We start from the raw sequence: 50,264 nt of genomic DNA on the forward strand, positions 1-50,264 counted from the left end.
ATTACTTCATAGTAGTGCTTGCTTACTGCGTTTCCTACAATCTGCCCGTTCTTTAATGTTTTGAAATACAGTCCGTAGTCTGTGTCCGGATTCTTGAAAAGGATATCCAACAGATGATCGTTTTCACTTCTGATTTTTAAGATCATAATTTATCTTATTTCTGATTCTGATACAAAGATAAAAGAATAGGTACGCAGCTTTTTTGCGTAGCTTTGATATATTTTCCATTAAAAATAAAAAATATGTTATAGAGTTGCCCTCTATGTGTTATAATACTTTAAAACATCTGGTGTGCCTCCTTGTATATCTTGTATATCTGACACATTTTTAGTACATTGTAGAACCTATATAAATGCCCCCCAAATATAACTATGATGAATAAACAAATAACAACGTACGCGTTACATAATTACCGTACAATTCCACAGATCGCATCACTGAATGAAGAGATGCTCAAAGAGATTGAAGTAGTTGGCAGGGTTCTCCCTTTTAAAACTAACAACTATGTAGTAGATGAACTGATAGATTGGTCGGATGTAGAGAACGACCCTATTTTTACACTTAATTTCCCAAGGCGGGGAATGCTTGAAAAAAAACATTATGCAGCTATAGAAAAATTACTGGACGAGGGTGCGGACAAAGCAACAATGGATGCAAAAGTGCAACAGATACGTATGGCGCTGAACCCTAATCCGGCAGGACAGGAACACAATGTACCTTATCTTGGCGAGATCAAACTGAAAGGAATACAACATAAGTATCCCGAAACGGTATTGTTCTTTCCCAGTCAGGGTCAGACGTGCCATGCTTATTGTACTTTTTGTTTCCGGTGGCCGCAGTTTTCGGGAATGAGCGAACTCAAGTTTGCCATGAAAGAGGCTGACCTGTTGCTGACATACCTTCGGCTGCATCATGAGGTAACTGATATTCTATTCACAGGCGGAGACCCGATGGTAATGAATACATCTACGCTGGCAGCATATATCAGGCCTCTGCTGCATCCCGATTTCGCACATGTACACTCTATTCGTATCGGTACCAAGTCGCTTGCTTACTGGCCATACAGGTATCTGACAGATAAGGATAGTGATGAATTAATCAGCCTGTTTGAAGAAATCATAAAAGCAGGTAAAAACCTTTCGATACAGGCGCATTTTAACCATCCAAGGGAGTTATCGACAGATGCGGTTAAACAAGCAATCTCCAGAATAAAAGGAACAGGGGCTCAGATACGTACACAGTCTCCGCTGCTTAAACATATCAACGACAAGCCCGAAATATGGTCTGAAATGTGGCGCAAACAGGTCGATTTGGGTTGTATCCCATATTATATGTTCATCGCGCGCGATACAGGCGCGAAACATTACTTTGAACTTCCTTTAGACAGATGCTGGCAAATATTCCGCCGTGCATACCGTAAGGTCAGCGGGCTTTGCCGCACGGTACGGGGGCCTAGCATGAGCGACCATGCAGGAAAGATACAAGTGCTGGGTGTGCAGGAGATCCGAGGGGAGAAAATATTTGTACTGCGCTTTATACAAGGGCGAAACCCGAAGTGGGTAGACGTTCCTTTCTTTGCTGAGTATAATCCGAAAGCGACCTGGTTCAATCAGTTAAGGCCCGCTTTTGGGGAGGAAAGGTTCTTCTTTGAAGAAAGCAGGAAAAGACTGGAGATAACGAAGCCATTTTTGTTTGAATGATGTTTTTATTAAATATGAATGAAAAAGAGAGTTTATACAGACTCTCTTTTTTGTTTCAAATTAAGACGTAGCTGATTCTTTTCTCAAATAGCCGGATTGTAAGACTTGTTTACGATTTCAGCTTCTCTAACTGTTCGGCGCTAAGATAAATAAATTTCTGTCCTTTTACCTTAGCATCGCCTACAGCTGATTGTACTTCCCAATCAAGGAATTTTCCCCTCGAATATTCATCTATATCGGATAGGGATACCTGTATCTTATCATTACTAATTTCCGGTATAAAGACTGTCGTTTCCTCTTCCTGGATAAAGTTTTCCTGTTCTTCTACCGTTGGAGTATCCGGTAAAATTTCATCCGGTATATCTTCAATTGGCACTTCCGCCGTTTCCGGAATTAATTCCTCATAATCGGGGGTATATTCTTCTGTTTCAACAGACCTAATTTCTTCGTTTACCTCAATAATTTCGGTTTCTTCTTCCTGAGGTAATGGAACGATTGGTAACGGAATTTCTTTAACAACTTCCTGATATACAGGTGGCGTTTCAGTATCTTTATATTCATCCAGAATCTGTTCGAATATAGAGCCTATTTCATCTACTTTTTCTTTCTCCAATCTATACAGATTCTCCATTTCGGTAAGATTTGAAGATAGGTAGGGTACTTTTTTCAGTACAATTTCCCTGTTAAAGCACTCGATAGAAACATAACTTTTGTTTGGTACAGAGGTCTTAAAATCAATAAAGATATTATAGTCCCTCGTATAACGAATATTGTAACTTGTAAGTTGTTGATATTTAATGTGATGTATTACCTTTATCCCATCCTCCTGTATAAAGATAAACTCCCCGGTTTCATCATTATAACTAAAAAGATAAAACCCTACGGCACTGTCAATGATTTCTTCATCCTGAAAATTATTATATGTACTCAGTATCGAACGTAGCCTGGATGAATGGTAGTTTTCCCAGTTAAAGCGGGATGTTTGTTGTGGCTTCTGCTCATTGAGGTGTTTCAGCAAGCTTCTGACTACCGATATTACAATGAAGATAACAAAGAGTACGGTAAAAAATGACATGGTGAATCATTATAAAGGTTATATCAACAAACATACAAAAAAATAAGAAACTGTTTAAATTTTATTCGTTCAAATTTTTAGAGATGTTTTAGAGATGTTTTTTCCTTTCTTGAAACGATAATAGCGGGCTATTTACATACGCTTCGCTCCTGTGACCGTTGGTTGAGTTGAGAGAAAGGAAAAAACAGCCGAAAACAGGCTAAAAATGAACGAAGAAAAAGGTATAATAAAATATTCGTATAAAATTTAAACAGTTTCTAAGGTGAAACGGAAGTAACACCTTATTTTTCAATCAGTATATTAATAGTTTTCTACAATATATTTCACATCATGAGCTTCTACCAGTTGGGGGATCTCCAGCTTTTGCATCATCTTATCCAATACGTTTTCAGGCAGGGGAAATTCACGGTTGCGGTTCTGTGAGCGCCATTTCTCGTAAGGCTTTTCCAGATATACAATATTCACCTTGGCATCGTAGAGGGTAAATAAATCTACCAGCTGCTGTCGCATCAGGCGTGTGATATTGGTTGCGTTCCAGATAAAGTCTTGTCCCTTACGCAGGTATTCGCGCGCCTGTTCTTTTGCTGTCTGCACTACCCAGCCCGTAGCCGACCTGTCAGTCGGGCTTAGTTTATGCTTGCGGCGTATAGCGTCGAGGCTGATAACCGGAATATCTTTGTTCAGAGACTGTATATAGTGGTCTTTGCCCATTCCGGGAAGTCCGGAAAGCATTGTTACCTCACTCTTGAAATCGTCGAAAGGTACATAGCCTATGTATCCGTCTATAGAATTAAAATACTGGAACCGTGCATTCGGTGTTTCAAACTCCAGAGGTGTTCCCCAGCAACCTTCGTCTTTACAGAACATCTCAAACAGTTCCAGCGATTCCAGCAGTTGGGGCAGGTCTTCACATATACGGCCTTTAGCATCGGCTTGAGCCAATGTCTTTAGCTGCGATGTACTGATCCTTAGAGATACTTCGTGTATTTTCTTAGCCGGTTCCACCTTTTCGAGTAACCATAGAGGCAATCCGTGATAACGTACAAAAGAAGTTATCTTCTCCCTGATATGAAATGGGGTGGGAATGTCTCTGAAAAGGATCGTACGTGCCGTATATTCTCCGCGGCGGGCATGCCCGTTCGCCGAAACTTTCCCATAGCCCTCATCCTGCGATGTGGAACGCTTCTCTACATCATGCAACAAAGCACTCGTCCAGAGTATTTCCTGCTCCTGTTCTGTCAGGGCGTTATACTGCGGCGATTTGGCAAGTTCGTCCAGTACCATTTGCGTGTGTATGGCAACATTGCCTTCTCCGTGATGTGTCCTGTGTTGTGGCACATCTTTCATGTCATTTACCCACCCGAACTGCTTTTCAAGGGCATTCCAGTCTTTATCTTGTGTAAGTTTCCAAATCTTTTCCATAATTTATTCTTTTTTATCGAATGGGATAATTCCTTTCCCAAACTAATTGAGCTCGTTTCCAGTTGCGAGTCCAGTGCTCGCCTGTTTTTACATGTCCTTTTCGTACATATTTAAAAACGTTATGTGCAAAATCGGATACAGCATATTCCCCAATATTGCGGGTAACGATACCTTCCCGTGTGCAGTCCTGCCCCAATTGAGTATCCACTGAACCGAATATGCTGGGTTCTTTAGCCCATTCCAGTATCTGGTTTTTCAGACAATCTTCTGTTAATCCTTCAACATACTGAATAGCTAACTCCGGCACAGTCGGGAAATCGAACATTGCGGCGTAGAATTTCACTTCTTCCCACGAAAGCCATTTATCTGATTGACGTACAGCAAATATGTAATAATATGACTCTATCTGCTTGTATTCGATAGAGTGTACAGCATACAGGTTTTCGCCGAATAGTTCGATATCTCCCAGGTCTCGCTTAATCAATTCCCAATGTTCCCTAATCTGGGCTGTCCAGGGGGAAGTTGTTGGTGCCGCATGCGAGCGGGCAAAAACGCCATATTGATTCAGGCAATTATTTTCGCCATCCAGCTTTTCTGTATGTACGAGGGTCTTTATCTGCTGAATATCGTCCCAGTATGTATGATTGATGCGGTCGTCGCTGGTAGTTCCGGGCGAAAACGGAAAATGATAGGTACGACCATATTTTTGTGATAACATAATGTAATTGTTTTGTGAATATAGAATACAATAAACTGCAACTACAGGTTAGAACCTATAGCCGCCAACTTCCGGGAAGGCTCCCGGTATGTATCCTAAACAATTACATGACATCAATTATAAAAGAGTTTTTCGAATCTGGAAACAAAGATATAAATATTTTTTAACTAAAGCAAATATACTTGTTTGTCCTGGTTTGTGTGTGATTTTGAAATATAACGCAATTCGTTTGCGCAACTCAGATATTTTTCTCTATTTTTGATTTCCTTATAAAACAGCAAAACTATGGTTGAAAAAATAAAAGAAATAAGCAAACTTCTGTCTATTGCAATTGGAAAAAGTAATAAATTCTGGTTTGAACATATACTTCCTTCTAAAATGTCTTTGACATATTTTGAACAGGCTGATTCATTATTAGATGATGCCATAAAGGTATATCCTGATAATGCACATTTTTACCGGATGAAATCACAGCTAAAGAGCTACACGATGGATTATGCCGAATCTATAAGTCTGTTGGAAACCGCCATCAAACTGGATAATAAGCAAAAGGATAAAGATTTTCTGGTTGAATTGATGCAACATAAAGATGTTAAGAAACCGATTCAGAAAATCAGTACCGGTACAAAAAAAGTAAAGGAACGTGAATTACCTTATTTCAAATATCATCCTGATCCGATAGAAACCGGAGCATTCGAGTCTGACCAGACTGTCGAATGTGACTGTTGTGGAAAAGAGACACCAATATATTATACCGGTCCGTTTTTTAGTGTCGAAGATATAGAGGCTCTTTGCCCGTGGTGTATTTCATCAGGAAAAGCAGCTAAGAAATTCAAAGGTGATTTTCAGGATTATTCGAGTATAGAAGGTATTGCAGTAACCCCCGGAGATGCAGATACTATAAACTATACAAAAGAGGCTATTGAGGAACTCACCGAACGCACTCCCGGATATAGGGGCTGGCAACAGGAACATTGGCTTGGGCATTGCAATGACCTTTGTGCTTTTGTTGGTTATGTGGGCTGGCAGGAAATAGAGGATAAACTGCACCAGTTTGCCGATCTTGAAGGAGATTGTAACAACCTTCACATGAAAATAGAAGACTTACCAAAATATCTCCGGAATAACGGATCGTGTCAAGGCTATCTGTTTCAATGCCTGCACTGTAAGAAGTATAGATTGTATTTTGATTTTGATTAGAAGTAATAAGAGCCTGTTTAAGCTTTAGCAAAAATTTCTATTACAGGCTCTATAAAAGATTTGGGAGAAATAAATTATGCCAGTAAACAGAAATGCACTGATACGATATAAAACAATAGATACCTGCCTGCGCAACCGTTATCGCAGATGGACGCTCGAAGACCTGATTGAAGCCTGTTCGGATGCTTTGTACGAATATGAAGGTATCGATAAAGGTATCAGCAAACGCACTGTGCAGATGGATATACAGATGATGCGTAGTGAAAAGCTGGGCTACAATGCACCGATTGTTGTCTATGACAATAAGTATTATACCTATGAAGATGAGGATTATAGCATAACGAATACCCCCCTGTCGGAGCAAGACCTGAAAGTGATGTCGGAAGCAGTAGAAGTATTACGACAATTTAAAAGCTTTTCTTACTTCACTGGGATGGACGATATTGTCAGCCGCCTCGAAGACCATGTGACTTCGGCTAAACAGAAAACTGTACCCGTTATTGACTTTGAGAAGAATGAAGGACTCAAAGGACTGGATTACCTCGATGCTATTTACCATGCTATCGTCAACAAGCAATCGCTGGAAATGAAATATCGTTCGTTTAAGGCTCGTTCGGCCTCTACCTTTATTTTTTATCCTTATTTGCTGAAAGAGTACCGTAACCGCTGGTTTGTATTTGGTGTAAAAAAAGGAACGCAGATGCTTATGAATCTGGCTTTGGATAGAATTCATAGGCTGGAGATTGCAGAAAATGAACCATATCGGGATAATACAATATTCGACACAGGCACTTTCTTCGATAATGTTATCGGTGTTACAAAAACTTTGAATCAGGAAGCGGAAGTCGTTCGTTTTTGGGCAGACAGGCAAAATGCTCCTTATATAAAGACAAAACCTTTCCATAAGAGCCAAAAGGTAGTAGAAGAAAATGAAGATGGTTCGCTTGTGTTCGAAATAGAGGTTGTAATTAATCAGGAACTGCAACGGGAGATTTTCGGCTTTGCCAACAGTATCAAAGTATTATCTCCTCAATCTTTAGTCGATTTTTTTGGCTGGAAATTCCGTTTGGCTAAAGAACTGTATAACAGTTAACAGTTAACAAGGTTCTTTACTATAACCTTCATTGCTGAATCATATTATTTTATTGTTTGCGTAAAAAATACGCCAATTATTTTGCGGGTAAGAAATAATCACATATATTTGCGTAAAAATTACGCTAACTATAGTTTGAAATTAAACATATGGAACAACCGGGAAGTTACGTTTATGAATATCCGAGACCGGCAGTGACGACTGACTGTGTTATATTCGGATTTGACGAAGGAGAGTTAAAGATTCTATTGATTGAGAGAGGGATTGAACCATATAAGGGTAGATGGGCTTTACCCGGCGGTTTCCTCGATATGAACGAAGATGCAGAAACCTGTGCCCGCCGTAAATTATTGGAGGAGACTTGCTTGTCCGACTTGTTTATGGAGCAATTGTATACCTTTTCGGCAGTAGAGCGTGACCCTCGTTACAGGGTGGTGAGTATAGCTTATTATGCATTGGTGAAGCTATCTGATTATGATGCGCAGGCAGGTGCGGATACGGCGAATATAAAGTGGTTTCCACTCTCGGAGGTTCCCGATTTGGCTTTCGACCATCAGGAGATACTAAGGATGGCGATAGAACGCCTGAAAGGAAAAATAAAGTATCAGCCTATCGGTTTTGAGTTGCTGCCGGAAGAATTTACATTGCCGGAGTTACATCAGCTATATGAAACCGTTTTGCAAACAAAACTGGACAGGCGTAATTTCAGAAAGAAAATGCTGAGTTTCGGGCTTCTGATAGATAAAAATGAGTTTTTGAGCGGAGCGCCAAACAGAGCGCCAAAGCTGTATAGCTTCGATAAAGAAAAATATGAGAAGTTATCAAAGGAAGGATTTTACTTTGAACTCTGATAATTAGCAATATAATATATAGAAAAAGAACTTGATACATGAAAAAATATGCTACTTACAATCTAAGTTGGTTACTAAATAAAGTAGAGAAAAAAGAAAGTGTAAAATACCTTCTTTTCTGGGGACATGCCGTGTCAAAAGACGGCTCGGTAACAAAATCCTGCTTTAGCCAGTGGTGGCAGAGCGCTTTTACGGTAGATGGGGTGAGATATGCTACTGCCGAACACTGGATGATGGCGAAGAAAGCCGAATTGTTTGACCCGGAAATGATTGAAGAAATCTTACAAGCTACATCTCCTGCCGCAGCTAAAAAGCTGGGACGTAAAGTCAAAAACTTCGACCCGAAAGTATGGGGTGAAAACTGTTTCGATATTGTGTGCGAAGGAAACTATCATAAGTTCTCTCAACATGCCGACCTGAAAGAGTTTCTTCTGGATACAAAAGACCGGGTATTGGTTGAGGCCAGTCCTGTAGATAAAATCTGGGGAATAGGAATGGCACAGGATAACGAACATGCCGAGAATCCCCGCTTATGGAAAGGTTCTAATCTGTTAGGTTTTGCCCTGATGGAGGTACGGGATAGACTAAAAATCATGAAATGAAAGTCTATATACAAATAGATAATAAAGATAATTTCTTTAATGTAAATGCTTTTCTAGCCAATGAGGGGTTTGAATTTCTGGGATGGGAGATCCAAAAGTAAGCAAAAAAGCATTGCGCCCCGCTTCGCCGTACGACCCACCATCGGCTTGCCGGCTGAATGAAGTGATGAATGATTCATCTTTCTACAGATTGGCAGACGATGTTTAAAAGCGCCCGCACTTCATTCTACGCCGCCTGCACCGGGTGGGTCGCCGAGGGACAAAGCACTAGCCTTTTGCTTCCTTTTGGGCAATGCCAAAAGGAGGGGCAAGCCCGGGAGGGCGCGGCAGTATGAGCCAATGCTAAAAAGTTTAAACCATGATGGTTTTTGTGCAGGTAGAGCCGTATATTTACGTAGCGAATATGATTGGTCAGCGCGGAACCAAAACAGGACGAAGTACAGGCGCTCCTGTTAGGTATGAGGCTATTGAGGCATGTCTTGAGAAACTGGCTGTAGATGCAAAGCAATTGGGTGCCAGTGTGCACATGCCGCGTATCGGTTGTGGGCTTGCAGGGGGCAAGTGGAATAGAGTAGAGCCACTGATTGAGCAAACGCTAATAAAAAATGATATAGATGTCTATATCTACGATTTTGATTAAATGACAAACAAATTAAAAAATGACAGAACAACATAAAAAAAGAATAGGTAAATTCTTAAGCCTTGTACTAAGGCACGAACCCCAAAAAATAGGTATTAAACTCGACCCGAACGGTTGGGTAAATGTGCAGGAACTGATAGAAAAGTGCGGTAAACACAGAGTCTGTTTCACAATGAAAGAATTGGAAGAAATAGTAGCTACTAACGATAAGAAGCGTTATTCCTTCAGCGAAGATGGAACAAAGATACGTGCCAATCAGGGACATTCCGTTGATATAGACCTGGCGCTAAGCCCGGTGGAACCTCCCGAATATTTGTATCATGGCACGGCAGACCGTTTTTGTGCATCCATTATGGAGAATGGGATAAAGAGAGCAAGTCGTCAGCATGTACATCTGAGCAAGGACAAAGAGACGGCACATAAAGTCGGTTCTCGTCACGGACGTCCGGTAATTCTCACTATCTTGTCGGGACAAATGTACCGCAATGGAATAGAATTTTTTGTATCGGATAATGGCGTCTGGCTAACGGATTTTGTAGACCCTAAGTATATATCGGAATAGATGGAGAAAAAGGTAACGGAACAACTTGAAGCTCTCGGTTATTCTCAGGCTTGGCTTGACTTTGGTTTCCTTTCTTTGGATAAATTGGAACAGCAATATTATGAAGTGAATAACAGTGACGATGATAATCCAGAGCATTACAGGTACGCAGTTTTAGTTAGCTTGTTAGATAAGGAACTTTCAGATGAAGATTTGTGCAAGCTGTTGAAACTTATAGAGTCTGATCCCGACCCGTCTATGGCTGGGTCTTTTGCTGCTTTATTATTAAGAAAGGCAGGAAGTACAGATACCAGATTTAAACAGATAGCATCAGTATTATCTAAATTTGGAAAGTGGACAGAGAAGGTTATCAATATGGAAATACAGAAGAGAAAATGAAAACAACATTATACCGTCCTGTCGGATTGAAAGAACTACAATTAATTATTGATTTAGGCTTCAAAGGGTTCCCTCCCCGTTTGGAGTGGCAGCCTATTTTCTATCCGGTACTTAATCAGGATTATGCAGAGCAGATTGCCGAAAAATGGAATACAAAGGATGAGTTTTCGGGCTATTGTGGTATTGTTACCAAATTCGACTTGCCAACAGATTATCTGCAAAAGTACGAGGTGCATAATGTCGGAGGTTTTATGCATAATGAATTGTGGGTTCCTGCAGAAGAGCTCGATGGATTTAATAACCGGATTATAGGACAAATAGAGATTGTAAAGGTATTTACAGGAGAAGGTTTTGACAGAAATCAGATAAATAAAGCATTACTGGCTATTTTAAGTTTATAGATGTCTAATATCTATCTTCTTGTAAGATTACCTTTTAATAATGCGATAACTAGAGTCTGTTTAAATTTTATATCCTGCTGTAGGGGCATCCCTTGTGGTTGCCCACAAGTTAAATAAGCGGGCAGGGACAAGCCACTGCCCCTACATCGTTCCCAAATCACAATCATTTTTATCATGTACTATGTAAAATTATCTATTATGGAGTACTTTACTATTAAAATAAGGTAACAAAGAAATACGTCTAAAAAGGTGTCACTTTTGTCACTTTTTGTTTTTCAATAACGTAGTAAAATGTAGATAGAGAGTAAGTTATGTTTGATTAAAAAAGTGACACTAGATTATGGAAACAAAAATTACCCTTATCAAAGGGGACATTACAACAATAAAAGTTGACGCTATTGTAAATGCAGCCAACTCTTCCCTGCTTGGTGGCGGAGGAGTAGACGGAGCCATACATCGCAAAGGTGGCGGTCAGATACTGGAAGAATGTAAAGCTATCCGATACAAACAGGGTGGTTGCAAAACAGGAGAAGCTGTATACACAACGGCCGGACTGCTGCCTGCTAAGTATGTCATTCACACTGTAGGCCCTGTATGGAATGGAGGAAACAGAAACGAAAGAGGTTTGCTGGCAAATTGTTACCTCAACTCTTTAAAGCAGGCAAACGGACTGAATATAATTTCTGTGGCCTTTCCAAATATCAGTACGGGCATTTACCGTTTCCCAAAGAGAGAAGCCGCGGAAATCGCTATTAGGACTGTCAGGGAGTTTATATCTGCAGATAATGAAACATTACAGGAGATCATATTTGTTTGTTTCGATGAGGAGAACTATGATTTATATAAAGACTTGCTGGAAGATTAGAGTCTGTTTAAATTTTATAATATGCCTTATTATTTCCTTATTTTAGTTTGCGTAAATAGTACGCTAAATATTTCGGGGGATAAAAAACTATATTTATATTTGCGTAATTATTACGCAAATATTATTAAAACTAGAATATTATGAGTTATTCAAACAATAGGAACAAGAGGGTCGATAGCGCCCGTCAGACACTGGATATTATCGAACAAGGATATTATATCGTAGATAATGAGAAGATTGACATATACCGGTTTGTTGAAGAATCGGTAAAGAAAACCGCGTTGTATTCTCCTGAATACTTTGAAAAAGGGATGAACAATGCTGAAAATGAAATTACTAAAAGAGATTTTACAACAGATATCACGGTCAAAAACTGTACCGCGATGGAAGCTGCGGAAGAATTGCTATCTATAGGTGGAAAGACCGGATGCCTGAACTTTGCCTCCGCAAAGAACCCGGGTGGAGGTTTCCTCGGAGGGGCACAGGCGCAGGAAGAAAGCCTCGCACGGGCATCGGCTCTATATCCGACACAAATGAAATATTTCAAAGAACTCTATGAGTATAACAGGGCGCAAAACACTTACCTGTATTCCGACTATATGATATATAGCCCTGATGTCCTGTTCTTCAAAGACGACAGGGACGAACTACTTGCTAAGCCTTATGTATTGGATATTCTTACCAGTCCTGCCGTAAATATCGGTGCAATGGAGCAAAATAACCGTCCCGATGAGAAAGCCAAAGCAAAGCAGGTTATGATGAGCCGTATAGATAAGCTTCTGTCCGTATTCGTATTAGCTGGAGTTGACAATCTAATTCTTGGCGCATGGGGCTGTGGCGTATTCCGCAACCAACCCGAAGATGTAGCCCGTTACTTTGCTCATTATCTGCTGAATGACGGCAAGTATGCCAAATGTTTCAAGAATATCATATTCGCGGTGTTCGACAGCAGTAAAAAGCAGGAGAATATAAATGCCTTTCAGCAAGGATTTCCTCTTTCATAAGATCAAAGTGCTCTTTATATCAGACAAATATTCTGTAAAAACATATAATGAAAAGGCCAAGGATGTACATAAAAAAAGCTTCCCTGAATAGAGAAGCTTTTATGTTAATTTCTGAATCGGTTTTAATCCATTACAAATTTAAAATCGGGAGTAATCTGGTACTTTACGAAGGCTGTGTCCGATGTTTCGGATTGATTATCTTCATCGCCGCCGTAAGTATAATTAATGGTCTGCACGACTATCTCCTTACTTCTTATTTTCGATGAAATCTCACTGTAATACTCTACCATATCTTCATAAGCCACAAGCAAATCATCCTGCAGGTCGCCATTTTTGTCATAACTCAGCAGAAATTCTGTTATTTCCCCGTCTGTTATAACCTGTACTGTAAGTATCTTACCATTGTTGTTAGAGAATAATACCTGTCCCATCGACAAATCGCTCACTTCGTATCCGCCAAGACCCTTTACTTTAAATAGTTGCAGGTCATTATATTCTTTTCGTGTCAGCCTGGATACTTTTGTTAAATCTATGCTATCAACCTGGCTGCTTAGCGATATTCCCGAGAGGTTTATACTTAGGGTATCCAATTGGGCTTGAAGCACTTTTCCCTCTTTTTTCTGGCAGGAAACAAGTGTAGTGAAAAGAATAAAACTGAAAAGATAAATCTTTTTCATTTCAATTGCTAAAAAATGTAATCGTGAATTAATATGTATTAAATAGATAACAATTCTTTGATGCAATTGTTTAAACTTTCTTCCCATTTCGGAATAGAAAGGTTAAATGTAGATTTAATCTTCGTTTTGTCTAATACACTGTATTTTGGCCTTGTAGCCTTAGTCGGATATTGGTCTGTTGTTATCGGATTCACTTTGCAGGTAGTGATGCCGGCATCTTTATGGATAGCCAGTGTAAAATCATACCATGTAGTAACGCCTTCATCCGAATAATGGTATATTCCGGGTTTGAATCCGTTAGCCTCGCTAAAGTCGAGTATATGTACTATGGCTTGCGCCAGGTCGGCCGCGTTAGTCGGAGTCCCGGTCTGGTCTGCTACCACGTTTAGCGTATCCCGTTCTTTGCCCAGCTTTATCATTGTTTTCACAAAGTTGTTTCCAAAGATAGAGTACAGCCATGCAGTACGGATAACGACAGTATGGGGGCAGGCGTCCAGTAGAACAGCTTCGCCTTCTTGTTTCGACTTACCATATACGGATTGAGGATTTACGGTATCCGACTCAATGTATGGTTTGTTTGCGGTACCGTCATATACATAATCGGTAGAAACATGTATTACCTTCGCATTATTGTTCGTTGCAGCTTTTCCTAAGTTAGCAGCCGCGTCACGGTTTATCTTATAACATAATTCAACATCATCTTCTGCCTTGTCTACAGCTGTGTAGGCTGCACAGTTGATAATGTAGTCTATATTATTTTCTTTCATGAAGGAATCTACAGCCTGTACATCGGTAATATCCAGTTCGGCTACATCTGTGAAGAAGAACCTGAAGTTGTTTTCATGATTCGCGGAAATCCGGCGGATTTCGCTTCCTAGTTGCCCGTTTGATCCGGTAACAAGAATATTTTTCTGAACGAGTTCGAACAGAAAAATATTCTTAGCTGTTTCATCCTGATCGTCGGCTTGTTTATTTCCTGAAAAAAAAGCCATTATTAAGATTTTAAATTTAATGTTCAAAAATTTAAAGATAAATATTTGATAAACAGTGCCTTTTTAAAATCATTCTATTTTTGAATCTTTAAATATTTGAATTTTATTAGATGCAGTTTACCAGTTGCTGTTTGCCGCTTACGGCTACCTGCGGTGCAATTTTCTTTACAAGTCCTTGCAATACATTACCCGGTCCGAGTTCGATAAACTCTGTAGCGCCGTCAGCAACCATGTGTTCTACAGATTGAGTCCATTTTACAGGAGCAGTTAATTGTGCAATTAGATTGTTTTTTATTACTGCGGGATCTGTTTCGCCCACTGTAGATACATTTTGGTATACAGGGCATGTCGGTTTGGTAATTATCGTTGTATTTATCGCTTCCGATAGTTCTACTTTAGCGGGTTCCATCAGCGGAGAGTGGAATGCTCCTCCAACCTTCAGTTTGAGCGCGCGTTTTGCACCCGCAGCCAAAAGTAGTTCGCATGCGGCATCGATACCGGTATTCGAGCCCGATATAACCACCTGTCCGGGACAGTTGTAGTTTGCAGGAACCACCACTTCATTTTTGATAGACGCGCAGATTTCTTCTACCTTTGCATCAGGCAGAGCAAGTACGGCAGCCATCGTTGAAGGGTTCATCTCGCAAGCTTTCTGCATGGCTAAAGCACGTTTATATACAAGTTTCAATCCGTCTTCAAAAGACATGGCTCCGGCGGCAACCAAGGCTGAAAATTCGCCAAGAGAGTGTCCTGCTACCATTTCGGGCTTAAATTCATTGCCAATAGTCTTAGCCAATATTACCGAATGAAGGAAAATGGCGGGTTGGGTAACTTTAGTCTGGCGCAGATCTTCGTCTGTACCTGCAAACATCAAGTCTGTGATACGGAATCCTAGAATTTCGTTCGCTTTTTCGAACATCTCTTTAGCTACAGGAGACGTCTCGTAAAGGTCTTTACCCATTCCTACAAATTGAGCCCCTTGTCCTGGGAATACAAATGCTTTCATTTTCAATATTTAATAGTTTATATAAGCAATTCAAATTCAGCCTGCAAAATTAGTAAAAAAATAAAACATTATCTCTCAAAAAAAATGAAATAAAAAAAGTACAAGTTAAAAACCTGTACTTTTGATTTATATTTAACAACCGATCAATTTGCTTTCATATAACTTATGCTAATCAAGGGTTAAATGTGCCGTTAGGCACATCATATTGGTAGAAACATGAATGAAATTCGTTTTTTTGTGCCGTCAGGTACAAAATGTGAATTGTTCTGTAGATATTGCGTACCTGACGGCACGCAATTAACCGGTTAAAGCTTCTTTCTACCAACATTCAGTCCCTAAAGGGACAAAAAATAGCACAATTAACCCTTGATTCGCATAAGTTATAGCGAATTCCGTTTCTATTATCATATTCGTAATTAATGTCTCCGCCCTGAATGATGTTACCATCAGAATCATATTCATATTCTGTGATTACATTGAAATTATCTCCATATCTAATATCAGATTTTAGAGCCTGTTTAAATTTTATAGCAAATCTTTTTTATAACTATTTTTAGATGGATTTTATCATTTTTACTAGCAGAACCAACGGTCAGCGGAGCTAATTAGCGGGCTAAACCAAGAGTAAAAAGGGAAAAGACGCTAAAAAGAGGATAAAAAAGTTGCTAAGAATGAATTACAAGAGCCTGTAATAAAAATTTTCGCTAAAATTCAAACAGGCTCTTACTATTTTGTGGTATTAACCTAATCTTCCCAATCAGCAATAATCGTCATCTGATCCACAGTAGAAGCACAGAAGTATCCGAGTGCCCCGCCTGTTATATTCGATGTGGGATTCGTTTTCGAATCCTCGATGCGGCTGAGTGTGTAGAAGAAGGTATAAGCGCCCTTGTCAATGCACTGAAACTCGATCATGATTTCGTCCCCTTTTTCTATCGGATCCACATCTTCATCATACGTGAATATCGGTAAGAACTGGTGAATAGGACTACCGTCTACGAATTCAGCGCTTAATGCCAATTCGTTTACATCGGGATGTTGCTTTCCGTTGATATATACGAGGCAACGGTAATACTGGTTCGTTTCGCCTTTGGGGTCGGTAAAATGTATCATCGGAACAGCAAAGTCCATAATCGGGGCTCTGTACATTGACAATGAGTCGAGTTTTACCAATGGCGGCATTTGGGAGGTCGATGTATATTCTATATCCTCGTACGTTACCGACATATAATATGTGCGCCCGATCACACCCTTAATATTTTCGGCGACATACCAGCCTGTAGCATCCTGTTGCAAAATCTCAGAATTTCCCGCATCATCCGATACTTTTACGATAGCTCCTTTCAGGAACGGATAACCGCTGTTATCGTTAAAGTCAATCGTATGGCTTACCCTTACTGTTGCCGGCTGGCCTTGTTTTACGATACCTTCAATCTGTATGCGTGGGGGAACAGAGTTCAGGTCTACATCTATTTCTTTCTCGCATGAGGTGAGTCCGAGTAGTATAAACAAAGCTGATAGTATAATTATGTATATATTCTTTATATTATTCATCATTTCTTGCTTTTAGGTATTAAGTATTGGAAATATTTAATGTAATATTTTTCAGCCTTAACTAATTGTTGCTATTATATATAAATAATAAATCGGTCTGTGACTTTAAAACTTGAAGTTCCACGAGATTGACGGAACAAACGTAAATAATGAGTACTGATAAGCAGTTGTCTTCTCCGGATCTTTTGTATTGGTACGGAACTCTATCATATAAGCATTCTCACGCCCGTAAGCGTTGTATAGTCCGAATACAAGTTCCGACTGGAACTTCGCGGTCTTTTTCAACAGGCAGGTCGCACCCAAATCCAGACGGTGGTAGGCCGGCATCCTGTAGCCGTTCCTTTCGGCATAATACATCACGTCCTTACCGTTTATCTGATATTTTCCGCTTGGGTAGGTAATCGCATTTCCTGTATAAAATACCCATGCCGCCGAAAGGCTCCATTTCTGATTCAGGTCATACATGCCCACGATGGACAAATCGTGTGTACGATCCTGAAAGGCGTTATACCACTTATCTTCATTTATACCGTCTATCTTCTTCTCCGATTTAGAGAGGGTGTAGCCTATCCATCCGGTAAGCCTTCCCATCCGTTTTTTTATGGAAAGTTCAATGCCATAAGCCCGTCCTTTACCCGACAATATCTCAGTTTCTATTACGTCATAACCTTCAATATCGGCGTTATCCTTAAAGTCTACTTGGTTTTTCATATCCTTGTAATAGGCTTCAACACTGAATTCGAACATATTATTATTGAAATTCCTGAAATAACCCAGCGACACCTGATCGGCTATCTGAGGCTTTACATTGTTGGAACTCGAAGTCCAGCGGTCGAACGGTGTTCCCTGCGCCGAATATGACAATAAGTGCATGTTTTGCGTTGTACGGGCATAAGCAGCTTTTATGGAAGATACATCATTCAGTTTGTATGCAGCCGACAGGCGTGGCTCAAGGTTTACGTATGTTTTAACCACCTTGCCCGATTTGTACCATGTGCTGTCGAGTACGTTATTGTTTTTGTCCAGTGTGTAATACTGCCCTTTACCCAATGCCATAAAGACTGAGGCGCGAAGCCCGTATATAACTTCCAGGTTATCTGTTAACTTTATCTGGTTGGATATGTAAGCTGCATTCTCAGACGAATAACGGTGGTGCAGGTCTACCGAATTCTTTTGTTCCGAATCGAGGTTGTAATTCCCCGGAGCCAGATCGTGGTAAGTAGAGCTGAGTCCCAGTCTCCACTGGCTGTTTTTATTTTGTTGGAACAGGAACTCCTGTTTAAAACCATAATCTTTTATTTTAGATGTCCCGTCCAGATTCATGCCTACCTCCATACCAAAATAATAATCGTATTGATTGTAGAACAACGATGTGCGCGAAGTCCATTTATTATTGAACGTATGATTCCAGTTAGCAGTCAGGAAAGCGTTTCCCCAGTTGAGTTCAGCCGCGTCTTTCAGTACCATCTTATCCCTTCCCAGATAGCCGGAAACCGATATCTGGTCTTTGTCCGACAGGGCGAAGTTCAGTTTCATATTCAGGTCGTAAAAGTACAGGTAGGCATTTTGAGCATCTTCTATACCCGACAGGCGGGCAATAGCATCGGCATAAGTACGCCTAGCCCCGATAAGGAAGGATGACTTACCTTTTTGTATAGGCCCTTCGGCATTGATATTGGACGAAATAAGTCCGATGCCTCCGGCTACATGGTAGTTCTGGTTGTCGCCGTTGCGTTGCTGTACATCCAGAATAGAGGCCAGGCGTTCGCCATATTGTGCGGGCATGGCACCTTTGTATAAGGTAACATCACGAAGCACTTCCGAGTTGAACGTAGAGAAGAATCCCATCAGGTGGGATGCGTTGTAGAGCGACACGTTATCCAGCAGGATCAGGTTCTGGTCGGCACTTCCTCCCCTGACGTAAAAACCCGAACTGCCCTCTCCGGCACCCTGCACTCCGGGCATCAGTTGTATGGACTTGATAATATCCTTTTCGCCCAGCAATACAGGAATCTTATTGATCGTTTGTATTTCCATTTTCTCAACCCCTGTTTGCGGCGCAGTTACGTTAGCGTCAGGGCGTTCGGCGGATACGACTACTTCGCCCAGTCCGATGGAAGTTTGTACAAGTTCTATATCCTGGTTAATATTTTGGTAAAGGGAAATTTTCATAGTCTTTTTCTCAAAACCTATGTAGTCGATATTCAATGTATAATCTCCTTTTGGCAGGGTCATACTGTATCTTCCCTTTTCGTCAGACGATACCCCGCTTCCGTTCCTGTTTTCTATGATAATGGGTACTCCTATTAACGTTTCCTTTGTGCGTGAATCAACAACAGTACCGCTGATTTTGTATGTCTGGGCAAAAGAAAAAGCGGGCATCAAAAACAAATGGAAAAGCCATAAGAATATAACCCAAGTTCTCTTTGGTAGAAGTTTTGATTTTAATAGCATAGTTAGTTTAAATAATAATGTTAATATCTGTCAGAGTCTGTTTAAATTTTATAGCAAATCTTTTTTATAGTTATTTTTAGATGGATTTTATCATTTTTGCTAGCCGAACCAACGGTCAGCGGAGCTAATTAGCGGGCTAAACAAAGAGTAAAAAGGGTGAAATACGCTAAAAAGAGCATAAAGAAATTGCTAAGAACTATTGACCAGAACCTGTCATAAAAATTTTCGCTAAAATTGAAACAGGCTCTAAGTAAAAAAGATTAGTGTATGAGCATTAGTATGGTTCAGTATATTGATTCCTGAACATAAAACAGTCAAAATGTTGATTTATTGTATCCGTTCATCTATTTGATTTAACAAATGAAAGGCGAGTTCTCAATGAGTTTCCTTATTTTAAATTGAACCGGACTCCGACTTCCGCGCCAGCCCACATATCGAAATAATATTTGCTGCCTCTATTGTCGAACAGGCTGTATATAGGATCTTTTACTTCTGTAAAATCCGCGTCCCTGAGCAGGATATTAATGGTTGGGCCACCATAGAAGGTAAATTTGTTTTTCCGTACCGAATAAAACACTCTGGCCTGCTCCAGTGACGCATCGCGGCCTTTATTGTTAAAGTTGCTTTTATATATTTGATGATGCATCAATTCGAAATGAAAACCCCGTGGGGAATCGCCCAATTGTAAACGGGTTCCCAGCCCCATACCTACGGTCATGTTAGAAGAAGGGGAATATGCGCCAAAACTGAGGATGGAGTACAACCTGTCGGTTCCTGTAATCAGGTTCACAGCTCCATAGATATAGTCGTTAGCGGAAATGCCGATTTCGAATAATCCGCCTTTCTTCACATAGTTGAATACTCCCAGCATGACAGCATCGTCTGTTTCCGAGATGTTTACTATTCCTGCCTGAAACCGGGCTACCTGAGCTATGTTAACAGGTGCTATCTGGATATCCGCACCTTGGGCATAATTGACGATACCCGCTATTTGGAGCCTGCTTCCGGCGGCCATGTTTGCTACTCCTGCTATTTGTACGTCATTTAATTCCGCTGTATAGTTTACCGCACCGGAGATCTGGAAGCCACTCGATTTATATGCAATGTTTGCACCCCCTGACAATTGCACTCCACTGACAATGCCTCCGGTCATATTGAAAAGTCCTGACATCTGGAAGCCTCTCATATCCTGTTTGTTTATATTGAATAAGCTTCCGAATTCAACACCATTTACACCACCAGTGGTTCCTCCCAGTACATTAAATGAGAATTTATATTCTTTATCTTTCGTATTCTGGCCATCTGTTCCCAAAGGAGTGATAAATGAGAGTTGCGCGGTTGATTTTTGCAGGCCAATATTATATTCTGTCTTGTTCTCTGTCTTACTGACGGGCGCCTTCATTTCCGAATGTCTCAGCTGGGCATCGGCACCGCCCCATGTAAGGGCTGATAATGTAATAACTCCTGCGATTTTCTTTAACATAGTGGTCTCGTTTACTTGATTATTAATAGTTAGAGGAGGACCCTTTTTTATCCGCTCATTAGCGATTTTATGATCTCCGATAATACTAAGACCACTATTGGCTTTGTTACCACTACTCTTTTCTTTATTTTTTTTATTTTCTGCTATAACAGGCTCATTATCAATTGTTGTTTCCGGAAGTTTTTTTGCAGATGTTATTATTACATATCTGCCTTTTATGATATAATGATACATGTCGGACAGTAGCAGGTCTACAGCTTCTCTTACTCCCTTGTTGGTAATATCAACAGAGACTATGCGATTGGTATTGACTACTCTTGGATTATAGGAAAATTCTACCCCAGTCTGTTGGGTTATAAGGTTCATAGCTACGCTTATTTTTTCATTTTGCAGTTTCATGTTTACCGCCCTTTGAGAAAATAAACTCATAGAGATGATTATAAGTAATGACGTAAGTATTGTTTTTTTCATTCAACTTTTAATTATAGTCCGGTTTAGCACATGATAAAAAATATTTTAGATACATTTATCAAAACGCTTTGAGCGAACAGTATAACAGATAGTTATAGGTCTTATATTATTTTTGTCATGTACTATAAGAGCCTGTTTCAATTTTATTCATTCAAATTTTTAGAGATGTTTTAGAGATGCTTATTTACATACGCTTCGCTCCTGTGACCGCTGGTTGAGTTGAGAGAAAGGAAAAAACAGCCAAAAAATGAACGAAGAAAAAGGTATAATAAAATGTTCGTATAAAATTTAAACAGTTTCTTAAACAGACTCTAATTATCCGGTTTTATTCTAGTATATAGCCATTGTCCTTATTGGCAACTTTAAGATTCAATGTTGCAGCTACCACATCCAGTATCGTAGGCAAATCTTCATCAGTGAATGTAACTGTAATAGGTAAAGCTCCCTTCTTCTTGTCTTTCAACTCTATTTGCTGTCCATAGAATGTATTCAGCCGGGTAATTATTTCTCCTAAAGTTGTTTCATTAAACCTGAAGTTCCCCTTTACTATTACCCTGTAGAATTTATCGCTTCCCGACAAATAATAACCGCTTTGGTTCATTTTCAGGTTAATGCCGGCATTGGTATCGGAATAAAACTGTACTTCACCTTCGGTCACACTTACATGAATAGAATCAGGAGTATTGGCGTCCACCGTAAAATTCGTACCAATATCTTTTACATATACATTCCCGGCTTTTACTATTTTGCTCCCGGTTTCCTCCGATTCCATTTCAAAAGAGGCCTTTCCTTTCAGGTAAATTGTATCGTTAGTACGGGTTTTGCTGAGGTATACCTCCCCCTCTTTCAGGTCAATCTTTGTGCTGTCGGCAAAAGAGTATAAACGCTTCTCGGTAAAAGTAGTATATGTATCTTGCTGCCCCCTGTTGTAGAAGAAAATAAGAAGTGCTACCGCGGCAGCTGCGCTCAATGCCCAAACCAGATATTTTCTTTTACTCTTTTCATCTGATACAGGTTCCGTAGTTGGCTGTTCGATATGCCCGTCAAATTTCTCAAAGGCTTTTTGTATATCGAATGAAGGGTATTCGGCAGTGCCCATACTCTGATAAAGCCGGGTAAGATCAAAGAAATAGTCTTCGTTTTCCTGCGATTCGGTAAGCCATTTCTCCAAACGTATTTGATCCTGAGGACTTAGTTCTCCGGCAAAATAGCGTGCTAATAATCTGTCTGTGTCATTTGTTACCATAATCCAATCATTTTTATCAAATAGTATAAGACTATAACCGAAATAAAATCCCTCAGATTTTCCCTTAGTAGTTTCAGTGCTTTTGCAATCTGGTTCTCGACCGTATTGGGAGAAATATCCAATTGTTGGGAAATCTCCTTATAACTCATCATTTCGAACCTGCTAAGCTCAAATACCTCTCTGCATCTGGGTGGCAAATCCGCGATTGCCAGCATGATTTTAGAGTTCAATTCTTTTTCTACAATGCCTTCATATACTTCATTATGATCAGTTTGTCCTTCGAGAGCGATCTGCTGGTTGTGCATCTGCTGCACTTTCAGCTGTTTTACCCTGTTCAGGCTCGTGTTGTGAACCGCCATATATAAATAAGACTTTACAGACGTAGTTATATTTGTGTGGTGCCTGTCGTCCCACAATCTGAAAAATACCTTCTGAACGGCATCCTCCGCCTCAAACTCATCTTTGAGTATGCTATAAGCATATTTACATAAAGGTTCGTACCAGGTCTTGAACAGATTTTCATGAGTTTCCTTATCTGCCAATCCCACTTTTGCTTCAATAAATCCCACCGTTTTCCTTTACTTTTATTATTTATGCGAATCAATGGTTAAATGTGCTATTTTTTGTCCCTTTAGGGACTGAATGTTGGTAGAAAGAGGCTTTAACCGGTTAATTGCGTGCCGTCAGGTACGCAATATCTACAGAACAATTCACATTTTGTACCTGACGGCACAAAAAACGAATTTCATTCATGTTTCTACCAATATGGTGTGCCTAACGGCACATTTAACCCTTGATTCGCATTATTTAGTAAGATAGCCAGAAAGCGTCTACATTACCCTGTATTAATATATGACAGTTGTGAAGAAATTTTCCACTATGCGAAGCGCAAATATATTCTTTTTTTCTGACAAGTATCTGTTTTTGTTATCCGAATAGTAATGTCTGAGACATTAGATGCATAAAAGCGGGAAAAATCACATATTGATAGAACAGAAATCTATTTTTGCTTTCCGGTTCTACATTTTACTATTATTTGTATATTTGCCTTTCATTGTTTAAAAACAGATAATAATATAAGTTATGCCAAGTATTTCGCAGCGTGGAATAGATATGCCAAACTCTCCTATCAGGAAATTGGCTCCGTTATCGGATTCGGCTAAAGCCAGGGGTCTGACAGTTTATCATCTCAATATAGGTCAGCCCGACCTGCCTACACCCGAAGAAGCGCTTGATGCGATACGCAATATAGACCGTACTATATTGGAATACAGTCCCAGTGATGGCTACCGTTCCTACAGGGAAAAACTTATCGGATACTATGCCAAATATAATATAAATGTATCGCCGGATGATATAATCATCACAACAGGTGGTTCGGAGGCTGTACTTTTTGCATTCCTGGCCTGCCTCGATCCGGGCGATGAAATTATTGTACCTGAGCCTGCTTATGCTAATTATATGGCATTCGCGGCATCGGCAGGAGCCGTTATCCGTACGGTATCTTCCTCTATCGAAGAGGGGTTTGCATTGCCTCCTGTCGAAAAATTCGAGGCGCTTATCAATGAGCGTACAAAAGGTATTCTGATTTGTAATCCGAATAACCCTACAGGCTATTTGTACTCGCGAGCAGAGATGAACCAGATAAAACATCTGGTGCAGAAATATGACCTTTATCTGTTCTCTGATGAAGTATATCGCGATTTTATCTATACCAATTCGCCTTATGTTTCGGCTTGCCATCTTGTTGGCATCGAAGAAAACGTTGTTCTGATTGACTCCGTATCGAAACGATATAGCGAGTGCGGTATCCGCATTGGAGCGCTGATTACTAAGAACAAGGAACTTCGCAAAACGGTGATGAAGTTATGCCAGGCACGCCTTAGCCCGCCGCTTATCGGGCAAATAGCAGCCGAGGCATCACTGGATGCCACACACGAATATATACAGGATATGTATGAGGAATATGTAGAAAGGCGTAAATTCCTTATCGACAGGCTCAACCGTATTCCGGGTGTGTATTCTCCCATACCGATGGGGGCGTTTTACACTGTAGCACGCCTGCCTGTAGACGATTCCGATAAATTCTGCGCATGGTGCTTGTCCGACTTCGAATACGAAGGGCAGACGATCTTTATGGCTCCTGCATCCGGTTTTTATACCACCCCGGGGCTGGGCAAGAACGAAGTGCGTATAGCCTATGTCCTTAAAAAAGAAGATTTGGGAAAGGCTTTAACCGTATTGGAAAAAGCACTTGAAGCATACAATTCGCTGGAAGAAAAATGAAAAGGAAATTAGTATTTGCGACTAATAACGCCCACAAACTGGAGGAGGTAAGAGAAGTTGTCGGAGACAGCTTTGACATTCTCAGCCTCAAAGATATTGGTTGCCACGAAGATATAGAAGAGCCGGGGGAAACATTGCAGGAAAATGCTTTGATAAAAGCCCGCTATGTAAAAGAAAAATATGGTTACGACTGTTTTGGCGATGATACAGGACTTGAAGTAGATGCGCTGAATGGCGCTCCGGGTATATATTCTGCCCGCTATGCAGGAGGAGATCATGACGCGAAAGCGAATATGAGAAAACTGCTGAAAGAACTGGATGGTATGGCGAACAGGAAAGCACGGTTCCGTACGGTAATAGCGCTAATTCTCGATGGCGAGGAGTATCTGTTCGAAGGAAAGATAGAGGGGATTATCATTACAGAGGAAAAAGGCAGTGCGGGATTTGGATACGACCCTGTTTTCCTGCCGGATGGATACGCTCAGACTTTTGCCGAACTGGGGACAGAAGTAAAAAATGAAATAAGCCATCGTGCTTTGGCTACAAAAGCTTTGTGTGAATTTCTCAAAAAGAATTGATGTATGAGGAAAATTTTGGTTTTATTGCTGTTCGTTGTATTGGTATTGCCGGATAAGTTGTCGGCATGGGGAACGACAGGCCACAGGGTAATAGCGCAGATAGCCGAAAAGAATATAAAGTCGGGAACCAAGAAGAAAATCAATAAATTGCTGGATGGTTATCCGATGGCCTATTGGGCTAACTGGGGCGACTTTATAAAATCCGACACTACAGGCAGATGGGATCATACACATATCTGGCATTTTGTAAACGCACCCGGCGGCCTTTCAAAAGAAGGATATATCAACCATCTGAAAAATACGCCCCAGCAGAATTTGTATGCTGAAATACCTAAGCTGGAGGCCATCATTAAAGATAAACAGTCTACGGAAGACGATAAAAGATACGCTCTTTATTTCATTATTCACCTGATCGGCGATGCTCATCAGCCTATGCATGCAGGTCGCGAAGAGGATAGGGGAGGGAACAGTATCTCCGTTACGTGGTTCAAAAGTCCTACCAATATACATGCGGTATGGGATTCACGGATAGTAGACAATGAGAAATACAGCTATACCGAGTATGCCGACATTCTCAATTCGATAAGAAAAGAGAAGAAAAGACAATTTCAGTTTGGTACATTAGATGACTGGATGTACGATACTTATACTTTGGCCAATGATATTTACGCCAATGTAAAGAATGGCGATGAACTTTCGTATGGGTATAGCTATAAGTACAAAGATGTGATGGAGGTTCAGCTTCAAAAAGCCGGGTTGCGTCTGGCCAAAGTATTAGACGAAATATTTTGATTAATTCCGAACTATAGTAGAAGCCTTTGAATTTCCAAAGGCTTTTTTTAATAATCTCATAATATTGTATTTAATTTTATTTGCGTAAAATATACGCAAATTTATTTGGCGGATTAAATATTTATCCTTTACTTTGTTTGCGTAAATAATACGCAAATTATAATTAAAGACTTTTCAACTGAATACAAACTTTCTAAAAAATTGAAGATTATGGGAACAGGACATTATCTATCAATAATGTATGATTATTTTTGTACCTCAAATTATTACAAAATGCACAGAATATTACTACTCATTACTTTTACTTGTATCGTTCGTATTATAAGCGCACAGGAGATAAATAAGCCTGATACTATTGGTTTGCAGGAAGTTGTTGTAACCTATCAGGCCAATAAGACTACTCCGGTCAGCTATCAGGATATTGAAATGAAAACATTGAAGGTAAAATCCGTAGGGCAGGAGCCTTCCTTTATCCTGATGGAAACACCTTCGATAACAGCCTATTCCGATGCAGGAAGCACACAGAGTTATTCATACTTCAGGATGCGGGGAATGGACCAGACACGTATCAACATCACTCTGGATGGTATCCCCTTGAATGAACCGGAAGACCAGGGAGCTTATTTTTCCAATTATCCCGATATATTCAACTCGCTCGACCGAGTGCAGATACAGAGGGGAATAGGGACTACCAAGAACGGAGTTGCCAGTTATGCCGGAAGTGTGCAATTATTCTCGCCAAATTTGCGGAATCCTGCGCAAACGACTTTCGGTATCGGATATGGTTCATACAATAGCTTGAGGGCTTATGCCGAAACACAATCGGGCGTAGTAAACAACAAGGCATTCTATGCACGGCTGTCGGAAGTATATTCGGATGGGTATAAGCATCATTCGGGAAATCATTCGCAGTCCCTGTTTGCCAGTGGGGCATGGTTTACAGATAAGGCAGTCTGGAAAGTGAACGTTATTGCCGGACATCAACAGAATGATATGGCATGGCTCGGTGTATCAGATTCATTGATAAATATCGACCGGAGAACAAATGCGAATGCCAGAGACGAAAAAGATGAGTTTACACAGGCAATGATACAATTGCATAATACATACAGGTTGGGCGAAAACTCATTGTTACAGTCAGCAGCTTACTATACGTATCTGAATGGTAATTACGATTTTGATATAAATAATTACATAGGGCGGCCTTCTACCAATGAGATGTATAACTATGCCTTTCGCTCAAACCTTTTCGGGCTGTATTCCAATTATATCCATAGCTGGAAGGATGTAAAATGGACAATAGGAATTTTTGCCAACACGTACAACCGCAGGCATATAGGAAGTGAGAAAACAGCCGGGGAGGATTTCCGCAATACCGGCTATAAGAAAGAGGTAAGTGTTTATACGAAAATAGATTATAGCTTCAGTAATTTCACGGCTTATGCAGATATACAATACCGCCATGCAAACTTCGATTACAAAGGGGATGTCCCTCTGGATAAGATAAACTGGAATTTCTTCAATCCGAAAGCGGGTATCAGCTATCAACCTGCTAATAAGATGGAAGTGTATTACAGCATCGGACGGATAGGGCGCGAGCCTACACGAACGGATATGTTCGGTGGAAATGAGAATCTTACGGTTGATGAAAACGGAAAGCCTGAAATAGTGATAGATTCGCCGGAATATGTTGTCGATCATGAATTGGGATTCAGATACAGGAGCCGCAATTTTAATCTGGCTGCTAATCTTTATTATATGGACTTTAAAGATGAAATCGTATTGAATGGAAACTTCGGGCCAAACGGGCTTGCACTAACCAACAAGGTGGATAAGAGCTACAGGGCGGGAGCAGAACTGTCTGTATCTTACCAGCCTGTCCCTATGTTTACATTTATCAATAATTCGTCGTATAATCATAGCCGGATAAAAGAACAGGGTGAGAAATTCAGTCCGATATTTACACCAAAGTTTATTGTAAATCAGGAAGTAGTGTGGCAGAAAGGTAATTTCGATATTTCACTATCTGCCCGTTATCAGGATAAGTCATATATTGACTTTGCCAATACGGAGACTATCGGTAGTTATATATTGCTGAATGCACGAATAGGTTATACTTACAAACATATGGAATGGAATGCTTATGTAAATAATATCACCAACACCAAATATTATAACAACGCCTATATGGATTATGATAATACAGTGAAATATTTTGTACAGGCGCCCGTGAATTTCTATTTATCTTTGAAGTATACATTGTGAAAGATGAGCCCCTCCTAACCACCCCAAAGGGGAGGAACAAGCCCCTCCTTTGGAGGGGTAGGGGAGGCCTGACTTATTAACTATCATACATATGTTTGACATACAAAATATATTTATCGAAATACTCGGCTATCCGCTTAGCTATGCCGAACTGATAGGAACGGTGTTCGGGTTACTATGTGTCTACTGGGCATCGAGGGAAAATATACTGACATGGCCGGCAGGTATTGTCAACGAGCTGTTTTTGTTTGTAATCTTCTTTCAGGTACAGCTTTATGCCAATATGTTTTTGCAGGTTATCTTCTTCTTTAGTTCACTCTATGGCTGGTACAGATGGAAGTATGGCGAAACAGAAAGCAAGGTAACGAGGCTGCAACCAAGAGGATTACTATTCACTGCACTTATCGTCATAACAGGAACATTTCTTGCCGGATACCTTATCAGCGATATACATCTTACCTTACCTGAGTATTTTAAGGAAGCATCGGCTTACCCTTACGCAGATTCGTTTGTGATGGTTATCAGCATTGTGGCAACTATCCTGCTGGCAAAGAAGAAATTTGAGAACTGGGCGTTGTGGGTTATCAATAATGTGGTTTGCATTGTGCTGTATTATTTGCAGGGTATCTATTTTATAGCGCTCGAATATCTGGTATTGCTGTTTATCGCTTCTTTCGGATTGTTTAACTGGTATAAAAAGCAGGCAAATGGATAGAGGTTTTATATTTGGAAAGTTTCTGCCTTTTCACAAGGGGCATGAAGCAATGATTCGCTTTGCTTTGACGCAGGTTGACTTTTTATCTGTACTTGTTTGTGCCAGCGATAAAGAAAATATACCGGCAGATATACGTAAAAGCTGGATTGAGAAAACATTTGCCGATACTTCAACTCTGGATGTAATCGCTTTCGATTATAAAGAATCCGATTTGCCCAACTCCTCCGAATCATCCCGGAATGTTTCTAAAATATGGGCAGAAATCTTTAAGATATATTTTCCGGATTATGGGACTGTTATCACATCAGAGCCTTATGGGGAGTATGTTGCGGAATATATGGGAATAAATCATATCCTTTTCGATATGGAAAGGAATACAGTTCCGGTTACCGCTTCTAAAATACGTTCCGACCTGTTTTCTTATTGGGAATATCTTCCCGATGCAGTAAAGCCCGATATGGTTATCAAAGTTGTCATCTTAGGAACCGAATCGACAGGCAAAACCGTATTGACCGGGAAACTGGCTAGGCATTATAATGCAACAGCCGTTTTCGAAGCAGGCAGGGATATTATACCCGATTCGAACGATTTTTCTATTAACGATTTATATCTGGTAGCTGATGAACACGCCAGACGTATAAAGCAATCGGAGACGAAAGAATCTCCATTGATAATAATCGATACGGATATTCATATTACAAAATCATACGGGCGTTTTTCTTTTGATGAAGAGTTAGTTATAGACCAACATATATATGAAGCCAACAAAGCAGACCTTTATCTCTATTTGGATAATGATATTGAGTTTGTTCAGGATGGAACCCGAATGGATGAAGAAAGCCGGAACAGGCTCGATGCATCGCACCGTGAAATACTGAGAGAGCATGCTATTCCTTATATTGAAATAGCGGGAGACTGGGATGAACGCTTTGGAAAAGCGGTAGAGGAAATAGATCGGTTGATAGAAAATAGAAAGACGGATATCGGTAACTGGTTTACTAAAGAAGAATAAATTTATCTAATATTAAGTTCCTTGTATTATTGAAAGAAGGAAAGGTAACAAATAAAATGTATAAAAAAGGTGTCACTTTTGTCACTTTTTATTTATAACGTTCTGTGAATCTTGTTTTTATATTATATCTGGTTTGTTACTTTTTTATTTACCTAAACTCTGTAATGCCCTATGTACTTTATTAGCGCATTTTTTAGTAATTTTGCAGCCTGAGGTCACAGACCTATTTGTTATTTTCGTAAGTATAACAGCTATAGTCTGTTATAACAAAACATCGTTACATTAAATACTTTCTGTTACTTATTATAGATCAATGAGCGAATTAGAAAAAGAAATACATAAGAGGCGTACATTTGCCATCATCAGCCACCCCGATGCGGGTAAGACAACCCTGACAGAGAAATTGTTGTTATTTGGTGGAGCGATCCATGTTGCAGGAGCAGTAAAGTCAAATAAGATAAAGAAAACAGCTACATCGGACTGGATGGAGATAGAGAAACAACGTGGTATCTCTGTTGCTACATCCGTGATGGGCTTCGAATACGACGGCTATAAAATAAATATTCTGGATACCCCCGGTCACCAGGATTTTGCCGAGGATACCTATCGTACCCTTACAGCCGTAGATAGCGTTATTATCGTTGTCGATTCGGCAAAAGGAGTTGAGGCTCAGACGCGCAAGTTGATGGAAGTATGCCGTATGCGCCATACTCCCGTAATGATTTTTGTCAACAAGATGGACAGGGAGGGTAGAGACCCATTTGAATTGCTTGATGAACTCGAAGCAGAACTGCAAATCAATGTCCGCCCTTTGAGCTGGCCTATCGACAGCGGGCAACGCTTCAAAGGCGTTTATAATATATATCAGGAGAAACTGGACTTATACACACCCAGCAAGCAGACTGTGACAGAATCTATCGGGTTCAAGGACATTAATCATCCTGACCTTGAAAAGCATATTGGTGCGCCGCTTGCCGCCAAGCTGAGAGAAGATATAGAATTGATAGACGGAGTTTATTCCGATCTGGATATGAATACCTATCTGAAAGGACAGGTTGCACCCGTATTTTTTGGTTCAGCGCTGAATAATTTCGGGGTAAAGGAACTACTTGACTGCTTCGTTAAAATAGCGCCATTCCCACGTCCTGTGGAGGCGATTGAGCGGGTTGTAAAACCGGAAGAAGAAGCATTTACGGGCTTTATCTTCAAGATACACGCTAATATGGATCCAAACCACCGTTCATGTATTGCCTTTGTGAAGATATGCTCGGGCAAGTTTGAACGGAATGTGAACTATAAACATATGCGGCTAAATCGTTTTATGAAGTTCTCTTCTCCTACAGCCTTTATGGCCCAGAAGAAAGAGACAGTGGATGAGGCTTTTGCCGGGGATATTGTCGGGCTTCCCGATACGGGGAACTTTAAGATTGGCGATACGCTTACCTCTGGCGAGGATTTGCACTTCAAGGGATTACCTAGCTTCTCGCCTGAGATGTTCAAATATATTGAGAATGCCGACCCTATGAAAGCCAAGCAGCTTCAGAAAGGTATCGACCAGCTGATGGACGAAGGGGTTGCACAGCTGTTTACCAACCAGTTTAACGGCCGCAAGATTATCGGTACAGTTGGGCAGTTACAGTTTGAAGTAATCCAATACCGCTTGCTGCACGAATATGGGGCGCAATGCCGATGGGAGAATATCAACCTGTTTAAAGCATGCTGGATAGAAAGCGATAATGCCGAACAGCTTGCGGACTTTAAGAAGCGTAAAGCCCAATATATGGCATTGGATAAGGAAGGGCGCGATGTATTTCTGGCTGACTCCAATTATGTGCTGACTATGGCTCAACAGGACTTTAAGGATATTAAATTCCATTTTACCTCAGAATTCTGATATGGTGAATATTGTTATTAACCCGAAATATAAGCAGTTAGAAGACTTTGTAAGGAATCTTCCGGATACTTTCGATCACACGGGGGAGACTGTATATGACGGGCGTAATACGATAAAGGTGTTTGATATACAGGGTCTTGAAGTGAATGTTAAGTCCTTTAAGAAACCTAATATCATTAATCAGGTAGTATATGCTACTTTCAGGCAGTCCAAAGCAAGGCGTTCTTTTGAGTATGCGTTGAGGCTGGAGGAGAAGGGCTTCCGTACGCCGGCACCTATCGCGTATATTGAACAGGGCAAAGCCGGCTTATTTAAGAATAGCTTTTATATCTCTATAAATGAACATATCGATGGAGAGCTGCGCGAATTGAAGACGGGGACATTCGTAGATAATGAAGAACTATTGAGGCAGTTTGCTCATTATACAGCTCACTTGCATGAGGCGCAGGTCTTACACTTGGATTATTCATCAGGGAATATCCTATATAAGATAGTAGAGGGTAAATATATCTTTTATCTGGTAGACCTTAATCGTATGGAATTTGATAAACCTATAAGCATGGATACGGCTTGTTTCAATTTCAGGCGATTGTGGGGCAGCGATGAAATGATTCGTCTCTTTGTACAGCAATATGCTGAATCAAGGAACTTTGATGTGGCATCCTGCCTGAGCAGGACTTTCTATTACAGGAAGAGATTTTGGAGTAATTTTAAGCGGAAACATCCCGGGGCTTCTCCTTACGAAGCGAACGGGGTCTTATAATATTGCATTACACTTTACCCTATTTTATAGTAAAGTCTTCATTGTGTATCATTCTATATCTTTTATCCGGGATAGGGGCAGTATTTGTATTCGAGAATATCTGGTTTTGTATATCAGCTTCTACTTCTCCGCTCAATTCAGTATCTACAGGTATAAATAGCAATAAGCCGGAATAAAACTCCGTACTTTCTATTTCTATATCAAATGCGGATACATTGGTTATTTGAGATTCGTTATTTACCTCAACCACACTGTTCCTCAAATAAATATCGGGATATATGAAAGTATAATGAGAATAATAACGCTTCATCGGCATATCATTTTGATGGGGGCGTATTCTTTCTTAATGGGCTTTTTTCAGCTTTCTCTTTAGATATTACAGGCATTTCCATGCCCGAATCTTTATCCTTGACTGTTTTTACTTCATCTTTCGGTTGCTCTTTCTTAGCCTCTTCCGTGTTGGATGGAGTACTGGTAGCCGGTTTCTTTACAGCATCGGACGTTGTCTTTGTTCTATTTGGCGAATCTGCTCCTCGAGGCGAAACTGCTAGCGAATCTATGTAACTGATATTGTAAATCAGAACGTTGGAAGATATGTTATTTATATCGTCCTTAAGATGGATATAGCCGGAGATACTCTTCAGCAGGCTATCAGGTAATGATGGCTTAGAGAAAGAATAATGAGTGTTTCTTTCAACCGGCATTTTCCTCCTGACGAGCGTATCTTTATAATTGAAATAGATGGATGCTTCCGCCTTTTGCTGTGCGCTTAACCCCTGAACATCAAATTTGAGATGGAAAAAGGATATATTCTTTATGCTTTTGATCTTCAGTGAATCTATATTGAAGGAAAGGGTAGGGGTATACTCGTTCAGGTAATAAAATCCGGGTATAATCTGGTTAGTCTGTCGCCTGTTAGTTCCTGTCGCTGTTCTCGAGCGCATCAACGATTCGTTTCTTGATTTCAGCCGTGCAGCCACTGTATCATTTATCGCACTATAATACCGTATATTATCGGAATACCAAAGGAGAGATGAGTCTAATTCAGCCTGCGTTATTTTATGCTTACGGAGTACTCCTGCAACCAATGCGTCTTTCATTTCATCCGATTTGAATTGCGGATCGTTCACGTATATAGATTGGGTAAGCCTTATATCATACAATACTTCTGTCATTTTCTGAGGTGAAACCACATCGCCGGGCCTTCTGTTGCAAGAGCTTAACAGAAAGACAGCGAGTATGATATAGATGACAGAGCGTTGCATATTCAGGCTTTATCTTTTTTTTCCAAAGATAGTGCTAATGTCTTACGATAAAAAATAAGAAGGATAAAAATACCTACAGTAATTGCAGAATCGGCTATATTGAATATAGCGCTGAAGAATACAAATGGCTGCCCGCCCCAACTTGGTACCCAGGACGGAAATGTACCTTCGATCAAAGGAAAGTACAGCATGTCTACTACCTTACCGTGCAGCCAGCTTGAATAACCTTCGCCAAGAGGTACCAGTGATGCCACATTCCCCGGATAACTGGCGGAGAATATCTCGCCATATAATACACTGTCGATGATGTTTCCGAACGCACCTGCCAGTATAAGCGATATGCAAACGATATAACCTGTTTTATAGCCTGTTTTAACCAGTTTGTACAGGTAATATCCTATAAATACTATGGCTACAATACGGAATATGGAAAGAAACATTTTGCCTATAACCTCCATTCCAAAGGCCATTCCGTTATTTTCTACAAAGTAGATTTTAAACCAACTGGTTATTTCAATAGATTCATATAAAGACATATTGGTTTTTACCCAAATCTTTGATGCCTGGTCTATTACTAATACCAATACTATAACGAGTATGGCTACCAGCCCTGTACTTTTTTTCTCCATATTCCAGCTGATTCCCGTAAAGAAAGTGAAGAAAAAACACGGGTAATAAAGCCTGTTTTTTCTTCCTTCCTCTTACTGTTTTCCTTTGTTTTATTATTTATTATTTTACTCCGCTGTTCTTGGCCTCGATACTTAGTGTGGCATGAGGTACGGCGCGTAAGCGTTCTTTCGGTATCAGTTTACCTGTTTCGCGGCAAATACCGTATGTTTTGTTTTCGATACGAATAAGAGCCGATTGCAGATTCTGTATAAACTTCATCTGGCGTTGAGCCAAACGACCGGCCTCTTCTTTCGATAGAGTGGATGCGCCTTCTTCCAGGACTTTGAATGTCGGGGAAGTATCAGTTACATCATTTCCGTCGGCATTTGTTATAGCCGCTCTCAACTCTTCATATTCTTTTTTAGCTTTGTTTAGCTTGTCAAGAATTATATCACGGAATTCATTTAATTCCTCATCAGAATATCTTGTTTTTTCTGCCATAACCGTTAGTTTTACTATTGTTCCTGTTTTAATTTATTTAAAGATAATACTTTTTGTCAGACTTTCTCTACAGATATCTGTAAAATATAGTCGTCCATATCAACATTTTGTCCGTTTACCTCGCCTGATAATTCTATTTTGTCGGCAAGTACCTGAGACGCAATGTAGTCGTTGTATTCAGAAATAGTGTCTCTTATCTGCTCCCTGTCAGATATTATTATGTTTATCCTGTCTGTTATCTCAAATCCGCTTGATTTACGGATATTTTGTATACGGTTTACCAGTTCGCGGGCAATACCTTCCTTGCGCAGGTCGTCTGTTATTGTCACATCCAGCGCAACTGTCAGTTTACCTGCATTGGCTACAAGCCATCCCGGTATGTCTTCTGATATGATTTCCACATCGGCCAGTTCGATAGTTGCAGGTTGTCCGTCTATATCGAATGTATGACTACCATCCTTCTCGAACGCGGCGATAGCTTCCTGATTCATTGCCTGTACCTCTGCTGCAAGTTGTTTCATTATCTTGCCATAACGTGGCCCAAGTTTTTTGAAGTCCGGCTTTACCTTCTTTACAAGGATGCCCATTGCATTATCCACATACTTGAGTTCCTTTACATTTACCTCATTCAGTATGAGTTCGCGTACAGCATCTATATCTTTGCCTTGTTGCTCATTCAATACAGGTATCATGATCTGCATCAGTGGCTGGCGTACTTTGATATTTGTCTTGCGGCGCAATGCCAGAACGGCTGAGGATATATCCTGCGCTATCTGCATACGCTCTTCCAGATTCTTGTCCACAACGGATGCGTTATAAACAGGGAACTCAGACAAATGGACTGAATCCGCTTTTTCGCGCCCTGTTACAACAATCAGGTCGCAGAAAAGTTTATCTGCATAGAACGGAGAAATAGGTGCCATTAGTTTGGCTATAGTCTCCAGGCAAGTATATAGAGTCTGGTATGCAGACAGTTTGTCCTTTGTCATCTCTCCACCCCAGAAACGTTTTCTGTTGAGGCGAACATACCAGTTGCTCAGATTGTCGTTTACAAAGTCGGATATTGCACGACCTGCTTTTGTAGGTTCGTATGTATTGTAATACTCGTCCACGTCTTTTACAAGCGTATTGAGCAGGGATATAATCCAGCGGTCTATCTCAGGCCTTTCCGAAACAGGGATTAAATCTTCTGAGAATGAGAAGTTATCCACATTTGCATACAAGGCAAAGAATGAATAAGTATTATACAACGTACCGAAGAACTTACGGCGTACTTCTTCAACCCCTTCTATATCGAATTTCAGGTTATCCCAAGGCGAAGCGTTGGTTATCATATACCAGCGCAACGGGTCGGAGCCATATTTTTCTATTGTTTCGAATGGATTTACCACATTGCCCTTGCTCTTCGACATCTTGTTGCCGTTCTTGTCCAGTACAAGCCCGTTGGAAACAACGTTCTTGAAGGAGATACTGTCTTTGAACATAGTAGATATGGCATGTAGTGTAAAGAACCATCCGCGGGTCTGGTCTACTCCTTCGGCGATGAAGTCGGCAGGATATACCTTATTGAACTCTTCTTCGCTGATATTTGGGTAAAATACCTGGGCAAAAGGCATTGCCCCTGAGTCGAACCATACATCTATCAGATCTTTTTCGCGCATCATCGGTTGTCCCGAATCCGAAACAAGTATTATATCATCTACATACGGGCGGTGTAGGTCTATCTTTTCATAGTTAGCCTTATCCAGATTGCCTATTTCGAACCCTTCCCAAGGGATTTCTTTCATTACGCCGGCATCCACAGCCTTTTGCATTTCTGCATAAAGCTCTTTCATCGAACCGATGCATTTCTCTTCCTTACCGTCTTCTGTCCGCCAGATAGGAAGTGGTGTACCCCAGTAGCGGCTGCGGCTGAGGTTCCAGTCCTGCAGGTTTTCGAGCCATTTGCCAAAACGTCCTGTACCAGTCGATTCCGGTTTCCAGTTGATAGTCTTGTTCAGTTCCATCATACGCTCGCGGCTGGCTGTGGTCTTTATAAACCAGCTATCCAGCGGATAGTAAAGTACCGGTTTATCTGTACGCCAACAGTGCGGGTAGTTGTGGACATGACGTTCTATCTTGAATGCCCTGTTTTGTTGTTTCAGCATTACGCTCAGGTCGATATCCAGAGAAGAAGTGGCCTCCCCAACCCCTCCGGAGGAGGGGCTAACTCCCTCTACGGGGGAGTCAGAGGGGGCGTAATCGTCTTTTACATAACGGCCTGCAAATTCCTTATATAAATCAATATTAACGTTATTCTTTACAAACTCAGGATCTAAATCTTCTATTTTGAAATATTTACCTGTAAGGTCTACCATCGGACGCTGATTTTCGTCTTTGTCCAACAGCAGTAATGCGGGTATATTATTAGCTTTGGCAACTTTGGCGTCATCCGCACCAAAAGTAGGGGCTATATGTACGATTCCTGTACCATCTTCTGTGGTAACAAAATCTCCAACCACAACTTTGAACGCACCTTCTCCCGGATTGACCCACGGTATAAGCTGCTCATATTCCATGCCTGCAAGTTCCTTGCCTTTCCATTCGCCGACTATATGGTAAGGTATCAGTTTATCCCCTTGTTTATAATCTTCGAGGGCTATGTCTTTTGCCTTTTCATTGAACATGCTAAAGACAAGTGATTTAGCCATTACCGTAGTTGTCTTATTTCCTGTATATGGGTTGTAAGACTGTACAGCTACGTAGGTGATTTCAGGGCCGACAGCCAACGCTGTGTTAGACGGTAATGTCCAGGGGGTAGTTGTCCATGCTAGGAAGAATGCTTCGCCAAACTGTGACATTTCAGCCTTCGGATTCTTTATTTTGAATTGCGCCACACAGGTCGTATCTTTTACATCACGGTATGCACCCGGCATATTCAGCTCGTGTGTACTCAGGCCTGTTCCGGCAGCAGGAGAGTATGGCTGTATGGTATAACCCTTATATAGATACCCCTTCTTATACAGCTCTTTCAGTAAGAACCAAAGTGTTTCTATATAGCGGTTATCATAAGTGATATAAGGGTCGTTCATATCTACCCAGTATCCCATAATTCGGGTCAGGTTTTCCCATTCTCCCGTATATTTCATTACCTCCTTGCGGCAGGCATCGTTATATTCTTCTACAGTTATTTTTTTGCCTATATCTTCTTTGGTTATACCCAGTTTCTTTTCCACAGCAAGTTCTACGGGTAGCCCGTGGGTATCCCATCCTGCTTTGCGGTTTACAAGATAACCTTTCATGGTCTTGTAGCGGCAGAAAATATCTTTAACCGATCTAGCCATTACATGGTGAATACCGGGCATGCCGTTAGCTGACGGAGGTCCTTCGTAAAATACAAAAGACGGAGCTCCGGCACGTATTTCCAAACTCTTCTGGAATATGCCTTCCTTATCCCACTTTTCCAATATCTCCTTATTGATATCGGACAAGTTAAACCGATTATACTCTGAAAATTGTTTACTCATAATGTGTAAAATATACTGCTAAAAAATTGAGGACAAAGATAGTGAAAAATTCAATAAGGTATATCGTCAGCCTTTCTGTTAGTTATTAATAATGCGAAAAAGATACATTTTTCAGTTAACTGCTACCTTTTAGCTGCAAATAGTATTTTCTTTGTGTCTCTGCGAGAAGCGATTGTTTAAAAGTGACAACCAACGGTCACAGGTGTGAAGTGTATATAAAGGTGCATAGTATATGAGAAAAAGTTTATTGCTAACCATGGCTTTTAGAAACTGTTTAAATTTTATTCGTTCCAATTTTTAGAGATGTTTTAGAGATGTTTTTTTACATACGCTTCGCTCCTGTGACCGTTGGTTGAGTTGAGAGAAAGGAAAAAACAGCCGAAAACAGACTAAAAATGAACGAAGAAAAAGGCATAATAAAATATTCGTATAAAATTTAAACAGTTTCTCTTAGTACATGACAAAAATTATTCAAACACGATTAGGAGACGATGTAGGGGCAGTGGCTTGTCCCTGCCCGCTTGTCATTGTTTACGGGCACCCACAAGGGATGCCCCTACAGCAGGATATAAAATTTTGTCATGTACTTAACAGTTTCTTATATTCTCTATCTTATTCCTCAAATTTCTCTTTTATTTCTTCATATTTCTTTTCTCCTACATAACGCTCGCGTGGAGTATAATGCGTTGAAAAAATACTTCTGGAATCGTCATAATCCACATAACTGATTCCTGCCAAATCGGATATAGAGTATATAAAATCGGCAGAAGAATAGGAGCGTTCCTTTTCAAAAACGAGGTCTTTCCTGAACTTACGGTACGCCGGCGACAACCATACTACGAATGGAATTTCGCTCATTGGCGGCGAAACCTTCTCATAGGCATGCCCGGCAAAGTTCCGGTAATCATACATCTCTTCCCCGTGGTCAGAGAGGTACACCAGTGCGGCGTTCCGGTTTTGCCGCTTCTCCAGATTGCGTATGATGCTGTTGATTATATAGTCGTTGTACAATACCGAATTATCGTATCTGTCGATTATCTTTTTCGCCTTTTCGTCCCTGTATGGCGCGTCGGCTACTATCCTGTCTTTACGATGATCGAAGATGATATATTCTTTCGGGTATCTGAATTCATACGCCATATGGTTGCCTATCAGGTGTATAATGACAAGCTTGTTTTTCCTGTTATCCTTTTCCAGTATCTTGTCCAACACAGGGAGCACTATATCGTCATGCTGCTTGTATGGTGCCAGATTATATTTGGTGCCGGCAAGAGACAGCAATATATCATAGCTGGAACGAAGTTCTTCGCTAAATTCCTGATTACTTATCAGATATGTGTCGTAGCCCGCACGGTTGAATAACTCGTACATCGAAGGCTTTGAGCTAAAGTAATACGGATGCTCAGCCTCTTGCATGGATAGTATAGAGCGAATGACGGGGATGGTATGTACATGTGGCGCAACAATATCCTGATATACAATCAGGCTATCCCCATATCCCGATAATAGCGGATTTGTTTTCCTGACATATCCGTAGAGTGACATGTGATGCTTGTTTAACGATTCGCCAATGATGAGTACTATCACTTGCGGTATTGTATCCTGATGTTCAGCCTTAACGATGTAATCTTCTTTCTGCCGCTCCCTGATTTCCTTTATTTCATGTTTCGTCCGTATTTTATAACTGATAAATGTTTTGTAAAAATTGACGAAGTACACCGAGCGGGAAATTCTGTCTACACCTACAATAGTTACGATGGTAATAATGCATAATATAAATAGTGTCTTATATCTCTTTACGTTAAGTGGTTTGAATGACCTCATTGTGCATACCATCACAATAGGAATAGCGGCATAAATAAGAACTCCGGTAATAACCCAGAGGCTCAGATAGTGAGCGACGAATTCCTTGCTTTCTTCCGGATTGGTTTCGAACAGGCTGGTAACGCTGTTCTGTTCCAGCATCACATGGGCAAAGAGCAGATACGCCAGATAGATAGACCCGGGAATGACAGAGATGGCGAGCATCACGGAGTATATGATTTTTTCGGCTCTGGAACTGATAAATAAAGACAGGATGAGAATAGCAGCGAACAACAGGCTACACACCAAAAAGACAGCAACTTTATCGATGAAAGTAAAGTTTTCGGCCAGCGGGCATAATATGGGTAATAAGAGTAGTATATAAAAAAGGAAAAAGAATTGCATCTTCTTTCTTTTTAGTACAGTAAATATTTCACTCATTTGTATCGTTCAGATTCACAATTTATTTATAGCCAGGCAATATTGTCGTAGTGTAATAAAAACCCATTTCCGAGTGCACAAATATAGTATTTTATTCTTACTTTTGATATGATTTTAAGTAACTGCTTAAATTTGATTGGCAATCTTATTTTGTATTATTTCAAATATATTTTTTTCTTTTATTCGCAGGTTTAGCGGGCTAAACCAAGAGTGAAAAGTAGAAAATAGAGAAGAAAGAATAAAAATAAGAGCCAGAGAGCAATCAAAACAGTTATATGAAATAATTTCGGTCAAATTTAACATAGTACATGACAAAAAATATATACTATCCTTCTAACCCTTCCCCCTTCGGGTACTTCCCTTTATCAAAAGGGAAGAATGCCTGACAGATCAAACGGCATCTGTCTTCGCTTTGCGACTCTCCCCTCGCTTCTCCCTCTCCTTTTGGGGAGGGCCGGGGTGGGGTCGGGAGTGCCCACAGGGCGAGGGGTTGAACCTTAATATTCTATTTTTTGTCATGTACTTAGCAAATTTAAACAGTTAAATATGTTAAATCATATTTGTTAAATATGAGGAAAAGAACGCCCAGGAAATCGAAGAATAGCCTGACCCGTAATAATTACCTGTTAGCCAAACCAACCTATTTCGGCGATAAGAATATTCCGATGTCGATAGAGTTGGTTCAGTATGATAATATGCGTGTCGCAGTTAAGAATATTCAGTTGCAGGCAGCCATCGCAGAGCAACTGGATAAGACGAAAGTCAACTGGGTGAAAATAACCGGAATATCCGATGCTATTAGTGTAAACCGTATTTGTAAAGAGCTGGGCTTACATAGCTTTGATGTGAAAGACTTGCTGGCAGACCAGCAGGTAGTGAAGGCCGTAGGATACGATAACGTGTCATTTATCCTGATGTCTGCTTTTTATCAGGATAAGGCTGTGGCCGATATCGACGATATGCAGGTTGCCTTTATCCTCGGTAAAAACTTTGTTGTAAGTTTTCAGGAAGCTTCAGTCCCTGTATTTGAGGAAGTAAAGAAGAATATAGAGGAGAATAATGTCTTGATCAGGCAAAAAGGTGCCGATTTCCTTTTATATATATTGCTCAATGCCGTGAATACGTTCAATATCACTACGGTAATGGATATTGAAGACCGTCTGGCCGAGATCGAAGACCAGCTGATTATAGGCAGGGACTCTATTGACATTCTGCAACTGTTGCATGCATGCAGAGTCGATTATATGCATATAAAACGCTCTACCATTTCGTTACGGGAAGAGTTTGCCAACCTGCTGCATAATACCAATAAGCTGATTAAAGAAGAGAACCTGGTTTATTATAACGACTTTGATGACCGTATGCGTACCACATTGGGCGATTTGGCTTCTTTCTACGAATCGCTGACATCTTTGCTGGATCTGTATTATAACAACAATAACCTAAAGATGAATGAAATAATAAAGAGGCTGACTATTGTATCTACAATATTTATCCCTCTCACTTTCATGGTAGGGGTATGGGGTATGAATTTCAGGCTTATGCCCGAAACGGATTGGAAGTATGGTTATCTGGTTGCGTGGGTGGTACTGATCGCCATTGCGGTATTCTCTTATTTATGGATAAGGAAACAAAAATGGTTCTAGAAAGAATAAAGGTATAAGTAGAAAGCAATAAGTTATGCGAATCAAGGGTTAAATGTGCCGTTAGGCACACCATATTGGTAGAAATATGAATGAAATTCGTTTTTTTGTGCCGTCAGGTACAAAATGTGAATTGTTCTGTAGATATTGCGTACCTGACGGCACGCAATTAACCGGTTAAAGCTTCTTTCTACCAACATTCAGTCCCTAAAGGGACAAAAAATAGTACATTTAATCCTTGATTCGCATAAGTTTCTGATTATTATAATCTTGAAATCTTGAAATTTTGAAATATGAAATCTTGAAATCTAATTATAGTTATGAAAAGAGTTGTATTTACACTGTTCGTTCTGGTATTGAGTATCATGCCATATTCCGGTTTTTCGCAGGTGACATATTCCGGCGATGATATTAAAAGCCTGTTTGAAAAAGGCTTTTATCAGGAAATCGTAGACCAATATGCGGGAAAACCCCGAAGCCTTTCTGCTGATGAACTTTCCTGTGTGGCAGAGGCCTATTTTCATCTGAATGACATAGATGATGCTTCTAAATATGCGGATATGGCTATCCAGAAAAGTTCGAAAAGCGCAAAGGCGTATTACGTAAAAGGTATGGTTCTTGGCTCGAAAGGCACAATAAATCAGGCTTTAACTAATATGAAGAAGGCTGTGCAGTTGTCTCCGGATTATGCCGATGCGTATACCGGTATGGCAGATATCTATTATACACAGGATAATATTACGCTGGCATTGGAGAATTACAGGAAAGCGGTATCATTGACCCCTCCTTCCGAGAAAGCATTTTATATGATAGGTGTAATATATGCCGGAAAAGAAGACTTTAAGAATGCTTTGGATACATTCTATGTAGCCAAGTCAAAGATAGTACAGGATAAGGAATTACTGGTTACCGTGCTTTACAATATCGGAAAGATGGAGTTTGATATTGGAAGATATACGAAGTCTGTCGAAGCTTACGAAGAGTTGATCAGCTATTTCCCCGATGACTACTATTCGTACGAAAAGATTGTACAGTGCTACAATGCGTTAGGATTGTACGACCATGCCAATACCTATAAAACCAAGTTGTATGAAGCATACAAAGCGGGGCAACTGGCAGCTACGAGTATCGCCGATAATTTTTGTACCGACCAGTTTAAGGTAGGCAGTATGGATGTCTTTGCATACGAGCGCTACGAAGACGCTTCTTGCCGGCCGTTTGTCAAAAATATATTTTACGTAATGAATAATGCAGGGGAGGTAGACTCATCTGTTTTTGTGGATTATACGCCTTCTACTGACGATACAACAAAAGGGGAATATAAGTTTGCCATGATAAAAGGGATAACCCGCTATACATTCGACCGCGCTTTTCCGGTCAATGTAAGTTATGCCAGATTACGCCCCTATGTAGAGGATATTATTATAGGTAAAATACAGCCAACGGCGTCTAATTAATAGCCTTTTCCAATGCCTGCCAGAGTGTGTCTTTCGGCAGAGGGGCGGTAACTTCTATCCGTTCCTTGGATACAGGATGTATAAAAGATATCTTACGGGCGTGCAGGCTGATGCCTCCGTCCGGATTCGACCTGTCGAAGCCATATTTCAGGTCGCCTTTTATGGGGCAGCCCATTTTTGCCAGTTGCACCCGTATCTGATGATGACGTCCTGTCTCAAGGTCTATTTCAAGCATGTTATACCTGTCGGAGCGTGCTATTAGCTTATAATGGAGTATGGCGAGCTTTGAGTTCGGTTTTTCAGTATCGTAAGCATATGACTTATTCTGCTTTTCGTTCCTTACCAGATAGTGTCTCAGGGTGCCTTCCGTTTCTTTAGGTGTATTTTTTACTATAGCCCAGTATGTCTTGTCTATCTCTTTATTCTTAAACATTTCATTCAGGCGGCTAAGGGCTTTGCTCGTCTTGGCAAAAACGACTATACCGCTTACCGGACGGTCGAGACGATGGGTAACCCCGCAAAAGACATTGCCGGGTTTGTTATATTTTTCTTTCAGGTACTCTTTTACAATCTCAGAGAGGGGCTTGTCGCCTGTTTTGTCTCCCTGAACGATCTCCGATACTGTCTTGTTGACAATGATGATATGGTTATCTTCGTATAATACAGTCATTTTCTTAGGCGCTAGTTACAGGTTATAACCATGTTTATCTTGAATACAAAGAAAAACCTTTCGACTGACAATCGAAAGGTTTTCCATATTTTCTTTTTTCAGCTTAGCTGATTAAGCTTTCTTTTCCCATTTCACGTTGTGCATGTCTCCTGTTTCGGCAAATGCCTTGTGGAATGCAAAAGCATTGTACATATCAAATTTAGTATGCCCTTGCGGCGCGTTTTTGATATACTCCTGCAACAGAGGACGATAGTCAGGATGAGCGCATTTGTTTATGATTTCCTGAGCTCTGTCTTCCGGACATTTTCCGCGAAGGTCAGCCACGCCATATTCCGAAATAATGATTTTTACTGAATGTTCGCTATGGTCTTCGTGTGCTACCAATGGTACGATAGAACTGATCTTTCCGCCTTTGGCAACCGATGGGGTTACAAATATTGAAAGATAAGCGCTGCGTGTAAAGTCGCCCGAGCCTCCGATACCGTTCATCATCTTGGTACCCATTACATGCGTAGAGTTGATGTTGCCGTAAATGTCAGCTTCGATAGCTGTATTGATAGCGATAACTCCCAGACGGCGAACTATTTCAGGGTTGTTTGAATATTCGGAAGGACGCAGCACGACTCTTTCTTTGAAGAAGTCCAGATTCTTGTATATATGTTCGATACATGGATTACTTACAGTAAGGGAACATCCGCTTGCAAATTTCACACGGCCCGATTCCATCAATCCGATAACGGCATCCTGTATTACCTCTGTGTAAACTTCGAAGTCTGGTATGTCTTTGCTGTCTCCCATTGCGGCAAGCACGGCGTTAGCGATATTACCTACACCCGACTGAACAGGCAGGAATGTCTTTGGCATACGGCCTGCAGCCATTTCTTCAACGAAAAATTTGGCTACATTCTTACCTATCTGGGCTGTTACTTCGTCCACCGGCGCAAAGCCACCGCCTTCGTTAGGTTCATTTGTTTCTACAACGATTATTTTGCTTGGGTCAACTTTTATACAGTCCATACCTACTCTGTCTTTCACATTGTAGACTGGCATATCCTGACGGTTAGTCGGATCCTGAGGCTCCTGTATATCGTGCATTCCTCTCATTTCTTTCGGGTTCCATCTGTTTAGCTCCACAATCACTGTTTTGGCTAAACGGGCTACAGTAGGGGAGATACCCACACCACAGGTAGGAACTATTTCTCCGTCTTCGGTTACGTCACATGCTTCGATAACAGCGACATCGATATCACCATAGAAGCCGTAGCGGATATCCTGTGCCATTGTAGACAAATGCAGGTCGCAGAATTTTATATCCCCCTTATTGATCGCACTACGCATGTCATTGTTTGTCTGATAAGGAGCACGGAAGTTAATCGCGTTTGCCCTTGTCAGCATACCATCCAGCTTGTCGCCGGTAGATGCTCCGGTGAATACGTTAATCTTAAATGGATTACCTTTTGCGTGTTCTTCTTCGGCACGTTTTGCAATAAATCCGGGAACAACTTTAGGACAGCCTGCATGCGTAAAGCCGCTGAACCCTACATTGTAGTTGTTGTTGATAATGGAGGCTGCCTCTTCAGCAGTCATAAATTTTAAAGCCATGTTCTTTCTTAAAAGTTATGATTTAATATATTGTTAAGTTGATTCCAAAACACCTGCTCTTTTGCGCTGCAAAAGTACAAAATTATTAACCGAACAGCTAATTTTATATATTAAAAATTTAGTACTTTGAATATAAGCCCCCTCTGCCTCTCCCAAAAGGCAAGAAGATATGCTTCTACAGGGCTTTGCTACAAGCCTCTCCATTGGGGGACAGGGCTGTTAAGTTCTGATTTACATACGCTTCGCTCCTGTGAGGGCTGGTTGTCTCTTTTTATCTGTAGATCATTCACTTGCCTACTTCTAAGTAACTGTTAGGGAATTTCTCGTTCTGATTTTTAGAATTGTTTTTGAGATAATTTTTACTTCCGCGAAGCGATAGTAGCGGGCTACTTGAGCTGAGTGAAAGAGAAAATTAACCGAAAACAAGCTAAAAATGAACGAAGAACTCTTAACCTTTCTCTTATGAAAAAGAATTCGTGAAATTTCCTAACAGTTACTAAGAGCCTGTTTAAATTTTATACGAATATTTTATTATACTTTTTCTTCGTTCATTTTTAGTCTGTTTTCGGCTGTTTTTCCTTTCTCTCAACTCAACCAACGGTCACAGGTGCGAAGCGTATGTAAAAAAGCATCTCTAAAAATTTGAACGAATAAAATTTAAACAGACTCTAAATTTCCATTACTTTTGCACCGACATTTTATTTTATTAACCAATTAACTAAAAATGAATCAAAAGAATTTTAGTCAAAAGCAGGCCTATCGTTTCAAGCGATTTGTGCGAAAGGCCTACAGTGCATTCAATAGTATGCACAGGCTTGTGAACATTGGTGTTGTATCGGGGTGCGCGCTGGCATGTCTTCATGTTTCGGTGGTGTCTGCCCAGTCGACAGATGGTAACGAGCAACAGCAAAAAGTGATGGAAAAGGAACTGGAGGAAGTGATGGTCACGGCCTCACGCGTAGAAACTCCTGTCAATCAGGTAGCCAAACTCGTTACGATAATCACGAAAGAGCAGATAGAGCAGGCGCCCGTCCAGAGTATACAGGATTTGTTAGTCTACGCCGCTAACATAGACGTAATCCAACGAGGCGGCCACGGTGTACAGGCCGATATCTCCATCAGAGGCGGCACATTCGACCAGAACGCGGTACTACTCAACGGAATTAATATTTCCAATGCCCAGACAGGACACTATAGTTTCGACATCCCTGTCAATCTTTCCGACATTGAACGTATAGAGATCATTCACGGCCCTTCTGCCCTTATCTACGGTGCCAGTGCTTTCTCAGGGGGAATCAATATTATTACAAAGAAAAACGCGGATTATAAGGCTTATGCCAGTGTAGAAGCTGGTATGCACAAGCTGCGCGGAATAGAAGTGCGCGGCTCGGCTCAAACGGGTATAGCCACCAACTCCTTATCCGTAGGTTACAGTTCATCGTCAGGCTACATAGCCAATAGCGACTACGACCTGTACAATGTATTATGGCAAACACGTTTCAGGCTGAAAGGGACAAATAAGATGGACTTGCAGCTTGGCTATAACGATAAGAAATACGGGGCGAATACTTTTTACTCAGCCAAGTTCCCGAATCAGTATGAACGGACAAGCACCTATATGGGGTCGCTGAAAGGGGAATTCGGTTCACAGCTAAAGATTATCCCCATTATTTACTGGAACAGGCATCACGACCAGTTCGACCTGATAAAGGATGATAACTACGGGCGGAACCATCACAGGAACGATACCTATGGCGCTAATCTTATCTTCAACTATAAATGGAAATTAGGTACTACCAGCCTTGGCGGAGAACTGCGCAGGGAGGATATTATGAGTTCCGTCCTCGGCAAGGAGATGGTAGAGCCGCACCGCAACTATAAGATGTATGACGACCGTACGAATGCCAGTGTGGCATTGGAGCATACCTTAAATTTCGAAAAGTTTGTATTCTCGGCAGGCGTACTGATGAACCATAATACACTGATAAATGGTAAGTACAAGCTTTACCCCTCAGTGAGTGCATCGTACCGTCCCTTAGATGGGTTTAACATATCGGCATCGTGGAGTAAATCGACCCGTATGCCTACTTTTACCGACCTGTATTATACAACGGAGACACATAACGGAAACAGTGGACTAAAGCCGGAGAAGTCTGAATCACTGGAGCTTAATCTCAAGTATTCTCAGTCGTTTTTCAGCGCTTACCTTACCGGATTCCTCCAGTGGGGACGTGATATGATAGACTGGGTAAAAGTGGATGACAAATGGGCTTCGTGGAACCTTACCAAAGTGGATACCAAAGGCATTGAGATGGGCGTGAAGTTCCGTTTGGGGGATATTATCCCCGCTTTGGGCGGGCAATCGTCGCTGTCTCTCGATTATGCGCGTATGCGCCAGACCAGCGATACGCGGGAAATGGTATCGTTATACAGCCTGAACTACCTGCGTGATAAGTTTACAGCACAGTTTCATCATCAGCTATATAAAGGCTTTTCGGCGGGTTGGTATTTTCGCTTTCAAAAGCGCATGGGCTTTTATGAAAAGTATGAGAATCTGGAAAAGGTTGGCAATGAATCCTATCCGGCTTTTTCGACACTCGACCTGAAACTGAATTATAAATATAAAGACCTTATATTCAACCTGAGTATGAATAACCTGTATGATACCCATTACTTTGACAGGGGAAATATTCCGCAGGCGGGTTTCTGGCTGATGGGTGGTGTTAGTTATACTTTTAGGTAAATTTGTATAACCACAGAGTACACAGAGTATCACGGAGTTTATATTTCAAATAAAGAGAATACTCCGTGATATTTCTTTTACTCCGTGGTTGAAATAAAAGAAATTATGAAAAATCTAAGTACATGACAAAAAATATTCAAACACGATTTGGAGACGATGTAGGGGCAGTGGCTTGTCCCTGCCCGCTTGTCATCGTTTACGGGCACCCACAAGGGGATGCCCCTACAGCAGGATATAAAATTTTGTCATGTACTTAGATGGAAAATATAATATATATTTTATTCTTGTTATATCCGGCAATTCTATCTGCGGATGACTTTAAGTTGCAGACAGGCGATCTTGTTTTTCAGGAATCCTGTTCAGGCAATATGGGAAATGCGATAAAGGAAGTGACGTTAAGTATTGAACAATATCATTTTACACATGTGGGTATGGTCTATATAGATGAGAATGACAGCGTGTTTGTAGTAGAAGCTACTCATCCGCGGGTGGCTGCTACGCCTTTGGGGGAGTATCTTTATCCTAAGAATGAGAAGGATTGTTATCCTCTTTCTGTTGTTGGCCGCCTGAAAAATGAATATAGACACATTATTCCCCAAGCCATACGTGAGGGTTTGACGCTTGTAGGAAAAGAATATGACGATGGTTTTGTGATGGGCAATGATAAATATTATTGTTCGGAATTTATCTATGAAATCCTGTTGAGGGCGAATAATGGAAAACCTGTTTTTCCTCTGAATATAATGACTTTTAAATCGCCCGGTTCGGATGAAATAACAGAGGGATGGAAAAAATACTTCGAAAAGCTGAACCTGCCTGTGCCAGAGGGCGAACTAGGTATTAATCCGGGGGCAATGTCACGGTCGGATGTGATAGACATTGTCCATTATTATTAATGCTAATCAAGGGTTAAATGTGCCGTTAGGCACACCATATTGGTAGAAACATGAATGAAATTCGTTTTTTTGTGCCGTCAGGTACAAAATGTGAATTGTTCTGTAGATATTGCGTACCTGACGGCACGCAATTAACCGGTTAAAGCTTCTTTCTACCAACATTCAGTCCCTAAAGGGACAAAAAATAGCACAATTAACCCTTGATTCGCATAATATATGCCAATCAGGATTTGAGAAAAGGCTTGAAAAGCCAAATCTTCATAACCGCGGGTCATCGACCTGCGGAAAAAGGATGAGCAATACCAGCTGTCTGAAAGACAGGACATACTGTGTGTCCTGCCGCTTCGGGCAGGGGGGAGTGTAATTGCCTTGCTCCGTAAGCTACGCTGCGCTTGCATACGGTTATGAAGATTCTGCCTTTCAGGCAGG

The 50,264-nt window shown here is 40.8% G+C and carries 45 protein-coding genes (1 of these 45 only partly in view); 25 read left to right on the top strand and 20 right to left on the bottom strand.

Annotation, left to right across the window (positions count from 1 at the left end):
- On the bottom strand, positions 1-146 hold the start of the coding sequence (locus D0T84_RS03060) for a hypothetical protein (RefSeq protein ID WP_163305925.1). The gene continues 1,195 nt to the left of window position 1, outside the view; 146 of the gene's 1,341 nt are visible here — the first part of the coding sequence; it begins with the start codon at positions 144-146; its stop codon lies beyond the left edge, outside the window.
- Between the two features lie 225 nt (positions 147-371).
- Between D0T84_RS03060 and D0T84_RS03065 the strand changes: the two genes are divergently transcribed.
- Positions 372-1,700, top strand: coding sequence for a KamA family radical SAM protein (locus D0T84_RS03065; RefSeq protein WP_255495144.1), 1,329 nt, complete (start codon positions 372-374; stop codon positions 1,698-1,700).
- A 109-nt stretch (positions 1,701-1,809) separates the two neighbouring features.
- Here D0T84_RS03065 and D0T84_RS03070 read toward each other — a convergent pair whose 3' ends face one another.
- The 3 genes from D0T84_RS03070 to D0T84_RS03080 form a co-directional block, all read right to left on the bottom strand.
- On the bottom strand, positions 1,810-2,775 hold the full coding sequence (locus D0T84_RS03070) for a hypothetical protein (RefSeq protein WP_163305927.1): 966 nt from the start codon (positions 2,773-2,775) through the stop codon (positions 1,810-1,812).
- Between the two features lie 300 nt (positions 2,776-3,075).
- Positions 3,076-4,197: an ATP-binding protein gene (locus D0T84_RS03075; RefSeq protein WP_163305928.1), complete on the bottom strand. Its 1,122-nt coding sequence runs from the start codon at positions 4,195-4,197 to the stop codon at positions 3,076-3,078.
- Between the two features lie 13 nt (positions 4,198-4,210).
- On the bottom strand, positions 4,211-4,915 hold the full coding sequence (locus D0T84_RS03080) for an RNA ligase family protein (protein ID WP_163305930.1): 705 nt from the start codon (positions 4,913-4,915) through the stop codon (positions 4,211-4,213).
- 285 nt (positions 4,916-5,200) lie between these two features.
- Here D0T84_RS03080 and cbrC point away from each other — a divergent pair, with 285 nt between their 5' ends.
- From cbrC to D0T84_RS03130, 11 genes are all read left to right on the top strand, one after another.
- The gene (gene cbrC, locus D0T84_RS03085; RefSeq protein WP_221413110.1) at positions 5,201-6,115 is read left to right on the top strand and encodes a PF03691 family colicin E2 tolerance protein CbrC; all 915 of its coding nucleotides are present in this window, start codon (positions 5,201-5,203) and stop codon (positions 6,113-6,115) included.
- Between the two features lie 76 nt (positions 6,116-6,191).
- Complete coding sequence (locus D0T84_RS03090) at positions 6,192-7,208, top strand: YafY family protein (protein ID WP_163305932.1); 1,017 nt, start codon at positions 6,192-6,194, stop codon at positions 7,206-7,208.
- Positions 7,209-7,357: 149 nt separating this feature from the next.
- Positions 7,358-8,059 (top strand): NUDIX domain-containing protein, encoded by a 702-nt coding sequence (locus D0T84_RS03095; protein ID WP_163305934.1) that lies wholly within the window; start codon positions 7,358-7,360, stop codon positions 8,057-8,059.
- Positions 8,060-8,097: 38 nt separating this feature from the next.
- Positions 8,098-8,661: an NADAR family protein gene (locus tag D0T84_RS03100; RefSeq protein ID WP_163305937.1), complete on the top strand. Its 564-nt coding sequence runs from the start codon at positions 8,098-8,100 to the stop codon at positions 8,659-8,661.
- Positions 8,662-8,743: 82 nt separating this feature from the next.
- Positions 8,744-8,869, top strand: a complete 126-nt coding sequence (locus D0T84_RS22765; protein WP_255495145.1) for a hypothetical protein — start codon at positions 8,744-8,746, stop codon at positions 8,867-8,869.
- A 150-nt stretch (positions 8,870-9,019) separates the two neighbouring features.
- Entirely contained in the window at positions 9,020-9,301 is a 282-nt protein-coding gene (locus D0T84_RS03105; protein ID WP_163305939.1) for a macro domain-containing protein, read from the top strand.
- Positions 9,302-9,320: 19 nt separating this feature from the next.
- Positions 9,321-9,863 carry an RNA 2'-phosphotransferase gene (locus D0T84_RS03110; protein ID WP_163305940.1) on the top strand — a complete coding sequence of 181 codons (543 nt, stop codon included), beginning with the start codon at positions 9,321-9,323 and terminating at the stop codon, positions 9,861-9,863.
- Positions 9,864-10,241 (top strand): hypothetical protein, encoded by a 378-nt coding sequence (locus D0T84_RS03115; protein ID WP_163305942.1) that lies wholly within the window; start codon positions 9,864-9,866, stop codon positions 10,239-10,241. It abuts the gene before it with no gap.
- Positions 10,238-10,642, top strand: coding sequence for an ADP-ribosylation/crystallin J1 (locus D0T84_RS03120; protein WP_163305944.1), 405 nt, complete (start codon positions 10,238-10,240; stop codon positions 10,640-10,642). The genes D0T84_RS03115 and D0T84_RS03120 overlap by 4 nt, the downstream gene beginning before the upstream one ends.
- A gap of 340 nt (positions 10,643-10,982) precedes the next feature.
- Positions 10,983-11,507, top strand: a complete 525-nt coding sequence (locus tag D0T84_RS03125) for an O-acetyl-ADP-ribose deacetylase (RefSeq protein WP_163305946.1) — start codon at positions 10,983-10,985, stop codon at positions 11,505-11,507.
- Positions 11,508-11,647: 140 nt separating this feature from the next.
- Positions 11,648-12,511: a TIGR02452 family protein gene (locus D0T84_RS03130; RefSeq protein ID WP_163305947.1), complete on the top strand. Its 864-nt coding sequence runs from the start codon at positions 11,648-11,650 to the stop codon at positions 12,509-12,511.
- Between the two features lie 122 nt (positions 12,512-12,633).
- Here the strand turns inward: D0T84_RS03130 and D0T84_RS03135 are convergent, their stop codons facing one another.
- The 8 genes from D0T84_RS03135 to D0T84_RS03175 all read right to left on the bottom strand — a co-directional run bounded on the left by D0T84_RS03135 (position 12,634) and on the right by D0T84_RS03175 (position 22,963).
- The gene (locus D0T84_RS03135) at positions 12,634-13,188 is read right to left on the bottom strand and encodes a hypothetical protein (RefSeq protein WP_163305949.1); all 555 of its coding nucleotides are present in this window, start codon (positions 13,186-13,188) and stop codon (positions 12,634-12,636) included.
- A 38-nt stretch (positions 13,189-13,226) separates the two neighbouring features.
- Entirely contained in the window at positions 13,227-14,180 is a 954-nt protein-coding gene (gene rfbD, locus D0T84_RS03140; protein WP_163305950.1) for a dTDP-4-dehydrorhamnose reductase, read from the bottom strand.
- 106 nt (positions 14,181-14,286) lie between these two features.
- The gene (fabD, locus tag D0T84_RS03145; RefSeq protein WP_163305951.1) at positions 14,287-15,186 is read right to left on the bottom strand and encodes an ACP S-malonyltransferase; all 900 of its coding nucleotides are present in this window, start codon (positions 15,184-15,186) and stop codon (positions 14,287-14,289) included.
- Between the two features lie 744 nt (positions 15,187-15,930).
- Positions 15,931-16,743 (bottom strand): DUF4249 domain-containing protein, encoded by an 813-nt coding sequence (locus tag D0T84_RS03150; protein ID WP_255495146.1) that lies wholly within the window; start codon positions 16,741-16,743, stop codon positions 15,931-15,933.
- A gap of 102 nt (positions 16,744-16,845) precedes the next feature.
- On the bottom strand, positions 16,846-19,122 hold the full coding sequence (locus D0T84_RS03155; RefSeq protein WP_255495148.1) for a TonB-dependent receptor: 2,277 nt from the start codon (positions 19,120-19,122) through the stop codon (positions 16,846-16,848).
- Positions 19,123-19,582: 460 nt separating this feature from the next.
- Positions 19,583-21,148 carry an STN domain-containing protein gene (locus tag D0T84_RS22770; protein ID WP_255495149.1) on the bottom strand — a complete coding sequence of 522 codons (1,566 nt, stop codon included), beginning with the start codon at positions 21,146-21,148 and terminating at the stop codon, positions 19,583-19,585.
- A gap of 325 nt (positions 21,149-21,473) precedes the next feature.
- Positions 21,474-22,394: a FecR family protein gene (locus tag D0T84_RS03170; protein WP_163305955.1), complete on the bottom strand. Its 921-nt coding sequence runs from the start codon at positions 22,392-22,394 to the stop codon at positions 21,474-21,476.
- On the bottom strand, positions 22,388-22,963 hold the full coding sequence (locus D0T84_RS03175; RefSeq protein WP_163305956.1) for an RNA polymerase sigma-70 factor: 576 nt from the start codon (positions 22,961-22,963) through the stop codon (positions 22,388-22,390). Before D0T84_RS03175 ends, D0T84_RS03170 begins: the two co-directional genes overlap by 7 nt.
- A 514-nt stretch (positions 22,964-23,477) precedes the next feature.
- On the opposite strand from D0T84_RS03175, the gene D0T84_RS03180 reads away from it, so the two are divergent.
- The 8 genes from D0T84_RS03180 (at position 23,478) to D0T84_RS03215 (ending at position 32,699) form a co-directional block, all read left to right on the top strand.
- Entirely contained in the window at positions 23,478-24,680 is a 1,203-nt protein-coding gene (locus D0T84_RS03180; RefSeq protein ID WP_163305958.1) for a pyridoxal phosphate-dependent aminotransferase, read from the top strand.
- A complete protein-coding gene (locus D0T84_RS03185; protein ID WP_163305961.1) occupies positions 24,677-25,258 on the top strand; it encodes a non-canonical purine NTP diphosphatase in 582 nt (193 codons plus the stop codon). Before D0T84_RS03180 ends, D0T84_RS03185 begins: the two co-directional genes overlap by 4 nt.
- A gap of 3 nt (positions 25,259-25,261) precedes the next feature.
- Complete coding sequence (locus tag D0T84_RS03190) at positions 25,262-26,050, top strand: S1/P1 nuclease (protein WP_163305963.1); 789 nt, start codon at positions 25,262-25,264, stop codon at positions 26,048-26,050.
- A gap of 273 nt (positions 26,051-26,323) precedes the next feature.
- Positions 26,324-28,315: a TonB-dependent receptor gene (locus tag D0T84_RS03195; protein ID WP_163305965.1), complete on the top strand. Its 1,992-nt coding sequence runs from the start codon at positions 26,324-26,326 to the stop codon at positions 28,313-28,315.
- A gap of 91 nt (positions 28,316-28,406) precedes the next feature.
- The gene (pnuC, locus tag D0T84_RS03200) at positions 28,407-29,030 is read left to right on the top strand and encodes a nicotinamide riboside transporter PnuC (RefSeq protein WP_185155675.1); all 624 of its coding nucleotides are present in this window, start codon (positions 28,407-28,409) and stop codon (positions 29,028-29,030) included.
- Positions 29,023-30,042, top strand: coding sequence for an AAA family ATPase (locus D0T84_RS03205; RefSeq protein ID WP_163305966.1), 1,020 nt, complete (start codon positions 29,023-29,025; stop codon positions 30,040-30,042). Before pnuC ends, D0T84_RS03205 begins: the two co-directional genes overlap by 8 nt.
- 313 nt (positions 30,043-30,355) lie before the next feature.
- The gene (locus tag D0T84_RS03210; protein WP_163305967.1) at positions 30,356-31,936 is read left to right on the top strand and encodes a peptide chain release factor 3; all 1,581 of its coding nucleotides are present in this window, start codon (positions 30,356-30,358) and stop codon (positions 31,934-31,936) included.
- 1 nt (position 31,937) lies between these two features.
- Positions 31,938-32,699 (top strand): lipopolysaccharide kinase InaA family protein, encoded by a 762-nt coding sequence (locus tag D0T84_RS03215; protein ID WP_163305968.1) that lies wholly within the window; start codon positions 31,938-31,940, stop codon positions 32,697-32,699.
- Between the two features lie 19 nt (positions 32,700-32,718).
- Here D0T84_RS03215 and D0T84_RS03220 read toward each other — a convergent pair whose 3' ends face one another.
- The 6 genes from D0T84_RS03220 to D0T84_RS03245 form a co-directional block, all read right to left on the bottom strand.
- Positions 32,719-33,009 carry a hypothetical protein gene (locus tag D0T84_RS03220; RefSeq protein WP_163305969.1) on the bottom strand — a complete coding sequence of 97 codons (291 nt, stop codon included), beginning with the start codon at positions 33,007-33,009 and terminating at the stop codon, positions 32,719-32,721.
- Between the two features lie 7 nt (positions 33,010-33,016).
- Positions 33,017-33,874: a DUF4296 domain-containing protein gene (locus D0T84_RS03225; RefSeq protein WP_370525406.1), complete on the bottom strand. Its 858-nt coding sequence runs from the start codon at positions 33,872-33,874 to the stop codon at positions 33,017-33,019.
- Positions 33,875-33,966: 92 nt separating this feature from the next.
- A complete protein-coding gene (locus tag D0T84_RS03230) occupies positions 33,967-34,593 on the bottom strand; it encodes a lipoprotein signal peptidase (protein ID WP_163305974.1) in 627 nt (208 codons plus the stop codon).
- 100 nt (positions 34,594-34,693) lie between these two features.
- Positions 34,694-35,074 carry a TraR/DksA C4-type zinc finger protein gene (locus D0T84_RS03235; protein WP_163305977.1) on the bottom strand — a complete coding sequence of 127 codons (381 nt, stop codon included), beginning with the start codon at positions 35,072-35,074 and terminating at the stop codon, positions 34,694-34,696.
- 56 nt (positions 35,075-35,130) lie between these two features.
- A complete protein-coding gene (gene ileS, locus D0T84_RS03240; protein WP_163305978.1) occupies positions 35,131-38,580 on the bottom strand; it encodes an isoleucine--tRNA ligase in 3,450 nt (1,149 codons plus the stop codon).
- Between the two features lie 612 nt (positions 38,581-39,192).
- Entirely contained in the window at positions 39,193-40,824 is a 1,632-nt protein-coding gene (locus D0T84_RS03245) for a sulfatase-like hydrolase/transferase (protein WP_163305981.1), read from the bottom strand.
- A gap of 569 nt (positions 40,825-41,393) precedes the next feature.
- Here D0T84_RS03245 and corA point away from each other — a divergent pair.
- Together corA and D0T84_RS03255 are read left to right on the top strand one after the other, a co-directional pair.
- Positions 41,394-42,470, top strand: a complete 1,077-nt coding sequence (gene corA, locus D0T84_RS03250; protein ID WP_163305984.1) for a magnesium/cobalt transporter CorA — start codon at positions 41,394-41,396, stop codon at positions 42,468-42,470.
- Between the two features lie 317 nt (positions 42,471-42,787).
- Positions 42,788-43,924, top strand: a complete 1,137-nt coding sequence (locus D0T84_RS03255) for a tetratricopeptide repeat protein (RefSeq protein WP_255495150.1) — start codon at positions 42,788-42,790, stop codon at positions 43,922-43,924.
- Here the strand turns inward: D0T84_RS03255 and D0T84_RS03260 are convergent.
- Positions 43,917-44,594 carry an RluA family pseudouridine synthase gene (locus tag D0T84_RS03260; protein WP_163305986.1) on the bottom strand — a complete coding sequence of 226 codons (678 nt, stop codon included), beginning with the start codon at positions 44,592-44,594 and terminating at the stop codon, positions 43,917-43,919. The two genes, D0T84_RS03255 and D0T84_RS03260, sit on opposite strands and share 8 nt — an antisense overlap.
- Before the next feature lie 111 nt (positions 44,595-44,705).
- Entirely contained in the window at positions 44,706-46,196 is a 1,491-nt protein-coding gene (locus tag D0T84_RS03265; protein ID WP_163305989.1) for an acetyl-CoA hydrolase/transferase family protein, read from the bottom strand.
- A gap of 724 nt (positions 46,197-46,920) precedes the next feature.
- On the opposite strand from D0T84_RS03265, the gene D0T84_RS03270 reads away from it, so the two are divergent.
- From D0T84_RS03270 to D0T84_RS03275, 3 genes are all read left to right on the top strand, one after another.
- A complete protein-coding gene (locus D0T84_RS03270) occupies positions 46,921-48,939 on the top strand; it encodes a TonB-dependent siderophore receptor (protein ID WP_163305991.1) in 2,019 nt (672 codons plus the stop codon).
- Positions 48,940-49,061: 122 nt separating this feature from the next.
- On the top strand, positions 49,062-49,196 hold the full coding sequence (locus D0T84_RS22775) for a hypothetical protein (RefSeq protein WP_255495151.1): 135 nt from the start codon (positions 49,062-49,064) through the stop codon (positions 49,194-49,196).
- The gene (locus D0T84_RS03275) at positions 49,197-49,835 is read left to right on the top strand and encodes a YiiX/YebB-like N1pC/P60 family cysteine hydrolase (RefSeq protein WP_163305992.1); all 639 of its coding nucleotides are present in this window, start codon (positions 49,197-49,199) and stop codon (positions 49,833-49,835) included.
- Positions 49,836-50,264: the final 429 nt, after the last annotated feature.

This window comes from Dysgonomonas sp. 521, assembly GCF_010501055.1.
Lineage (GTDB): Bacteria > Bacteroidota > Bacteroidia > Bacteroidales > Dysgonomonadaceae > Dysgonomonas.

Excerpts from the sequence above, each read along its gene's own strand:
- D0T84_RS03065 (WP_255495144.1), top strand. The coding sequence starts at position 372 with ATGATGAATAAACAAATAACAACGTACGCGTTACATAATTACCGTACA.
- D0T84_RS03070 (WP_163305927.1), bottom strand. The coding sequence starts at position 2,775 with ATGTCATTTTTTACCGTACTCTTTGTTATCTTCATTGTAATATCGGTA.
- D0T84_RS03075 (WP_163305928.1), bottom strand. The coding sequence starts at position 4,197 with ATGGAAAAGATTTGGAAACTTACACAAGATAAAGACTGGAATGCCCTT.
- D0T84_RS03080 (WP_163305930.1), bottom strand. The coding sequence starts at position 4,915 with ATGTTATCACAAAAATATGGTCGTACCTATCATTTTCCGTTTTCGCCC.
- cbrC (WP_221413110.1), top strand. The coding sequence starts at position 5,201 with ATGGTTGAAAAAATAAAAGAAATAAGCAAACTTCTGTCTATTGCAATT.
- D0T84_RS03090 (WP_163305932.1), top strand. The coding sequence starts at position 6,192 with ATGCCAGTAAACAGAAATGCACTGATACGATATAAAACAATAGATACC.
- D0T84_RS03095 (WP_163305934.1), top strand. The coding sequence starts at position 7,358 with ATGGAACAACCGGGAAGTTACGTTTATGAATATCCGAGACCGGCAGTG.
- D0T84_RS03100 (WP_163305937.1), top strand. The coding sequence starts at position 8,098 with ATGAAAAAATATGCTACTTACAATCTAAGTTGGTTACTAAATAAAGTA.
- D0T84_RS22765 (WP_255495145.1), top strand. The coding sequence starts at position 8,744 with ATGGGAGATCCAAAAGTAAGCAAAAAAGCATTGCGCCCCGCTTCGCCG.
- D0T84_RS03105 (WP_163305939.1), top strand. The coding sequence starts at position 9,020 with ATGATGGTTTTTGTGCAGGTAGAGCCGTATATTTACGTAGCGAATATG.
- D0T84_RS03110 (WP_163305940.1), top strand. The coding sequence starts at position 9,321 with ATGACAGAACAACATAAAAAAAGAATAGGTAAATTCTTAAGCCTTGTA.
- D0T84_RS03115 (WP_163305942.1), top strand. The coding sequence starts at position 9,864 with ATGGAGAAAAAGGTAACGGAACAACTTGAAGCTCTCGGTTATTCTCAG.
- D0T84_RS03120 (WP_163305944.1), top strand. The coding sequence starts at position 10,238 with ATGAAAACAACATTATACCGTCCTGTCGGATTGAAAGAACTACAATTA.
- D0T84_RS03125 (WP_163305946.1), top strand. The coding sequence starts at position 10,983 with ATGGAAACAAAAATTACCCTTATCAAAGGGGACATTACAACAATAAAA.
- D0T84_RS03130 (WP_163305947.1), top strand. The coding sequence starts at position 11,648 with ATGAGTTATTCAAACAATAGGAACAAGAGGGTCGATAGCGCCCGTCAG.
- D0T84_RS03135 (WP_163305949.1), bottom strand. The coding sequence starts at position 13,188 with ATGAAAAAGATTTATCTTTTCAGTTTTATTCTTTTCACTACACTTGTT.
- rfbD (WP_163305950.1), bottom strand. The coding sequence starts at position 14,180 with ATGGCTTTTTTTTCAGGAAATAAACAAGCCGACGATCAGGATGAAACA.
- fabD (WP_163305951.1), bottom strand. The coding sequence starts at position 15,186 with ATGAAAGCATTTGTATTCCCAGGACAAGGGGCTCAATTTGTAGGAATG.
- D0T84_RS03150 (WP_255495146.1), bottom strand. The coding sequence starts at position 16,743 with ATGATGAATAATATAAAGAATATATACATAATTATACTATCAGCTTTG.
- D0T84_RS03155 (WP_255495148.1), bottom strand. The coding sequence starts at position 19,122 with ATGCCCGCTTTTTCTTTTGCCCAGACATACAAAATCAGCGGTACTGTT.
- D0T84_RS22770 (WP_255495149.1), bottom strand. The coding sequence starts at position 21,148 with ATGAAAAAAACAATACTTACGTCATTACTTATAATCATCTCTATGAGT.
- D0T84_RS03170 (WP_163305955.1), bottom strand. The coding sequence starts at position 22,394 with ATGGTAACAAATGACACAGACAGATTATTAGCACGCTATTTTGCCGGA.
- D0T84_RS03180 (WP_163305958.1), top strand. The coding sequence starts at position 23,478 with ATGCCAAGTATTTCGCAGCGTGGAATAGATATGCCAAACTCTCCTATC.
- D0T84_RS03185 (WP_163305961.1), top strand. The coding sequence starts at position 24,677 with ATGAAAAGGAAATTAGTATTTGCGACTAATAACGCCCACAAACTGGAG.
- D0T84_RS03190 (WP_163305963.1), top strand. The coding sequence starts at position 25,262 with ATGAGGAAAATTTTGGTTTTATTGCTGTTCGTTGTATTGGTATTGCCG.
- D0T84_RS03195 (WP_163305965.1), top strand. The coding sequence starts at position 26,324 with ATGCACAGAATATTACTACTCATTACTTTTACTTGTATCGTTCGTATT.
- pnuC (WP_185155675.1), top strand. The coding sequence starts at position 28,407 with ATGTTTGACATACAAAATATATTTATCGAAATACTCGGCTATCCGCTT.
- D0T84_RS03205 (WP_163305966.1), top strand. The coding sequence starts at position 29,023 with ATGGATAGAGGTTTTATATTTGGAAAGTTTCTGCCTTTTCACAAGGGG.
- D0T84_RS03210 (WP_163305967.1), top strand. The coding sequence starts at position 30,356 with ATGAGCGAATTAGAAAAAGAAATACATAAGAGGCGTACATTTGCCATC.
- D0T84_RS03215 (WP_163305968.1), top strand. The coding sequence starts at position 31,938 with ATGGTGAATATTGTTATTAACCCGAAATATAAGCAGTTAGAAGACTTT.
- D0T84_RS03220 (WP_163305969.1), bottom strand. The coding sequence starts at position 33,009 with ATGAAGCGTTATTATTCTCATTATACTTTCATATATCCCGATATTTAT.
- D0T84_RS03225 (WP_370525406.1), bottom strand. The coding sequence starts at position 33,874 with ATGACAGAAGTATTGTATGATATAAGGCTTACCCAATCTATATACGTG.
- D0T84_RS03230 (WP_163305974.1), bottom strand. The coding sequence starts at position 34,593 with ATGGAGAAAAAAAGTACAGGGCTGGTAGCCATACTCGTTATAGTATTG.
- D0T84_RS03235 (WP_163305977.1), bottom strand. The coding sequence starts at position 35,074 with ATGGCAGAAAAAACAAGATATTCTGATGAGGAATTAAATGAATTCCGT.
- ileS (WP_163305978.1), bottom strand. The coding sequence starts at position 38,580 with ATGAGTAAACAATTTTCAGAGTATAATCGGTTTAACTTGTCCGATATC.
- D0T84_RS03245 (WP_163305981.1), bottom strand. The coding sequence starts at position 40,824 with ATGAGTGAAATATTTACTGTACTAAAAAGAAAGAAGATGCAATTCTTT.
- corA (WP_163305984.1), top strand. The coding sequence starts at position 41,394 with ATGAGGAAAAGAACGCCCAGGAAATCGAAGAATAGCCTGACCCGTAAT.
- D0T84_RS03255 (WP_255495150.1), top strand. The coding sequence starts at position 42,788 with ATGAAAAGAGTTGTATTTACACTGTTCGTTCTGGTATTGAGTATCATG.
- D0T84_RS03260 (WP_163305986.1), bottom strand. The coding sequence starts at position 44,594 with ATGACTGTATTATACGAAGATAACCATATCATCATTGTCAACAAGACA.
- D0T84_RS03265 (WP_163305989.1), bottom strand. The coding sequence starts at position 46,196 with ATGGCTTTAAAATTTATGACTGCTGAAGAGGCAGCCTCCATTATCAAC.
- D0T84_RS03270 (WP_163305991.1), top strand. The coding sequence starts at position 46,921 with ATGAATCAAAAGAATTTTAGTCAAAAGCAGGCCTATCGTTTCAAGCGA.
- D0T84_RS22775 (WP_255495151.1), top strand. The coding sequence starts at position 49,062 with ATGACAAAAAATATTCAAACACGATTTGGAGACGATGTAGGGGCAGTG.
- D0T84_RS03275 (WP_163305992.1), top strand. The coding sequence starts at position 49,197 with ATGGAAAATATAATATATATTTTATTCTTGTTATATCCGGCAATTCTA.